We start from the raw sequence: 57,671 nt of genomic DNA, 5'->3' as shown, positions 1-57,671 counted from the left end.
TGAAAATGGTGATCACACCGCGCAAGAAAAGAGTTGGCGCACTATTCTACTGTTTACAGCCGCGTTATTTATGCTGTTTATTTTAGGTTATGCATTGCTCATGATTATTGCCTATAGCCTCAATCGGAACATGGAACCCTACAAAACATTTGCTAGCATTTTAATTTTTAGAGTAACGCTTCCGTTAGGCACAACGGCGATGTTTGCAATGTTGTCTTATTCTATTTTTGCCTATTTCTTTTTAGGTAATCCGCGTAATTTGCCTGTATGGGCCATTGGACTTTGTAGCTTCTTTGCTCTTTGTCTTTTACCGCTGATTTATCATATTTTGACGGGTTGGAAAGCTTATAAAAAATGATAGATTAAAAAAAGCGCATCTTTCGATACGCTTTTAATAGAAATTCTTTTATCTCATCAAGCATTAAAGATCAAATAATTTACCCGGGTTCATAATCCCGTTCGGGTCAAACGTCAACTTCAACGCTTTCATATATTCAATTTCTTCAGGCGAACGTGAATATTCCAAATATGGTTTTTTCGTCATGCCTACGCCATGCTCAGCAGAGATTGAACCATCATATTTTTTCACGGTATCAAACACATATTTATTGACGATCTGACACTTCGCAAAGAACTCATCTTTAGTCAGATTTTCAGGTTTTAAAATATTTAAGTGTAAGTTACCGTCACCAATATGACCGAACCAGCAAATTTCAAAGTCTGGATAATTCTCTTGAACAATTGCATCAATCTCACGAATAAATGCAGGTACGTGAGTAATTAATACTGAAATATCGTTTTTATATGGAGTGAACGGCGCAATTGATTCTGAAATATCTTCGCGTAAACGCCACAAGCTTTCTACTTGGTCTAGGCTCTGACTCATTACGCCATCAAGTACCCAACCCTGCTCCATGCAATGCTCGAAAATTTCCATTGCTTTATCGATAATCGGCTCATATGGCGCTTCAAACTCAAGCAATACATAGAACGGACATTCAGTTTCAAATGGGCGTTGTACATGACCATTATTTAAAACTTTTTGCATCGCAAGTTCACCAAAGAACTCAAATGCAGTTAAGTCGATATCTTTTTGGAAAGCATGTAATACAGGCATTACTGCATCAAAATCAGGAACACCTAAAACTAAAACTTGTAAGTTTTGCGGTTGACGCTCAAGTTTAATTTCAGCTTCAGTCACTAAACCTAATGTACCTTCGCCACCAATAAACAAATGCTGTAATGCATAACCCGTTGCATTTTTAACCATACCTTTGTTTAAACGTAGGATGTCACCTTTACCAGTGACAACGGTTAAACCAAGCACCCAGTTACGTGTCATGCCGTATTTAATGACTTTGATACCACCAGCATTGGTTCCAATATTACCGCCAATCTGGCTAGAACCCGCTGACGCGAAGTCAACTGGATAATACATACCCTGCTCTTCAGCATAATTTTGCAATTGTTCAGTCACAACACCAGCTTGTACTCGAACCATACGGTCGGCCGGGAAGAACTCAAGAATCTGGTTCATTTTGTCCATGCTAATGACAATTTCACCATTGGCTGCAACAGCACCAGCAGAGAGACCAGTACGACCGCCTGAAGGCGTAATTGCGATATTAAATTGGTTTGCAAGCTTCACAACAGCTTGAACTTGCTCAGTAGTCGATGGAAAAACGATGACCGATGGGTTCGGATTAAAATGCTTAGTATGATCTTTACCCCAGTTTTCGAGACTATCAGCATCGGTTTTAATGCGGTTTTCACCGACGATTGCCGTTAATTGGGTAAGTAACTCAGGTGTTAAAGCGACTGGAGCATTCATCGTTTGCAGACCTAGCAAGAAGTAAACTGTGGTGGGACTATGGCGCCCTATTTCTTACGGTTTAAACCCGAATAAGAGCCATAATGTTCTGGGAACAACTATATTCTACATGCAACAGCACAAGCGATAAAGTTCAGAATAGAGATACTGTCACTACAAAACATGTTTAACGTTCATAAATGACTTTTTATGAACCTTCAAAGTATCAATATTTTTTAAATTAAAATGACAAGTACATTTTGAGACTGTCAACAAGCCATAAATAGAAGTGATTAGATATAGATAAAATTGCCATAAGATCACGGCGCAAACGAAATATCTATAGTACCGACCATTATGTTATGATAGCGCCACCAAATTTGGCCTTTGTAGCGGAGCCGTAATGAGCCAACATCTTTCACTACCTAAAGATAAAATCCGTTTCCTTTTGTTAGAAGGCGTTCACCAAAACGCAGTCGATACTCTAAACGCTGCGGGTTACACCAATATTGACTATCGCAAAACTGCACTTGAAGGCGAAGCGCTAAAAGAAGCGGTTAAAGATGCTCACTTTATTGGTATTCGTTCGCGTACTCAATTGACTGAAGAAATTTTCGAAGCTGCAAATAAATTGATCGCAGTGGGCTGTTTCTGTATCGGAACAAACCAAGTTGATCTTAAAGCAGCAATGGCACGTGGTATTCCTGTATTTAACGCACCGTATTCAAATACGCGTTCGGTTGCAGAACTTGTACTTGCTCAAACGATTCTTCTTCTTCGCCGTGTTCCTGAAAAGTCAGCGGCTTGTCATCGTGGTGGTTGGGACAAATCTGCTGTGGGTTCTTTCGAAACTCGTGGCAAAACTTTAGGTATTGTGGGTTACGGTTCCATCGGTTCTCAGCTTTCTGTTCTTGCTGAAAGCTTAGGTATGCATGTGATTTATTACGATGCAGTGACTAAATTACCAATGGGTAATGCTCGCCAAGTTGGTTCGTTAGACGAACTCTTAGCGACTGCTGATGTTGTTACATTACATGTGCCTGATGTTCCATCTACACGCAACTTCTTCACTAAAGCACAATTTGCAAAAATGAAAGAAGGCGCAATCTTCCTAAATGCTGCACGTGGTACATGTGTAGTAATTGAAGATTTAGCAGATGCAATCAAGTCTGGTCATATTGCTGGTGCAGCGGTTGACGTATTCCCTAAAGAACCAAAAGCAAATGGTGAAGAGTTTGTTTCTCCACTTCGTGGCTTAGACAACGTGATTTTGACTCCTCACGTTGGTGGTTCAACCATGGAAGCGCAAGCAAACATCGGTTTAGAAGTTGCAGAGAAATTTGTTGCTTACTCTGACAAGGGTATGACACTTTCTGCGGTGAACTTCCCAGAAATCGCGTTACCATTGACTGCTGGCCAACACCGTTTATTGCACATCCACAAAAACGTACCTGGCGTATTGTCTAAAATCAACAACTTGTTTGCTGAGCAAGGCATCAACATTTCTGGTCAATCACTCATGACTAAAGGTGACATCGGTTACCTCGTAATGGACGTTGACGCTTCTGCTTCTCATGAAGCATTAGATATGTTGCATGAAGTTGAAGGTACAATCCGCGTGCGCGTATTGTTCTAAAACGACCTGTAAATTTAAAAGCCACAGCATTGTCTGTGGCTTTTTTATGGACATTTACATTATCATGTGAAAAGTATACCAATCGATCAAATAATAAAATGTCCAGTTCGAACCAGAAATCTCAGCTACATGCACTGGGCTTTCTTATTCTCGCTATGCTGAGCGTACAAAGCAGCGCATCTTTAGCCAAAATTCTGTTCCAGAGCTTTCCTGTACTTACTGTTTCTGCAATGCGCTTATGCTTAGGTGCAATTATTCTTGCCTTTATTTTTAAAATTTGGCGAATTAATTATAGTCAGGTCCGCTGGAAAGCTATTTTAGCTTATGGCTTTGCGCTTGCAGGAATGAACGCACTTTTTTACCTGTCGATTGAACGATTACCGATTGGTATTGCAGTTGCTTTTGAATTTATTGGTCCCTTAAGTGTAGCCTTATATCATGCACGCCAAAAATATGATTTTGTCTGGGTCAGTTTAGCGATTGTTGGCCTCGTTTTACTTTTCCCTTTTAATCAGGCTCATAGTCTGGATTGGATCGGAGTATTATTTGCGGTTAGTGCGGGCGCATGTTGGGCACTTTATATTATTGCTGGTCAAAAGCCTTCAGGTATATCAGGTAATCACACTGTGTGCTTAGGAATGACTGTAGGCGCATGTGTCTTGCTGCCGATTACTTTTTTTTCAGGGTCAATGGGTCAAGTGATAGAGCTCCCCTATCTTTTTTATTTTATTGGCTTAGCAATTTTAGCCAGCGCATTACCATTCTCTTTAGAAATGCTAGCACTACGTAATTTAACACCCCTAAGCTTCGGAACATTGATGAGCCTAGAACCCGCAGTTGCTGCACTTTCTGGTTATATCTTTTTAGGTGAATATTTGTTATGGAATCAATGGCTGGCACTCGCAACAATTATTGCAGCTTCCGTCGGTTGTACCATAACCACCCAAAAAGCACGTCAGGAACGTGAAAAAACAGTCAGTTAAATCGACTCAACCTGCGAGTTGGAATATGGTATTCGCTATAATTGACCATTGTTATTTTTAAATAATATTAGATGAGGCCCTCGGGTATTTTCCATGCAGAATCTTCCCATTATTGCTGTGCTCTATATGATTCTGTCGATGGTCTCATATCAAATTAGTGCTTCATTTGCTAAGCAGCTCATTGCAATATTAGACCCTCTCACCGTTACAGTTTTGAGGCTGAGCTTTGCAACGGTTATTGTCGTGATCATGTTCCGTTCGTGGAAAATCTGGTCGCGCTTACCCTATTTAAAATGGCGTGATTTATTGATGTACTGCGCGTCTTTAGGTCTCATGAATATTTTATTTTATACGTCGCTTGGTAAGTTACCTCAAGGGATTGCAGTGGGCTTAGAGTTTATTGGCCCATTAGGTCTTGCTCTACTTTCTATTAAACAAAAAAGTGACTACATTTGGGTTGCATTTGCGATGTTAGGTATTGCACTGATGGTGCCTTGGCAAGACCCAACACAACACCACTTTTCCTATGTAGGCGCTGCATGTGCGCTAGGTGCTGGATTTTGCTGGGCCTTCTATATTTATTTTGGTCAGAAAGTTGTGACCCAAAATATAGGCATGCATGCTTTAACCATCGGAATTGGGTTATCTGCCCTGACCTTACTGCCGATTGGCATCTGGCATAATGCTCCTGCATTACTTGAAACGCAGTACTGGGGTAAAGCGTTACTTATTGCTATTTTAGCGACTGCTATTCCATACGCTCTTGATTTAATGGCACTCAAACAACTCAATAAATTAACTTACGGTACTCTAACGAGTTTAGCACCAGCATTAGCAGCATTAACGGGCTTCTTATTACTTCACGAAGAAATCAGCATGCTGCAATGGGTGGCTTTAGCTTGTGTAATGCTAGCGTCGATTGGGGTTACTTTAAGAAGTACTAAAAAAGTAGCATAGTTAAATACTATTGCTGCTTTTTATACTTTTTATATTCCTTTAAATATTTATTACCAAGCGTTTCTTTTTCACTGTCTTTAAGAATTTTTCCCGCCTGTTGGAAAAATTTATGCTCTTCTTCTTTTAAATGATGATGAACTTTTTCACTCAACTGTTTGGCAGTTGCTAACCAGCTTGGGCTACTCATATCCGTTTTTTCAAGTTGCTCGACCAATTCATCCATTTCATGATGCTCAGATAAAGCATGTCTCGTAATATCTAAACCGACATCATCAAACATTAAAGGGATATATAAATAACGGTCTTCGGCAACAGAATGGGCATAGAGTTCATTTTTTAATGCATCAAATAATTCTTTTCTTTCTTCTGTTAAACCATGTGTCTGAATGAGTTGTTCAGAAAGGTTACGTTGATTTTCATGGCTTTCTCTTAATGCTTCGAAAATATTCATTCTCTTCCTCATTTTTAGCTAAAAAATCTTTTTTATTTCAAGGTTTATCATACGTTGAAATTTATATTATTTAAGTAGCTTAAAATGAGACTATTTTTTACACTGTTTTCTTTCTAGTAAGCTTCTGTAATTATTTTTATATTTATGATTTTGAATGGCATCGCAAAAAGTATGAACTTCGCCTCCTGATCAGTTCATACTTTTCGAAATATTTAGCCTGTTACAAACATTTGATAACCCAAACGGCAAATCAGGATACTGACTAAAATTAAAAAGATAATACGGACAAAACCACTACCGTATTTAAGCGCGGTACGCACCCCAACAATAGAACCCAATACATTCGCGACTGCCATCATTAAGCCAATGTGCAAAATAGCGTGACCTGTCGGAATGAAGAAACTCAATGCAGCCAAATTGGTCATAAAATTACCAATTTTGGATAAGGCAGAAGCATGCAAAAAGTCGACTTGTAAAAAACGGATAAAGAAGAAGATAAAGAAACTACCCGTTCCCGGGCCAAAAATACCGTCGTAAAAACCAATCGCCAAACTACCAATCCCTGCCAAAATTAGCATTTTATTAGTAATTTTTTGTTCTGTATGAACCTGTCCAAAGTTCTTTTTAACCAAGGTATAAACTGCTATCACAATCAACATCACAAATATGAAAGGACGCAATACAGATTGAGGAATTAAGGATAAACAAGCAGCACCAGCAAAAGAGCTAATCAAAGCACAAATAGCAATGACTGCTAAAAGTTTCCATTGCAACTTCACTCTTTTCGCAAAAGTATAAGCAGCCGATGCTGTACCAAAAATTGAAGAAAGCTTATTAGTACCAATCACCGTTGCAGTCTGCATGGTCGGGAAAGTACTCATAAGGCCTGGAATCTGGATAAGTCCGCCGCCCCCAACAGCAGCATCAATCGCTCCCGCAGTAAACGCAAAAAAGATCAAACTCAGGATAACATCCCATTCCATGCCCATGCTCTATACTCTACAGCTACTACAAATTTAAGATACGTTTAGGTACCAACCGTTTTTTATCGGTAATCTCAGCTAAACCTAAACAGCGGTCACCCGAAAAAACCAAAACTTCTGCTTCTGCAGAATGCTCAATATTGCTTTCTAAACCGTTGCAAAAATATTTTTCACGCCCTTCAGGCACCTGAATTTTTAAGAAATGTTCAACTGGAGCATAAACAGGAAGTAACAATGCTTCTCTTTGCTCTTCGGTTAAGCTTTCCAGATATTCAATGGTATAACTCGGAATAAGTTCAAAATGTCCTGTTTGAGTCCGGTTTAGCATTGTTAAATGCCCACCACAGCCCAGTGCATCACCAATGTCTTCGCCTAATACACGAATATATGTTCCCTTAGAACAAGTTACATCTAGAGTGATACTATTTTCGGTAAATTCAATTAACTCTAAGGCATAAATTGTGATTGGACGTGCTTCACGCTCAATCTCGATACCTTTTCGGGCAAGCTCATATAACGGCCTGCCTTCTTTTTTCAAAGCCGAGTACATTGGCGGAATTTGTTGAATATCACCTCTAAATTTTTCTAAGGCTTGTTCAATAAGCTCTTGGCTCAAAACAGGGACAGAGCGTTCTTGTAGAATCTCTCCTTCCACATCACCTGTCGTTGTGGTTTGCCCCAATCGAACGGTGGTTTGATAGCGCTTTGTTGAGTCCAGCAAATAATGTGAGAACTTAGTGGCCTCTCCTAAACAAATAGGAAGCAACCCTGTCGCCAAAGGATCTAAAGCTCCTGTATGACCTGCTTTTTGGGCGCGATATAACCAACGCACTTTTTGCAAAGCCGCATTTGAACTGAGCCCTAATGGTTTATTTAATAGAAATACACCACTGATATGGCGACGAGAAATTTTTTGATTTTTTGTCGTCATTTTTACTGGAACACAAAGCTAGAAAAAAGTGCCGACATGTTAGCAAATTCGGCAAGATATTTTCACAATATTTAGGTGCCTTTTCACTTATTTTATGGCACATTAATAATCGAGTAAAAAAACAACAAATTAAAACTTAAGGAAGATATCTTTATGCAAGGGATGCAGAAGAAGGTATTGTGGTGTGTGCTCGGATTTTTTATTTTGGGTCTCATTGCATGTGTATATTGGTTAAGTCCTGACTCAAAAAACACATCAGCTCAGATGAATGAAAGTAAAGCTCAAAACTTAGCATCATCTCCTCATACAGATCATTCATCGCTAAACGAAGATGCGTACCATAGTAAAAGTCAGCAAGACACAGAAGTTAACTGCCAATTAAAAATTGATAGTTCCCAACATTTGGTCGTGAATAGTCAAACCCGTGACTGTTTTGAATATTTTATTACCCAATATGGGGAAAATGATTTAGAACAAATCAAAATTCACTTTGGGAAATTTATTCAAGGACAATATCTAGAGCCAGCTCGCTCACAGATTATGGATTTATGGACGCGTTATTTAAAATATCGTGAACAGCTTGCTCAAATCCAAGCACCTTCAGCAAAACAACAAGATAAAAATTATTTTCAAAAGATTTTTAACTCGATCCAAGATATAAGAAAACGCTTTTTTTCGGCCTCTGAAATTGAAGGGCTTTTTTCGAGCGAAGATATCTATCAGAACTACACACTAGATCGAATGCAGATACTTGAGGACTCTTCTTTAAGCGAAATTGAAAAAGCACGAAAGCTTAAAGAGAGTTTTGAAGAACTTCCAGAAGACTGGCAACACAACCTACAAGAACTCTCCAAACTTGATGATTTACATACACTGACCAAACAAATTAAAGCACGCAATGGTTCAGCAGAAGAACTTCGGCAAATGCGTACAGCACTTGTTGGAGCTGAGGCGACTCAAAGATTAGAAACTTTAGATACACAGCGTAATGCTTGGCAACAAAGGGTCACCAGTTACCTCGATAGTCGAGATGAAATTATTAAAAGTAACATGAGTGATAGCGCAAAAAACCAAGCGATTCAGCAGTTACGTCAACAACAATTCAATTCATCACAAGAACAACTAAGACTTCGAACTTTTGAAACGGTCCATGATCAGGGAGGTGAACTGCCATTTAATTACTAAGCCTTTCCTTTTTGGGAACTGGCTAACATTCACTAGCAGTAAGAAGCTGCTTTTCATACAAAATAAAAATAGTGAGTAAAAAATGAAAAGGAAGTTAATGTTTTTCTGCGCTGCAATGCTCTCAGGACTGAGTATTTCAGCGGCCCATGCAACAAATGCTGAACAAGTTAAAAGCTCGTTCGTATATTCATCTTACGCACAAACAAAATATCCAATGGTTTTTAACCATGGTATGGCAGGCTTTAGCCGAGTTGGAACAGATACGCTTGGTCTTGATTATTGGTACCAAATTCTTCCTGATCTTGCTCGTAATGGAGGAAATGTATGGGCAACAAGAGTCTCACCATTTAACTCAACAGAAGTGCGTGGAGAACAACTTGCACAGCAAGTAGAAGAAATTATTGCCATTACCAGTAAGCCCAAAGTCAATTTAATCGGTCATAGCCACGGGGGGCCAACAATTCGCTATGTGGCTGGTATCATGCCAGAAAAAGTAGCATCACTCACTACGATTGGCGCACCTCATAAGGGATCACCAATGGCAGATGTCATCCTGAATGTTGAGGGTACTCCTCTTGCAGGCGTGGCAACTTTAGTAAACTGGTTTTCAGCAGCAATTACTTGGGCAGGAGGTCTAGATCCGACAAGTTATCCGCACGACTCTTTAGCAGGTGCTCATAGCTTATCAACTAAAGGTTCAGCTCAGTTTAATGCTCAATTTCCTATGGGTATGCCAACTACCTCTTGCGGTGAGGGGGCATATCAAGACAAAGGCATTTATATGTATTCTTTCTCAGGAAATAAAGCTTTAACAAATCCATTAGACCCATTTGATATTGCCCTTACAGGCAGTAGTCTAGTAGTCGATCCGTTTGGTGATAATGATGGGCTTGTTTCACGATGCAGCGCCAAATTTGGTAAAACCATTCGTGATGATTACAACTGGAATCATCTAGATGAAGTGAACCAAGTGCTTGGGATACGCTCTATTTTTGCTTCAGATCCTGTCTCGGTTTACCGTCAACATGCAAACCGTTTAAAACTACAAGGACTATAATTTTTAAACAAAAAATGCGCCAAAAGGCGCATTTTTTTACTCGGTATAAGCTTACGCTTTACGAGCTGGTAATTTTTCACGAATACGTGCAGCTTTACCAGACAAGTCACGGAGGTAGTAAAGTTTAGCACGACGAACGTCACCACGACGTTTCACTTCGATTTTAGCAACGATTGGAGAGTGAGTTTGGAATACACGCTCAACACCAACACCGCTAGAAATTTTACGAACTGTAAATGCAGAGTTTAAACCACGGTTTTTCTTCGCGATTACAACACCTTCAAATGCCTGAAGACGCTCACGCTCACCTTCTTTTACTTTAACTTGGACAATAACAGTGTCACCTGGAGCAAAAGCAGGGATATCAGTTTTTAACTGTGCATTTTCAATAATTTGAACTAAAGGATGTTTACCACTCATTGTGGGAATCTCCAATATGTGCGGAGTCAGAAGAGGTCTGAGGTTCCGCTGGGGATAGAGGCTAAAACGCATATCAACCCGTTTATCTTTCCCTTTACGACAATATGTCTATAAAGAGCCTTAGAATATACATAAAACTATCTATTAAATAGAATCATGCTTTAACTCGAAGCATTGCTTCTCGTCTTTTTGCAGAACTTTCGTTCCTGAGAATAGCGGTTAAGAATTACCACCACTCCCTTGCGTATCTTTTAGCCATTTTTTCTGCTGCTTATTCAACTCTACTTTTTCAGCCAACTCTGGTCGACGTTCTAAAGTTCGTTGATAGCGCTGCAAAAAGCGCCATTTTTCGATATTGCCATGATGTCCAGATTTTAAAACTTCTGGTACATTCAGCCCCTCAAAATGGTCTGGCTTTGTATATTGTGGACAATCTAAAAGACCATCAACAAAAGAATCTTGTACTGCTGACTGTTCATCTGACATTACATTCGGCAAACGGCGAATAATACTGTCAAGTAACACCATAGCGGGCAGTTCACCACCGGATAAAACATAATCACCAATTGACCATTCCTGATCAACATATTGCTGGATCAAACGTTCATCCACTCCCTCATAACGTCCACACAGTACAATTAAGCCGTCGTAATCAACAAACTGCTGTACCGCCTGTTCATTTAAGGTTTTGCCTTGTGGAGACATATACACTACAGGAACATGAACATGTCCTGCTTGTGAGGCAAGCTGTTTGGCATGTGCAATTGCTTTCGCCAAAGGCTCAGCCATCATCACCATCCCAGGGCCACCACCAAATGGACGTTCATCCACTCTTCTGTAGTTTCCCTCAGCAAAATCACGAGGATTAATACAAGTAACTTGTACTATATCCCGTTTTGCCGCACGTCCGCTGATGCCGTAGGCTGTAATCGCTTCAAACATTTCAGGAAAAAGCGTAATGACTGCAAAAAACATCACAGACTCCTCTATTTTCCTGCTGTATTAATCCTAAAAGGATTAATAATCCACGCCCCAATTGACGTAAATACGACCAGCTTCAAGATCAACACGTTGTACTACATCTTTATGCCAAGGAATCATGCGTTCTTCTGAATCAATACTGTCTGGGGTAGCATGCACCACCATCACATCATTAGCTCCAGTTTCAAACAACTCATGAATTTTACCTAAGTTTACTTCCTGTTCTTCATCATCCAGACCCAACACTGTTAAGCCTTTTAAATCTGACCAGTAGTACTCATCTACATCTGCTTTTGGCAGTTGAGACTTAGCAACCCAGATATTAGCGCCAACCAAGTTTTCTGCTCCAGTGCGATCACTCACACCTTTCAAAGCAACAACTAGGCCTTTGCCATGTGGTTTCCAACGTTTTACATCTATTGTTTGCCAACCGGCCTTGGTCTCAATGTACCAAGGCAGGTAGTCAAACATATTGCTCATGGGTTCTGTATTTGAATACACCCAGAGCCACCCATTCAATCCATAAGCTGAACGTAACTGTCCAATCTGAATACGATCTTCGGGAACATTCTGTGTTGATGTCATGGGTTACCTACTACAAAAAAATTATGCAGTAGCTTTTTTAGCTTGAGCAGCTAAAGAAGCAACACGTTCAGAAGGTTGAGCACCTTGAGAAACCCAGTGAGCAAAACGGTCTGCATCTAAACGAAGTTTTTCTGCTTGACCTTGTGCAGTCGGGTTAAAGAAACCGATACGCTCGATGAAACGACCATCACGTGCATTGCGACTATCAGTCACAACGATTTGATAGAATGGACGTTTTTTTGCGCCGCCACGTGCTAAACGAATAACAACCATGATAAAAGCCTTATAATTCTTACGGATTATCCCTGCGCCGACCATCGGCAACACTTCAAACCCCTTTCATAGAGGGCAACATTCTACGTGATTTTCACCATGAAAGAAAGATTAAATTTTGAGTTATCCGCAGTTTTGAATTTAAAACTACTCCAACCAATTTGATACAGCAGATAACGCACAATCAGTTGCACCTTTTGCCCAAAATTTTTGCCCTTGATCATTCAGGCAAATGATCCCATCACTGGCCTGAGAAGTAGTAGAAATAGGTGTAGCTGTGAGTACCCAGCTTGAATCATCCAAGCTAGCAAAAGTCAAATTATATAAGGCCTGACCTTGCTGAGGGCTCACATTAGAGCCATAAATCGACGCTATAGTTGCATTGGATGGGTAACGATTATTGACCATTTTTTGTGATTCTAAGGTTTGGGCAATATTCATCATTTCAGATTGAACAGCTGCGCGATGTCCTTTACGTAAATATTGTAAATATGAAGGTGTAGCTATGGCTGCTAAAATTGCAATTATCGCCACTACAATCATAAGCTCTATTAAGGTAAAACCATTCTTCATTGCCAAGTCTCACTGTTTGCTTCACATACATTGCAAGTAGCTGTTCCACCACAGTCATTATCAACAGCCGTAGCTGTTAAACTTTGGCAACGTAAACCTGAATTCTTAGCAATAAAATTAAAGTTTCTTGAATCTGTAGTCGTCGCTTTAATGACCCATGTCTGTCCATTGGCAGCATTATTCGTCAATAAATTTCCTGTCGTTGTATCATCACTAATCTGAATCGTATAACTGCCACGAGGCAACGTTAGAGATGTGGTAGTAAAACCTCTATAGGTAAAGTTCTTGGATTTATGTCTTTCCAATTGTTCAGCTAATTTTAAAATTTCACTTTTGGCGGCAGAAGCAGTCGCTCTACGGGTATAGCCTTGATATGAAGGGATGGCAATCGAAGCGAAAATAGCAACAATCACTATGACAACCATGAGTTCAATCAAGGTAACGCCCTGATTAAACCGCTGGATATAGTATTTATTCATAAATAATCCCTTAGCGATAGCGCTCATACCAACGCATAGGAACCAAATGACTTGTACATTGCCACTGCCCAGTTCCTTGCTCATTACCAGAAAGTTTTAACTTCCCACAACTATTTGTAGCTGGTGGGTTATCCTCAGTTGGTACAAATGTAATGCTACGGATACCTGCTCCAATTACTTTTTTATTACATTCAGAAACTCCTACTGGGCAGTTACCACCTGTTTGTGTTTCAAACCCACTAGGGTCTTCTTTATTCGGATCAATTGATCCATCAGAATTAAGACAGGCTCCAAATGGTAAACAATAAGTCTGCTGATCCGTTTCACCTACCACACGTGGCAAACATGGGTCTGCTGCCACAATGCCTGTTCCCTGCGGGTCATAAACAGGCACAATTAAAGTCCCCGTAATTGCCATTGGCTCTTCAAAAGCTTTTAATCCGCCTTTAATACGGAAACTATTATTAGCTTTCTCTATACCACCGCTCGTACTAGAAAGTGAGCGATACCATCCACCTTGGCCCGTCCCTGTATTTGGAAAGAAAATTTGTGCTACTCGTGTTTCTCCAGATCGTAAAATTTGTGGATTTTTTCTAAGAGCCGATCGAGTAATATCTTTTGTTTCAAGTTGGCTATCAGTTAAAGACATTAAATTCTTTTTAATAAAGTCTTTGTCGATAATTCCATAGACGTTATTTACAGGGCGTCCGCTTAATGCTGTGCTAGGTGACATACCTTCACGCCCTGTAAGCGGATAAACATCCAATGGGGTACTACGGTCACCTGAAGCAATACCTACAGTAATAAAAGTGCGGATTCCATAATCATGAATTGTCACTGTTGGCGGTTCATAAAAACGCGGCGCATTCCCACCTATATAATCGTTCGAGCTATCATAAGTTGAGTCATTCGTTGCCAAATTGGCTAATCGAACAACTCGAATACCGAAACTGCTATAAGTTGAATTTGTTTTTGTCTGGTTATTATTAAGATCGATACGGAAAACTTGCCCCCCTAAATCGCCGAAATATAAATGGTCTACCAAACCATCAGCGTCTCGATCTAAGGTACTAATACGGCTAACAATACTATGCTTCATATTAGAGTTATTTATATTAGAGCCAGTATCACTAGTCCACCATAAACGTTCCCCAGTTTTGGCATCAATAATATAGACAGCATTTCCTTTTGCTTTTGCATTCGTAAAGCAAGAGTCGCTCAAGGTAATATTCGGTTTTTCATAACATTGATCGTAGCCACCACCAACAATCATGACCCGTTTAATAGTGCCGTTATAACGAATATTTGCAAGTACAGGCTTAGACCAACTCTGTCCCATACGATTATAATCCGTTTGATCTGAACCCACTCTAAACAGGAGCTTAGGTGAAGCAGGATTTAAGACATTTAAGCCATAATAACTGCTACCACCCATTCGCATGCCACCATAAATATACATTTGCTTTGCAGTCACTTTTGAAACTGCAGCACTACCACTTCCTGTGGTAGTAATACTATATGCTGGATCCGATACCCAAGCTCCATCCATACCATGAGCAGGTGCTGTAGCATCACTTTGACCAACAACTAAAGCCTTTGATGCGACTGGATCATTTAATATATCGGCAGGAACGAAAGCCATTTGTTCCACACCAGTTGAAGCATCCACAATATGTAAACCACCCTCCATCGTTCCATAGAGAATGGATTGTTCACGTGCAGATGTTAAATTCCCATTTCCATCTAATGTCCCACTGTAGGTAAGCTGTACCGGTAAAGAATGAATACTTCCGCCCATCGATAAATACGGTTCATTCGATGTAACCAAAGATGAAGGTAAAGACGCAGCACCTATATCAGTTGAGTAACCTAGATAATTTAATATTTTTAATTTCAAGCTAATCGGGAAAGCTTTTAAAATATCTTGTCCAGTTGATGCATCAAATTTTCCTAATACATAGCTTGCTGTGTTACTTGCGCTATCAAAAGGATTGGTTCCCTCCGCAGGAGTTGCTGGAATTCTTAGTAAATTAGTTCCAGAGGTTGATATCTTGGTCAGGCTACCATCTGTTGCAACTGCAGAAACATCGGTAAATAAGTTTCGAATTTTACTTTGTACTGCATAATAATATTTTGTGATATTTTCTTCTTCATCACGTGTTTCAGTTTGTCCAGCAATTGGTAAAGGAACTTTTGCATATGAACCACCAAAAAAGACTTTGCCTCCATCATTGTAATTCGAGCTATTCCAGTAATCTTTGGTACCCGTTCTAAATGCCCCACTTGCATTATAGACTAGCCCACCCGTGTTGGCCTCAAAAGCACCAGCATTTGTTCCCGATAAAACAACATGATATTTTTTTAGGTTGCCACGCCATGTTAAATAAGCATTTGCTGGATTAGGCTCAAAAGCACGTAAGTACCCATATTCCTGTAAATTTTTTGGATTTAAAGCATCATAAGGAACCGAGATAGCGCCTGTTGTTAAAGGTTCTAAAGGGACTTTATCTAAATTATTAATAAAAGAGATAACGCTGTTTGTTACCCCTTGCGCACTTTGTGTAGGGAAAAACCCCCCATTTCCATAACCGGGAGTAGCTACTGCATTAGTAGATTGATTTGGAGAACACGAGTCATCCCCTTTTCGGTCAGATTGGGTTCTCGAACTTAAACGGCAGGCATTTTTTACATCAGAAGAACTTAAACTAGAAAAGTCACTACCAAAACCGACAAATGCTGTTTGAATAGAAACTCCAGCAGGATTCTTTGTTTTATCAAATAGTCGTTTCGCAAACTCCCCCATACAAGCCCAGCCAGAATCTGATGAGGTATTAGAAAGACCTCCAGAGCAATTAAAATCTGCTCCCAACGTACTTCCCAAAGCAGTCGACATAACACTTGCCGAACGTGTATTTGTTGTATTGTTTGGCTCACCATCTGATAAAAAGTAAATACCTTGCCCATCACAACTTTGACGATTAGCCACCGCTGGCAAAGGAGATTGATAAACGGCGTTTAAGTTAGGGGCATTTCTATCTACAACAATATTAGGATTGCTTGTTGTATCATTTGTTTTTGATTTTGGAGTTCCGCTATCTGCGTTTACTATCGCATAGTTAAAAGTGGTGTAGTAATAAGTATAAGAATAGGTTGAATCAGACGAAGTATCATAAGCAATTGCCGTATTTACACCCGGATTAGAAGTTGACCAGTTACTCCAATAGCTACTAGAGCGACAAGGCTGCCATAAATTCGCTGTATCAATCTGTGAATCGCGATAATTCGTACAATATGAGTATTCTGTTCTATTATCAAATTTCCGGACACGCTTTATATAACTATCTTTTCGAATAAGATAATTTGTTTCTGAATAGGTCGTTGTACCCATCAAATAAGCCGCAGCTTCCGCATAAGCATGTGCTGAGGGCGTTGATCCACCAGCAGTTAAATTTGCAACGGCCTGTTTTAATTTATAACGCTGAGAACCTACCGTATTTAAAGTGCTTGCATCCCCTAAAGGCGCAGCGGCCACCAAAATTTGTCCACTTCGGCTATCACCATTTGCAGAGAAATTCCCCAAACCCACACGAGTATCATTTAAAACGGAATTATTGCTGGCTAAAAAAGCATTCATACCATTTTTAAGCATGGCCAAGCGATTTTCGTTATAACTATTAGATGTCATACTCCCCGAAGTATCTAACATCATTACAATCGTTTTTTTACCTGCTGTAGGTGATGCATAAATTTGTAAATCACTCGCCTGCACGACAGAGCTTGTGATTAGCCATGTAAAAGCAACCGAACTCGAACAGATGGCATACCATAAATTATTTGGCTTAAAATGCTTCAATTTTAGTTTCACGATATTCCCCGTTATGAACCTGGTGCCGTAATTTGAGTAAGCTTATTGGTATAGTTAAATTCTTGAACTTGAGTACTAAAAGGCACGTTATGATTTGCCAAACACTCCGCTAGTGTTTGTTTAGCCGTTAACGCGGTATCAAAATTGTCACTAATTTTTGCTGAACTCGTACTTAAGCAATCACTTTGCAAAGTTTCGATAGAGGTAGATGCATAGGCTGGTAAAAAAGCAGTGGTAATAACACGAATACGTTGCGTAGATAGCATGCTTTTAGGTAGTTGTGTGCCTTCGGAGGTGTTTGTTCCTCGTGGTAAATTAGAGCCAGGAATATCACTTGCAGCATCTGTAGGAATACTGACAGCAACTTGAGTAACTACCGCTTGACGGCTACTTCCATAGTCACTTGTTAAATCACAAAAACCTGCCACTCCCCCATCTTCAACGACTGCATTATTAGCACTTCCTGCTCGAAGTAAACTTGCGCCTCGGGTCTGAGCAAAATTTGTTGATGTAGAAACAGGTTTATAACAAAAGTTGTATTCTGCACCTGGGTTACTTTCATGCTCTTTGAGCGCAGCACCAATCACATTTGTAATATTAGTTAGGGTAGTAGGATTCATCTGTACAATGAGTTCTAAAGGCGTATCAGATGACTGAAAATTTAATTGGCTAACTTGGCTGTTAGTAGCAACTTTTAAAGAAACAATTGCCACTCTTATTGCTAAAACACCTACAGAAACAACAACCAATAAAATAATCAGCACAACAATAAGGGTTGCTCCTTTTTCCTTAGATTTCCTTTTAATATTTTCATGAATTAAATGGGTCATAGACTTTCCCCCATCGCATTACGTAGAGCAATTGTTACGCTATAAACACGGCGCAAAAATCGAGTTGTGTTATCAGAAGCATGTACAGTTTGATCCAACATAAGAAACGACTGTGTGGGATCTATTGCTTTATTTTGGGCATTGTTAGTAGAACGAGCTAACACCGATATTTGTATTGAAAGAATTCTAGGTGCCATTACTGGTGGAGTGGCATCTCGGGCAGCCTGTGCGGCAGCCCGATATTGGGGAATTGTGTAATAAGCAAAATTGCCAGCAGTATTCTTTGCGCCGAATAACACATGGAAATGGTCAATACGCGGCAATATAATTTGACCAGCATCTCCTAATCCAGGCACAGTGGTAGGTTGTGCCGTAGCTACGCTAGAGGGAGTATTTGCATCACATGCAAGCGCATAATCTTGCTGAGAACTACCATTCGTATCAAGACGTAAAAAATACCGCTCTACAATTAAATCTCCAGCAAGTACATTCACGCCTTCACAATTTGTCATATTTGTAGGAGCAATAAACTGAATAGTCAGCTGATCGCTTTGCATAGCAGCATTTGAACTATTCTGTATATTTGAAAGGCCTTTCCAGTGATTACTAACGGTACTTACCGTATCTCCCACACCACGACTTAATAGTGTCTCAGCAATATAGGTATTTGTGCCAACATTAGGAACAAAATTGACACTGTCATTATTAGTTGCTGTTGAACCAGTTAATACAACACCTCCCCAAGGCGTGGTATCCGTTAATATTGGATTTATTACATTTCCATAATTTAGAAGACGTATATCACGTGCAATATATTCCAAGCCAAAAATACCGCTATCTTGTATTTCAGCATTTGCTTTTTGCAAGCGGCTTGATAGAAGTCCACCAATAAATAATTGAGTTGCCGCAGCGACCAAAATTAGGCCTAAAGCCAATGCAACCATAAGCTCAATTAATGTAAAGCCTCGTTGCTTCCACGATACAAATGAGTGAGTCATTAATATGCCTCCATCATTAAACAATTCGAATTATTGGTATAAACACCATTCGTACTCATACAGCTCGATACATCCACACTCGTGACGCCCCCATTTGTCGTAAGTGTTGGAGTGGTTTTGCCCCAAAAAACAAATAGACACTGTCTCTGCTGGGCCATTGTAGTTGTGACCCCAGGACAATTTGACATTGTGATTTTCATGCCTAGTTGATCTGCAGTTCTTGCTGCTTGATAAGCATCAAATTGTGCAAGTTGAGAAGGGGTACAAATTGTGTTGAAACACAACGTAGGGGCTGTGGTGGTAGATGAATAATTGCTATAACTACGAACAAAGATAGGATATTGGCTAGCTTGAGTACTATTTACGCGAATATTTTCTGCTAATCCTCTCATAATCATAATAGCCTGAGATTTACTTAAAGCCTCTGAAGAAGCATCCATAGCCCGAATTTGCAAGGCAACATATCCTAAAATCCCTATTGCAAGTAAAATTAAAGCAACCAACACTTCTAATAAGCCAACCCCAGCTTGAGCTTGTTGTTTAGAGCCCCCCATTAACATGTCTCCTCAGCTTTAAAAATTAATGTGCCAAGCTTTGTTAAAATAAGAATTTTCTTTTTATATATTTTTGAATTACAAATAGATAAAAGCGTATCTTGGGTGATATTAGTTACCATTCCATTCGCATTAAAGGTCAAGGTTGTCGTTGTTAAGGAACTTTGTGTGCTATCAGCAGCTATATTCTTGAGCTCAAGAGTATTATTTGAAGCAGCTTTCCAATTAAAAGAAGTGGGTGTATTTAAAGCTGTTGAATTCAAATTAATAGAAACGTCTTGTCGACCAAGTATTGCTTGGCTCTTCGCTTCCGACAAAGCATTGATTAGGTCTCGTTGATTTCCCTCTAGTCGTTTATTTTCCAATAAATTTGACATAGACGGCGCAGCCATCATTGCAATAATCGCCATTACTGCAATCGTCACCATAAGCTCAACCAAGGTGAACCCTTCTTGTGGAATAATTCCCCTCATCCCCTTAAACCCCAAATAAACTTAAGAATTTTTTATTTATTATTTAAATTTTACGGTTTAGATTTACAAAACAAATACAAAGCAGATAAAGGGTATAAAAAAACAGATAATCGTCACATCAACAATTATCTGTTTTACTATTTTAAAATCAGTATGTTAAATAAGTCACACTTTATGCTTGAGTCACGTGAATGCGTAATTCTTTAGGAAGGCTAAAGGTTATGTTCTCTTCACGTCCATCTAATTCTTTAGGTGCTTGCGCGCCCCAGTCTTGTAAACGTTGAATCACTTGCTTAATCAGAATTTCCGGCGCTGAAGCACCCGCTGTCACACCAATTTTGCAAGTATCATTGAACCATGACTGTTCTAGCTGATCAGCATTATCTACAAGGTAAGCAGCTTTACCCATACGCTCTGCAAGCTCACGTAAACGATTTGAATTTGATGAGTTAGGTGAGCCTACAACCAACACCACATCACACTGTTCAGCCAAGTCACGCACAGCATCTTGTCTGTTTTGAGTTGCGTAGCAAATATCGTCTTTACGTGGCCCCTGAATATGAGGAAATTTTGCACGCAACGCATCAATGACTTTAGCCGTATCATCAATAGATAAAGTTGTTTGGGTTACAAATGCAAGTTTCTCAGGATGTCTTACTGCAAGTGCAGCCACATCAGCTTCATCTTCAACAAGATAAATCTCACCACCTTTTAATTTGTCATATTGACCCATTGTTCCTTCAACTTCAGGGTGTCCTTCATGACCAATCAAAATTGCTTCAGTACCTTCACGTGCATATTTAGTCACTTCAATATGAACCTTGGTAACTAAAGGACAAGTGGCATCAAAAACTTTTAAGCCCCGGCGCTCTGCTTCTTGCTGAACTGCTTTTGAAACGCCATGCGCACTAAAAATTACAATTGAGTCATCCGGAACCTGATCAAGCTCATCAACAAAAACTGCCCCTCTTTGACGTAAGTCATCTACTACAAATTTATTGTGTACAACTTCATGACGTACATAAATAGGCGGATTAAAACATTCTAAAGCCCGATTGACGATTGCTATGGCTCGATCAACACCGGCACAAAAACCACGCGGATTAGCTAACACAATTTCCATAACAGCCTCAAAATTAATAAAACAGGGGAATTTCTCTTGAATATTTGCAATTAAAACTATTCAGTTTAAACGCACGGTACACTACAATAGCGAAGATATTTTATCATATCAGGAAAAATATCATGTCGGGTCTATTGTTTGTCGTTTCTGCTGCATCAGGAACGGGCAAAACATCTTTGGTGAAAGCCCTGCTTGACCGAGTGAGCAATTTACATGTTTCAGTCTCACATACCACCCGAGGTCAACGTCCAGGTGAATTAGATGGTGTTCACTATCACTTCACTACAAAAGATGAATTTCTAGACCAAGTCAACCATGACGGTTTTATTGAATACGCTGAAGTATTTGGTAATTACTATGGCACTTCTCAAACAACGGTAAAGCAACAGTTAGCTCAAGGGCACGATGTTTTACTTGAAATTGATTGGCAAGGTGCAGAGCAAGTACGAAAACTTTTTCCTGAATCAAAACAAATATTTATTTTACCCCCTACTCAGTTTGACCTACGTCAGCGTTTATCTAATCGTGGTACAGACTCAGTTGAAGTCATTGAACATCGTTTAAGCTGTGCAGTTGAAGATATGCAGCATTACACGAACTTTGATTACATCATTATCAATGATGACTTTAATAAAGCCCTACATGAGCTTGAAGCTGTGATTACAGCAAACCGTTTAGTATTATCTCAGCAAGCCAAACGTCATCAAACATTAATTCAAGACTTGATTACTCCTCAACCAAAACAGGAATAACTTGAGTCTAGATCGAAAGCCTTTTATACTGTTTAGTCTGTTCAAATTCACCATTCCAAAACGAGAACTTTTATGGCACGCGTCACCGTTGAAGATTGTTTAGATCATGTAGACAACCGTTTTGAGCTTGTGCTCGTTGCAAGTAAACGTGCTCGTCAATTGGCACGTCAAGGCATGGAGCCAACTGTAGAATGGGATAACGACAAACCGACTGTAGTTTCTTTGCGCGAAATCGCGGCAGGACACGTTACGAAAGAAATTCTTAAACAACGTGAACAAGATTATCAAACTTCTAGTCTTGATCTTGCTCTTTCTACAAACAGCTTGAATTTAGAAGGTTTTTCTTTCTAACCAATTCTGTTTTATAAAAAAACCATCGTTTTTCTGCGGTGGTTTTTTATTTGGCTTTATCTTGAATTTAAAGATATTGAAAAAAGCAATTATTTTCATTGAAAAAAAAATACACTTTTTCAAATGAAAAAATTGACAAGTTCCGCAATATGCTTTTCATTAAGAAGTAGATAGATTTAGTTTCTCAGCATTAGGAAAAAGGGTGATTTATGCCAGGCGAAGAGGTCAGCCAAGCCAAGCAACAGCTTAAATTGATTATCGACCCTTACTTATCGGTAAGTGAGGCCGAGAAAGTGCTTGCTGCCTGTGATTTTGCCGATCTAGCGCATACTGGCATTACACGTAAAAGTGGTGAACCCTACATTTTGCATCCAATTGCTGTCAGCTGCATTCTGGCGAACATGCGTTTAGATGCTGAAACCTTAATGGCAGCACTTTTGCATGATGTTATTGAAGACACGCAATATACAAAAGAAGATATTACTGAAAAGTTCGGTCTGACAGTTGCCGAGCTAGTTGATGGTGTAACCAAACTTAGCCAGTCAAGTGATAAAGAATATAACAAAGCCGCCTCATTCCGAAAAATCTTGCAAGCGACCCTACAGGATCCACGTGTCATTATTATTAAATTAGCAGATCGCTATCATAATATGACGACCCTAGGTGCTTTACGTCCAGATAAACGTGCCCGCATTGCTCAAGAAACTCTTGATATTTTTGTGCCAATGGCAAGATTAGTCGGCATGAATGAAATGGGCGATAATCTAGAAAATCTTTGTTATCAAAATCTTGATCTTGATATGTTTGATAACGTGCAAAATGCACTACGTCTAACCAAACCAGAGCGATGTAAATATCAAAGTATCTGGGAACAAAACCTCGCTGAACTTCTCCATAACTATCATATTCAAGGCCGCATTAAAAAGAAAAATAACAATATCGAATTATTACGCCATTTCGTTAAAAATGAGATGGATTTACAAGAGCTTACCCATAGTCATGCTTTTGAAATCGTTTTACAAACAATTGCTGACTGTGACCGCCTAGTTGATGCATTAAGAGAAAACTTTCAGGTCATTCAATATCAGGATCATATCCGTCGTCCGCTACCAGGTGGCAACCAATCGTTACTGATTAAACTTAAAGGTGAAAAAACCACACTATCTCTTACCATCCAAACCGAGCTTATGCGTAAAGCTGCCCGTTTTGGTGTAGTACTAGGTGAAAATGCACCACAAACTTGTCGCTCAGCCATTCAGGCCTCTATGCAGAACTTGAATACGCTTATCGATGGAGAATGTGCAAAAACGACCTTTAATGATTTATTAGATTACTTACATCAAGAAAAAATTTGGGTTTACACACCACATGGTCAACTCCATGAGTTACCACAAGGTGCTACCGTAGTTGATTTTGCTTATTCAGCAAGTTTATTTTTAGGTAATCACGCAGTTGGTGCAAAAGTAGATGGTGAAATTAAACCACTGTCGACACCTTTAATTAGCGGTCAAGTTATCGAAGTTATTACGGATGTTTTAGCAACACCAAATCCAGACTGGCTAAGTTTTATTAATACTCAAAAAGCTCGCCGTGCATTACAGCATGTCCTTAAAGATCAAGACATTGAAGAACAGCGTTTAGTCGGTGCACAAGCACTTTCTCGAGCACTGAAACTCTTCAATCGTTCGATTAACGATCTTTCTGAGGCCGACTGGTTAGATTTACTTCAATGGCGCCACATCGACAATAAAAATACACTGTTTGAACAAATTGCTGTTGGTGACTTACTGCCTCAACTCGTAGCCAATCACCTATTTGCTCATGACAAACATCCACAAGTGGAAAATTCAGATCGACTCATTCAAAGTACTGAAGGTATCGACGTTAAATATGCGCATTGCTGCAATCCAGTTCTAGGCGACCCAATTCAAGGGCATTTAACACGTCGTGGGTTAATTGTGCATCGCATACGCTGCCATAACTTGCTACATGAGCAACATCTTCACCCTGAAAATATTATGCCGCTTCAATGGAAAGCAGATGATGTAGATGATGTACGTTTTACTGCTTACCTCGCTATAGATAGGGCAATGAATGATGAGCAGGTATCAGACCTAATCTATCAATGCCGTAAAAATAATGCAGGCGTAGAAATGGTTCACTCAAATGAGCAAAGAACTTTTGTTAATATTGTAGTTAACAACCGTAAACATATTGCAAAAGTCATCCGTGACTTACGTATGCATTATGGTTTCCCGCGTATTGAACGTTTGGATGCTCCTAATCCCCAAATGGAAGTCTCAAAAGTAAGCTAAGTCTTTACAAGAGCTATTGGTCAGGTTTATGTTTCTTTAACAAAATCAAACTTTCCAAATCCACTTAATCAGTTAAATCGATGATACTTTTGTCCAAACCTATCATCGATTATGATGGAATGAGATTTAATCAAGGAGAACCAAATGTCCCGCCAAGTGATTCATACTGAAAATGCCCCTGCTGCTATCGGCACATACTCTCAAGCTATTTTAGTAGACAATACGTTATATCTTTCAGGGCAAATTGGTTTAGATCCATACAGTATGGAACTTGTAGAAGGTATCGAAGCTCAAATTCGCCGTGTATTTGATAATTTAAAAGCGGTTTGTGAAGCTGCTGGTGGTTCACTTGCAGACATTGCTAAACTTAATATTTTCCTAACCGATTTATCAAATTTCCAACTTGTAAACCAAATTATGGGTGAATATTTTGCTCAACCCTACCCTGCACGTGCAGCATTAGGTGTAGCTAGTCTACCTAAAGGCGCATTAGTAGAGATGGATGGTATTGTAGTTATTAATCAATAAGATATAAAAATATATTGAATATTTTCCGTTAAATTCTTAGCTCCAAATCATGAACCACCTTTGTATAAAATCTGAACACAACTCGGATTTCCGCTCAGGTGGTATTTTTTTATCCAAAATCCCAATAATAATAAATGAGATTTTAAATGAATTTCATTGACAAACGATAATAATTATCAATAATATCTATTATCGCATTTATATTTGGGGATCACTCCCATGTACGTTTGCTTGTGTCGTGGCATTACCGATCAAGATATTAAAGACGCTGTTGAAAATGGCGCTGAAAGCTATCGCGAAATTCGTGATTTGCTTGATCTCGGTACTTGCTGTGGACGCTGTGCACCAGAAGCACGTGCTATTATTAGTGAAGAATTAGCAGAAATCGCCGCTCGTATTTCCGTGGCTGCGTAAAAGAATTATAAACATTTAACAGTATTTATTAGCTCCTCCACCGCTTTTTGCGGAACGTTAATAGTTCCTCATTCAAGCGGTTTTTTTTGGCAGCAAACTCTTCTTTACTAATATTGTGTTGTTTTTGATTGCGATTTTCATTTGCTGTTCCATAAACTACTCGCCATATCTATGATTGTTCACTAAAATGGTTTTATAGATTGCCTTAATTGGATTAAGGCAGAAATTGTTTTGGAGTAGCTACAATGAAAGGCAATCGTGATGTGATTAATCAGCTCAACCAAGTGCTGTATCATCATTTAACTGCAATTAATCAATACTTTTTACATTCACGCATGTTTAATGATTGGGGAATTGAGCAGCTTGGCTCTGCCGAATATAAAGAATCCATTCGTCAAATGAAGCATGCAGACAAAATTATTGAACGTATTTTATTTTTGGAAGGCCTACCTAACCTTCAGCATTTAGGCAAACTTTATATTGGCCAACATACAGAAGAAGTTCTGCAATGTGATATTCGAAAAGTGAAAGAAAATATAGAGGCGATTCAAAAAACAGTTGCACTCGCTGAAACAGAACAAGACTATGTGACTCGTGATCTCGTTCAAGAAATTTTAGAAAAAGAAGAAGAATATTGGGACTGGTTAGATACTCAGATTGACCTTATCGGTAACGTTGGCATTGAAAATTACATTCAAAGCCAGATGTAATTTCTCATAAAAAAATCCCCTTGAGTACAAGGGGATTTTTTATTACTTTTCTTTTAATAACTCTGATAGCGTTATTTTTTGCTTATAGAGATGCTTTAAAATTAATATTTGCTGCTCTGCTTGCTCTAGTTTTCCATTATAAGCCAGCAATTTTGCATATTTACGTAAATTATAGGGAGTCGCTTTATTCTTTACTGAATTTCCCCACTCAACTAAATCAGCTTCAGGTAATTTAGTTTCTGGATTAAGTTCAATCCATTTTAAACGTTGCTCAAACTGCGTTAAAACAAAAATTTTACTGCTTCCCATAAATTCGGCATTTGGCTTTTTATTCTTATAAAGTAAATTACTATTCACAACATAAACATTGTAATCACGTAAAATCGCAATAATAAGTAGTAAACTGACTACCCATAATAAGCGGAAAATTTGCTTATTAAGTACAACCCCTTTAAGTACAGGAGCCTGCGCCTGAATAATACCAAGCAAAAAACCGCAGGTAAGTAAGAAATAAGCATAACGCTGTGGGAACTCGAACATGGCATGAATCAACACGGCACAAACCATCATAATCGCTATAATTGAGATGGTTTCTTTAGCCTGTTGATTTAACCAAAGGAACCAACACGTAAAGTAAGCAATGATTACAGCTGCTAATGGAATACCATTCCAGACAATTAAATCGAGCAGTACATTATGGGCACTATTAAACCATACATGTACAGTTCCATATTGAATACTATCAACTACAGCAACACTCGTTTGACTCCATCCATACCCTGCCCATGGTTGCTGAGCGATAGCATGCAATATTTGTATCCACATACCTACACGCTCATGCCCTGAGCCTGCACGAGCAACAAACGTACTCGTTTCAGTAATCTCTGTATTTGTAGAGAATTCGATGAATTGAGTGATATAAGGTAAGATCAAGCCAGCAATTAAAAAAAATGTTAAGCACCACAAAAAGCCTTGAGCAAGTCCAAATCTTTTTTGCTTTTTAAATTGCTTAATCATCCAATAGATGAATAAAAATGGAAAAACTATCCATGAGGTTCTAGACTGACTCAATGCGACCGTAAATAAAATAATGAGCGCTGAAGGCAATAACAACCAGACAGTTACTTTATTCTTTTCATATAAATACAAACACCCTAATAACCCAATAATTAAAAAGGTTGCCATATTATTGGGTTGACCAAAATTACCGTAAGGACGATTACCCAGTAGCTTAAGTACATAGGGAATATGAGACTCGATATTCAACCATTGGCAAATTGCAATGAAGCTAGTGGCAAGGGATACAATAATTACGAGTAAGCTAAAACCCGAAAAGATTTGATCTCGCTTTTGTTGATCTAAAGACAGGTTGTAGCCAGCCAAGACCATAAACCAAAAACCAAACAAGTAAAATGAACTCAATAAGGCTGTGCTCAGATCAAAAACTAAACCAAAACTCCACTGTACTATTGGAATGAAAGCAAATGGCAGCAACAATAGTTGTGCTCTAGGAATTTTAATATTTTGCTGAATTAGGACGGCTAATACGCATAATCCAGCCCCAAAAGTACTCACTTCACTCGAGAACATGACCCAAGGGCTATAGTGAAATGGAGACAACCATGCAAAACCTAACAGGATTGCAGCGAGGAATAGGAAGAATACTTGCATAGTGACGAGTGAAAAGACTTAGAACTTGCAGGGAATTATACAGATAACTTAGTCAACTGAATCTAAAGTTCCAATTAATTATTGTTGATTACAATTGCTTTATACATAAAAAACGCATCCCTAAAGATGCGTTTTTTTTAAAATAACTATAAATATTTTCAAATACTTAGATTATTATTTAAAAGACTGAGGTAAATAATCAGCTAGAGTAGTATCAGTTACTGTAACAGTTGATGGCTTAATTACACCATTTTCAGTTACAGACATACCAATTACTTTGCTTGTTAATTTATCTGATACATCAGTAGCCTTAAATGTATAACTAACACCACAACCGCTACCACCCGCAGTTGTATCTGCTGTAATAGTTGCAGTTCCATACTTTCCAGCGATTGAATCAGCGGTGGCGGCGGCGGCGGCGCCAGAAGCAAAACAAGTGCCTGATTGCAAATTAGTAGCAATTGTTGTTTTTAAACCATCTGCTAATGTAAATGCTTCAGAAGCTTGTGATTTAGCAATATAGCTTTGGTATGCAGGAATCGCGATTGCCGCCAAAATACCAATAATCGCAACCACGATCATGAGTTCAATTAATGTAAAACCTTTTTGTGCATTCATAGCCTTTTCCCCAAAGTTTGTATGTATGTTTTTATATAAGCTTTTTCAGCTATCAACTATATTGCAGCATCCATGCCAACTTTTATTTTATTTATAAAACAAAAACTTATATTAATTCCCCAATTTACTAAATATAAAATCACTGTAAATAACTGACAAAAATCGTCACATGACTTTCAGCTAAAACAGATCACACATCAAAAAAAGTAAACTAAACTCATCAAACTTTATATTTGTTTTTGTGAACAAATTCTCTTTAAAAATAAATAAATAGGTGACGTTTTTTGTCAGTCACCTTTTAAAAATAAAAACTTAGAAAATTATGAGATATCAGAATTTTAGACAATAATTTAATTAATAATAATCGGGGCATTTCCCAATTCATTGGATTCATCTGGCATGTTTTCATCATAAAAACGTGACATCACCTCTCCAATTTGCTGCACGCCAATCACCACAGCTTGCTGATATTGTTTTTGTTTAAGTTGTTGCACGATAGACTCACAAATCTGTTGCCAGACTTGCTCATTAGTCGCATTTCTAATACCACGATCAAATATAATTTCTACTGTACGTTCACATAAGTTCAAATAAAGTAGTACACCACTATTTAACGCGGTGTCCCAAACCCCAAGCTCTGCAAATAACTGCTGTGCTCTTAATCGAGTATTTTGCCGATAGGCCTGCGAACATGGAATGTGACCTTCTATTACGACTTGTATTTCGCCTACATGTCCATGTTCTGCCTGCTGTACAGCATCAGCAATCGTTTGTTTATCTTGTTTTGAAAAATATCGACTGCTGGCTGGCAAGTAACAAAAATGCTTAAACCAGCGTTTAAGACTCGGTTCTACAGAGTCCTCAATTTTAGGTTGAGTAATGATTTCTGTTGTTTCTGATGTTGTTACCATGACCCTGATGCACCTCCACCGCCAAAACGACCTCCACCGCCGCCATAACCTCCGCCTCCACTGCCGAAGCCTCCACCACGCCCGCCACCGCCTGCACCACTCAGAATAACCTGTAAAATAAGCTGGGCAATTGAGGTAATGAGTAAAAAGAAGATTCCAAAACCAAGTAGTAAGCTAGTTACTAGTCCAGCACCATTTACAAAACCCGCCACTGCAGCAGCAACGCCCGCCGTAGATGCGCTTAGAGGCCGCCCTACAATAAATGAACCAACAATACCAGCAACAAGAATAAATAAAGCCATTGTGAGCGTTGTTTGTTTGGCTTGTTGCTCTTCAGCAGCTTGGTGTTGTCGTTCTTTTAAATCTTGAGCAGCTTGCTGAGCAACTTCTGGATCAAGATTTAAAATTCTTCCAATTTCATCAAGGCCTGCATTTAAACCTTGTGCATATTGGGCTTGTTTAAAATAGGGTGTAATTTGGTTTCGAATAATTCGACTTGCAACAATATCGGGTAATACGCCTTCTAAGCCGTAGCCAGTTAGAATTTGTATACGGCGGTCATTTACCGCAACCGCAATGAGTAATCCATTGTCACGCTTAGCTGAGCCTAATTGCCACTGCTCACCCACTCGTAATGCATAATCAAAAATATCTTCTTGGCCCGTAGTTGGAACAATGACAATACCAATTTGCGCTTTGCCTTGTTGATATAAACTTAGAATTTTTTGGTCGAGCTGCTGCTTCTCTGCCTCACTTAGAATATTGGCTTGATCAATAACAGGCTGATTTAAGGTTGGCAAACCACGAATCGATTCACCATCTGCCATATCGTTGGCGACTTGAGCTTGGGGAGCTACGCCAGAAGCAGACTGTTCACTTTTAGAAGTGGAAGCTTGAGCCTGCTGCTTCTGAATAATTTTGCCCGCTACAATGGTGTCAGTTTCATCAGTAGCAATTGCAATATTAGTCTCACTCCATGCTGCATTCTGAAAAAGAACACCGCAACAGAGCAAAATTAAGGTAATAACAAATACCTTAATTTGCTTAAGCTGAAGCAATATATTATTTCTCATGCAGCACTCCTTTGATTCTTAAAATTAATCAAAAGAAACTTTTGGTGCCTGCTGTGCAGATGCTTCGGCAGAGAAATTGGCTTTTGGATGCATACCAATTACTTTTGCAGTCACTGCTTGCGGGAACTGGCGTACATATCCGTTGTAGTCTTGCACTGTTGTAATATAACGATTACGAGCTACAGCAATACGGTTTTCTGTTCCTTCAAGTTGAACTTGAAGTTCTTGGAATTGGGTATTGGCTTTTAAATCTGGATAATTTTCAGAAACAGCAATCAGACGAGATAAAGCCCCTGTTAATTGACTTTGAGCCTGTTGGTATTTTTCAAGTAAAGCCGGGTCTTCTAGAACTTCTTTATCAACTTTTAAACCAGCAACATTCGAACGTGCCTGTGTAACCTCGGTTAATACTTGTTCTTCATGCTTAGCATAACCTTTAACTACATTTACAAGGTTCGGTACTAAATCTGATCGACGTTGATATTGGTTTTGAACTTCAGACCAAGCTGCCGTTACTGCTTCATCTTTTACTTGTAAAGTGTTATAGCCACACCCTGAAAATAATAAGGTACTGGCAAGTGTCGTCGCGATCGCGAGTTGTTTCAATGTTTTCATCGTCACATTATCCTCAAGTTTTTCTTTATATTTTTAACCTCTTTCCTCGATTGTATGATGATTTTGGCATTATTGTGTTGCTTTTATTTTATTGATTTAAAAACCGGATTTTTCAATCCGGTTATTTATTAACTGAATAGCTGGTCTTTTTCTTGTTGAAAACTTGCCATTTGATATTCATCTGCTAAAGAACTTTTCCAGTAATCGACCATACGACCATAATCCTTTTGACTTGGATGGAAATCTTTTTTGTAATATGCGAAATATTCGGGCATGAGCTGAACAAGCATTTTAACCAGCAAATATAAACCAAATAAATTACCTCCGATTTTAGGTAAGCTATTCCATTTATCTTGCCAAAATAAGCGGGTTGTTCCATAAAAAGCGATACTGGCAAATCCTGTGGTGACACTACGCATAAGTAAGCGACGAATACGATCATCCCCATATACATGCTGATAGACATCGAACGCTACTGAACGATGCTCAATTTCTTCAATCGCATGCCATACCCAAAGTTTTAGTGCATCTTGATCTAATGTTTTTAATAACTCTGGATGCTGTAAAACATATGCGCCAAGTAGAGCAGTAAAATGTTCAAAAGCACAGGTAAGAGCCAACTGTAGTTTAGGAGGAATCGTTCTTAAATATTTATCGCGCTGATTTAGCCAATTTTGAAAACTGTCCAGATTATAATCATCACGCCGCCAAGCTTCATTAAACTCACTATGTGCTTTGGAATGCATTGCCTCTTGTCCAATAAAAGCGGCAATTTGTGCTTGTAGCTGGGGGTCCGAGACTTTATCACGCACATTACGTACGCTATTTACAAAAAATTGCTCGCCAACAGGAAAAGTTGAGGAAAGTGCAGTTAAAAAGTGAGACATGAGAGGTGAATTCGCAAAATAGTGCCGCTTGATCGCCTTAGGATTAAACTCAAGGCGACGTACAGTAATACCCAACGCTTTTCGACGATTTAAATATGATTTTTCTGCCGTCATACCTGCGATGTTCATATTCAACACCTATTGTATTGAAGAAGGAAGCTTTGAGTATGTCGCGAGCTTGGAAGGCTAAAAAGGGCTAAAAAGCTTATTGTATTTGCCAAAAATATCAAAGTGACTAGCGGTAAAAATAAAGCCTGCATCAAGCAGGCTTTATTAAAAACTTTAAAAATGATTTTTAGATTAAACACCAAGGTAATCTAAAATTCCTTCAGCAGCTTGGCGGCCTTCCCAGATTGCAGTCACAACAAGGTCTGAACCACGGACCATATCACCACCAGCAAAGATTTTCGGGTTTGATGTCTGGAACTTGAATTCTTGCTTTTCAGCTGCAACAACACGACCCGAACCATCAAGATTAATACTCACATTACCAAACCAGTCAGCTGGACTCGGGCGGAAACCGAATGCAAGTAAAACTGCATCTGCTGGCAATACTTCTTCAGAACCTGGAACTGGTTCAGGGCTACGACGGCCACGACTATCAGGTGCACCCATTTGTGTCGTTACCACTTTTACGCCTGTCACTTTGCCATGTTCACCAACGATTTCGATCGGTTGACGATTGAACAAGAATTTCACACCTTCTTCATAGGCATTTTTTACTTCACGTGCAGAACCTGGCATGTTGCTTTCATCACGACGGTATGCACACGTTACATCATGAGCGCCTTGACGCAATGAAGTACGGTTACAGTCCATCGCAGTGTCGCCACCACCAAGTACAATCACTTTTTTACCATCTAAGCTAATGTACTCGCTTGGGTCTTTCTCCCAACCTTGGCAACGGTTCACGTTAGAGATCAAGAAATCAAGTGCATCATAAACACCTGCAAGATCTTCACCTGGGAAGCCACCCTTCATGTAGGTATAAGTTCCCATACCCATGAATACAGCATCATATTCTGCAAGTAATTCATCAATGGTAACATCTGTACCAATTTCAGTATTTAAACGGAATTCGATGCCCATGCCTGTGAAAATTTCACGGCGGCGTTTCATCACATCTTTTTCCATTTTAAATTCTGGAATACCGAATGTAAGTAAGCCACCAATTTCAGGACGCTTATCGAATACAACTGGTTTAACGCCACCGCGAGCAAGAATATCCGCACAACCTAAACCAGCTGGACCAGCACCAATAATTGCAACTTTTTTGTCAGTCCATTTTACGCCTGACATATCTGGACGCCAACCTAAAGCAAAGGCTGTGTCGTTAATATATTTTTCAGCATTACCAATGGTTACTGCACCAAAACCATCATTTAAGGTACAAGCACCTTCACATAAACGATCTTGTGGACATACGCGGCCACATACCTCAGGTAATGTGTTGGTTTGATGGCAAAGCTCAGCAGCTTGGAAAATTTGGCCTTCAGCGATGAGCTTTAACCAGTTTGGAATGTAGTTATGTACAGGACATTTCCATTCGCAATATGGGTTACCACAACCTAAACAACGGTGAGTCTGATTAGTAACAGTTTCCGATGTAAAAGGCTTATAAATTTCCACAAATTCTGCTTTGCGGACAGTAATATCTTTTTTCTCTGGATCTTGGCGTGCTACATCCAGAAATTGAAAGTCATTATTTAGGCGTTCTGCCATGTCTCTCTCCGTGGGTAGGCGCGGTTTTCACTGTTGTCCGCACCTGCCTATGTCGTTGCAGTCGTGGAATTATTGTGGATCAGCTTGTGTGGTTTTCAAAAGCGTTTGCAAATTAGCAGCCTTTGGTTTCACAAGCCAGAATTTACGGCTGTAGAAATCGAACTCATTGCGGATTTTATAAGCCCAAGCACTACCTGTTTCTTTGATATGCTCATCGATAATACGCAACAAGAACTCTTTATGGTCTTCCATAGATTCTGTTGAAATACGATTTAAATCGATCAATTCGTGGTTGTAGTAATCTACAAAGTCATTGTCAAGGTCAAGTACATAAGCAAAACCACCCGTCATGCCCGCACCAAAGTTATGGCCTACTTTACCAAGTACAGTCACCACACCACCTGTCATATATTCACAGCAGTGATCACCAGCGCCTTCGATTACAGCAAATGCGCCCGAGTTACGAACCGCAAAACGCTCACCCGCTGTACCTGCTGCAAAAAGCTTACCGCCAGTTGCACCATACAAACAGGTATTACCAATAATTGCCGTGTTTTGTGTCTGGAAAGGTGAACCTTGTGGCGGGAAAATCGAGATACGACCACCTGCCATACCTTTACCCACGTAGTCGTTTGCATCACCTTCAAGACGGATGTGTAAACCACCAGCGTTCCATACACCAAGTGACTGACCAGCAGTACCAGTCAAGTTCATGACAACCGGATGTACTTCCATACCAAGGTTGCCATAACGGCGAGCAATTTCACCTGACACACGAGCACCGATCGAACGGTCACAGTTCACCACTTTGAAGTTGAACTGACCGCCTGCACTTGATTCAATTGCAGGAAGCATTTCAGCAACCATTCTTTCAGCCAATACACCTTTATCAAATGGGGCATTACCTTGTACTTCACAGTACTGGGCTTTACCGTCAGCAGATGGATGAGATGTTAACAATGCACTTAAATCAAGATGAGCATGCTTTTCAGTTTCACCTGGCAACACTTCAAGTAAATCAACACGACCAATTAAGTCTTTCAACGAAGAAACACCTAATGCGGCTAACCATTCACGCGTCTCTTCCGCAATAAAGTGGAAGAAATTGATGAGCATTTGTGGCTCGCCAATATAGTGTTCTTGACGTAAATGGTCTTGTTGAGTTGCAACACCGGTCGCACAGTTGTTTAAGTGACAAATACGTAGATATTTACAACCTAAAGCAATCATTGGGGTTGAACCGAAACCAAAGCTCTCAGCACCCAAAATTGCTGCCTTGATGACATCAAGACCAGTTTTTAAACCACCATCAGTTTGTACACGCACTTTCCCACGCAAGTCATTAACGCGGAGTGCTTGATGCGCTTCACTCAAACCAAGCTCCCATGGAGAACCTGCATGGTGAATTGATGAAAGTGGAGATGCGGCTGTACCACCGTCATAACCAGAAATGGTAATGAAGTCTGCATATGCTTTAGCAACACCAGCGGCAATTGTACCTACACCCGGTTCAGATACTAGTTTTACCGAAACCATTGCTTTCGGGTTAACTTGTTTCAAGTCAAAAATTAACTGAGACAAATCTTCAATTGAGTAAATATCGTGATGTGGTGGAGGTGAAATCAGTGTTACGCCCGGCACAGAGTAACGTAAACGTGCAATTAAGCCATTTACTTTACCACCCGGTAACTGTCCGCCTTCACCTGGTTTTGCACCTTGAGCAACTTTAATTTGCAATACTTCAGCAGAAGTTAGGTACGCAGGTGTCACACCAAAACGACCAGATGCGATCTGTTTGATTTTCGAGTTACGAATTGTGCCGTAGCGAACAGGATCTTCACCACCCTCACCAGAGTTTGAACGACCACCAATTGTGTTCATGGCGATTGCAATTGCTTCATGTGCTTCTGGAGAAAGAGCACCTAAAGACATCCCTGCCGAGTCAAAACGAGGCAAAATATCTGCAACTGACTCTACTTCGTCAACTGGAATCGAATTCGTTATTTTTAACTTGAATAAGTCACGAATGGTTGCAACCGGACGGTTGTTAACCAACTCAGCATATACTTTAAAGTCTTCATACTTACCAGAGCGAACAGCCGTATGTAATGAGTTAATCACATCTGGGTTGAACGCATGGTACTCTTTATCAAATACGAATTTAAGCAAACCACCCTGATCAATCGGTTTACGATTTGACCATGCTGTAGCAGCTAATTTTTTCTGGTCTTTTTCAAGGTCAGCAAATGTTGCACCCTGAATACGACTTGGAACACCTAAGAAACACTGATCTACTACTTCAGATGACAAACCAACTGCTTCAAAAAGCTGACCGCCACGATACGACGCAACTGTAGAGATACCCATTTTTGAAAGAACTTTTAATAGGCCTTTCTCAATCCCTTTACGGAAGTTTGCTTGCGCATGGATTGGATCACCTAAAAGCTCACCTTTAGCAATCAAATCATTAATCACGTCATATGCAAGGTACGGATAAATTGCAGTTGCACCAAAGCCAAGTAATACCGCAAATTGGTGTGGATCACGTGCAAAACCAGTTTCAACCATGATGTTAGCATCAGTACGTAAACCAGTTTTAATCAAGTAATGATGTACAGCACCAGTTGCAAGCGCAGCATTTGCTGGTAAGAAACCTTGGCGAATATTTTTATCAGTTAAAACAATTAAAGTTTTACCATCACGAACTGCTTGTGCCGCTTCTTCACAAATACGTGTAATCGCAGCTTGCAAACCTTCTTCTTCAGCATAGTTTAAATTGATGTCAACAGACTCATAGCCCGCACGATCAATACTACGGATTTGCTGTATTTTTGAGTTAGACAGAACAGGACTCGAAATAATGATTCGGTCTGCGTGCTCTGGACCTTGCTCAAATACATTCTGCTCACGACCTAAACAGGTTTCGAGCGACATTACAATCGATTCACGTAACGGATCAATTGGAGGGTTGGTCACTTGCGCAAATTGTTGACGGAAATAATCAGTCACATGGCGTACTTGACGAGACAATACAGCCATTGGCGTATCATCACCCATAGAACCCACAGCTTCCTGACCACTTTCAGCAATAGGACGCAATAACTGGTCGCGCTCTTCAAATGTCACCATAAACATTTTTTGAGCTGCTTTTAGCGCATCACCTGATAAACCTTGATCGACTAATTGTTCTTCAAGTTCAGGATTAGCTTTCAAGCGGATTGCATGATCACGTAACCATTCACGATACGGACGCATATTTTTAAGATGTGTATTTACATCTTTAGTATCAAGTACTTTGCCTGTTAATGTATCAACGACCAGAATTTGGCCCGGTCCAACACGACCTTTAGAAACCACATCTTCAGGTTCATAACCCCAAACACCAATTTCAGATGCTAAGGTAATGTAATCATTTTTGGTAACTACCCAACGTGCCGGACGTAAACCATTACGGTCAAGCATACAGATGGCATGACGACCATCTTGAATTACTAAGCCTGCTGGACCATCCCAAGCTTCCATATGCTTAGAGTTAAACTCATAGAATGCGCGTAAGTCTGCATCTAAAGTTTCAACGTTCTGCCAAGCTGGTGGCACCAACATACGTAATGCACGGAATAAATCCATACCACCACCAACCAAGATTTCAAGCATGTTATCTAAGCTTGAAGAGTCTGAACCTGTACGGTTCACGATTGGATTAAGATCAGTTAAGCCGGGCAATAATGGGTTTTCAAATTTAGGAGTACGTGCCAATGCCCAGTTACGGTTTGCTGTAATAGTGTTAATTTCACCATTATGCGCAAGGTAACGGAAAGGCTGAGCCAAAGGCCAACGTGGTAAAGTGTTGGTCGAGAAACGTTGGTGGAACACGACAATGTGTGACTTTAAACGTTCGTCTGCTAAGTCTGTATAGAACTCAGCAATCGCAGCCGGCATCATCAAGCCTTTATAGCTGATTACTGTTGAACAAAGCGTGTTCACATAAAATGACGAATCATTTAGTAATTGTTGTTCTGCACGGCGACGCGCCAAAAATAGTTTACGGTTAAACTCAACTTCTGTTACACCCATTGGACAGTTCACAATGACCTGTTCAAAAGCCGGTAAAGATTGAAGTGCAATTTCACCTAGTGCATCGTTATTTGTAGGGACAACACGCCAAGCCAGTACGCGTAAGCCATCAGCCTCAATTTCTTTAGTTAAAATATTTTTAGAGTGCTGCGCTAATGCCGGATCAACATTTAAAAATACAGTACCGACAGCAAAAACTTCGCTAAGTGTAATATCACTCAGTTTTTTTGCTTCATCACGAAAAAATTGCTTTGGCATCGCCAATAATAAGCCGCAACCATCTCCCGTCTTGCCATCTGCGGCAATACCACCACGGTGCGTCATGCAACTTAAACTGTGAATCGCGGTTTCTACAAGATGATGACTTGATTCACCCTTCATATGGGCAATCAGTCCAAAACCACAGTTATCCTTAAACTCATCAGGTTGATATAAACCTTGAGCGGGAGCTACAGTATTAGGCGATGGCATGTGCATAGCGTACCCTTCTTTCAATAAGGCTCTTTCGAGCGTCAAACAAACAACTTATTTCTGCGATATTGCCTATGGACGATAGTTAGCTCAATGTTTCGCAAAAAAAAATTTTGGGCTGATAAGCCAATATACGCTGTTCCATTTTTACGTACACTGGTTTTTGCTAGAAAAATGTTTTGACTTATTTCGCACTCTTTTAAAGCAGCTCGACCCCACGACTCTGCATAGACTTCACTCTTTAGAGCGCCAAAATAGTTAGCAGTACATTAATAAGCACAAGAATAAAGCAAAAAATATGCCAAGATAGTTTTTACAACTTAAGTGTTTATATTTCTTAAAAATAGATCGATTTTATTCTGGTTATCATTTTAATAAATGACCAAATATGCACCACACTTGATCAAAAATTATATATATCTTTTATTATTGCACTATATTTGTGCGAATTATTCTTACTATTAGTTCTCTCTTATGCCCTCATTTGTTGCATTTTTTGGAGGAGTCTCAGTTGCACGATTTTGTTGAGACTTTTTAGCAGCATCAGCAGCAGAATTAGACTGATGTACATCCACAACATTTCCTTCTGCATCTCGGCGAATAATAGTTGTCCGAGTTGTAGAGTTCGTTGCTGGAGCAGCCACTTTAGGTTGCACACTTATAGCACTATTTACACCTGTGCCCATGAGTAAAGACTCATCAATTTTTGGTAATGCAGCTGGACGTAAACGCACTTCATAAGTTTGACTAATCCCACCTTTCATTTCATCCGCACCCAAGTCATTGACGAGTGGCACATAAGTCGAAAATTGTTGAGGTTGTGGCTTAATCGATTCAGGTAAATCAAGATTCAGTTGTGTTAACTGCTGAATTGCATCTTCAGAACGTTTAAATACACCATATGTCAAAACATATTGTTCAGATTGCTTATCGCCACTTAATCGGAAGTAGATAAATTTATTTCGGTCTGAACGATTCTTTAAAAAGTTTTTAATAATATCTTCGTCAGATGCACGGAACAGCTCAAGCGTCCACTGTTTCTTGTTTTCGCTAATAAATTTTGTACCGCGGAACTCCGCCTCATGCTGACCAGATACAACAGTCCGAGTTGTTAAATCAAGAGGCCTAACTTCATCAGCTAAAGCCCCTAAGTTAGCCGTTGTTGCCACTTTTTCTGGCTGAATTTGCACTGGTGTGTCTGAATCGGCTGCTTTTTCAACTTCTACAAGCTTCTTACTATCAGTCATTACCCAGAAAAGAAAAGCCAGAAACAAGCAGACGATACCACCCACCAACCAGATATATTGTTGAACATTCTGCCAAAGTGTACGTGATACAGTCATGTGTTACCTTAATTTATTATCCGTGTTGATTTGCTAAAATAGCTTGTTTCATGAGTTCAACATCAAAGTCTTTAGTAATTACTGCTTGTCCAAGTTGCTTTAACAACACTAAACGTAATTGACCATTGAGGACTTTTTTATCATGTGCCATATATCCAAGGAATTCATCCAATGGAATTTTTGGACATGATATCGGCAAATTAGCGCGTTGAATAATTTTTTTTGTACGCTCTACCTCATCGCTCGAAATCCAGCCTAAACGCTGTGATAAATCAGCTGCCATGACCATGCCAGTAGCTACTGCTTCCCCATGCAACCAAGTACCATAACCAAGATAAGATTCAATCGCATGACCAAACGTATGACCTAGGTTGAGTAAAGCTCTCTCACCTTGCTCTTTTTCATCGTTTGCAACAATACGGGCTTTATGAGCGCATGAACGATAAACAGCTTCTGCTAAAAGATTAGCATCTCGTCCCACCAATCCATCCATATTTTGCTCTAACCAAACTAGAAAATCAGCATCACCTAACAAAGCATATTTAATAACTTCTGATAATCCAGCAGACAACTCTCGATCTGGTAAAGTGTTGAGTTGAGCCATATCAGCCAAAACAACTTGAGGTTGTTGAAATGCACCAAGCATATTTTTACCCAGTGGATGATTAATTCCTGTTTTACCACCTACACTTGAATCTACTTGTGAAAGAAGTGTGGTCGGAACCTGAACAAAATATACACCACGCTGGAAACATGCTGAGGCGAAGCCCGCCATATCACCAATAACACCACCACCTAAAGCTAAAACCGTACAGTCTCGGTTAAAACCAGCTTCAAGTAATGCATCAAAAATTAAATTTAAATGTTGAATGTCTTTATATTTTTCACCATCGGGCAAAATACAAGTAGCTATAGTTTTACCCAAACTTTTTAACGCTTCTTGATAGTGAGACAAATATAAAGGGGCGACAGTTTCGTTACTCACAATCATGACCTGTTGACCATGAATATAAGGCTCAAGCAACTGCTTAGGATCAAGTTGACTGCCAATAAAAATAGGGTAACGGCGTTCGCCTAATTCAACATGTAAAGTTTGCATGAGTTTATTAAACCACGAGTAAGTTTGGCTATTTTAGCGTGTTAGACAAAATAAGTTGCAAAATCTTTTGAGCAAGATCACGTGCAGCACCCTGATTGGTTTCAATCGTGTAATGAGCAACTTCACGATATAAAGGATCACGTGTTTTTAACAAATCTCGTAATTTTTGTTCAGGATTTTCAACTTGCAATAGAGGTCTGTTTTTATCGCGATAAGTGCGTTGTAATTGTAGTTCCACGGGAGTGTAAAGATAAACAACAATACCACGCTGCTTTAGAAACTCACGATTGGGAGCTTGAGTAATCGCACCACCGCCTGTTGCTAAAACCAAAGCCTTACGGGAAGTCAACTCATTCAACACGATAGTTTCACGAGCACGAAATCCGAATTCCCCTTCTTTTTCAAAAATCCAAGGAATAGTGGCGCCTGTTTTGCGTTCAATTTCATGATCACTATCTAAAAATTCACGCCCTAATATTTCGGCTAAATGACGTCCAACGGTTGTTTTTCCTGCCCCCATGGGCCCTACCAAATAAATATTTGGCAGGGTTTCAAACGCTTTGCTTGGCAAGGCGCCACCTATTTCAATTGCTTTCATTAAAAAATATATTAATGATTTCTCACCAAAGTGTCATTAACAATTCGTGGCGTAACGAAAATCAGTAACTCTTGTTTATCATCAGATTTCACATCTTTTCTGAATAAATGCCCAAGTACAGGAATATCACCGAAGAAAGGAACCTTAGTTTGAGAGTTAGATGTGGTCTGCTCAAATACCCCTCCTAAAATGACCGTCTCACCGTTATTAACCAATACATTAGTGTTAATCTGATTTTTATTTAAAATTAACTCACCATTAGGAGCTGCACCAGCAACGGAATCTTTTGAAATATCTAATTTCATTTGGATCTTACCGTCAGGTGTAATACTTGGTGTCACGTTTAAACTTAACAGCGCATCTTTAAATGATGTACTTGCTGTAGCACCCGCAGCAGAATTAGTCGTGGTTTGATAAGGGACCTGTTGACCTGTCGCAACTTTCGCGGGTTGTTTATCTGCTGTCATCACTTTAGGTGTAGAAATAACCTCACCATAGCCATCGGCTTGTAATGCGGAAAGTTCAAGATCAAGCATAAAATCAGACATACTAATCAAACCAAAGGCGATACTTCCAGCCGGATTAGTTACCCCTAAATCAACATTTAAGTTATCTGGGCGTTCAATCGTATATTTATAGCCGCCTGTAGTCTCATCTTTTTTAGGCTCTCGCAAATTCCACAGGGTTGTTTCACTACCGCCCACCAGCAAATTATTATTATTTGTAATCCCTTGCGACAATATCCCCCATTTAACACCAAGTTCTTTGGTAAACGATGTAGATGCTCTTACAATGCGTGCCTCAACCATGACCTGCTTAACTTGTACATCCAGTAAATCAATCATTTTACGAATTTGATCAATCGATTGGGCCGTATCATTAATAATTAAGGTATTGGTACGATCATCTTGAGTAATCGTTCCACGTGGACTCAGTAAACTTCCTACGTTATTTCCTAAACTATCAACACCCGTATTTAAGTTAGTAGAAGTTGATGTTCCACCACCAGAAGTCCGTTGTAAACCATTACTATTATTTGAGCCTTGAGTAATTAACCCCATAATATCCTGAGCTTGTGCATATTTAAGTTGAATATACTCAGTTTGCAATGGAGCCAGTTTGACACTCTGCGCGACAGCTTTTGCTTCTTCTTCTTCGGCCTTAATTAACTCTGTAACAGGAGCAATCCAAATGACATTACCATTTCTGCGTTTATCAAGATTTTTGGTCTTTAAAATAATATCAAGTGCCTGATCCCATGGAACATCTTTCAAGCGCAAAGTAATATTACCCTGAACACTATCGGCAGCCACCATATTAATGCCCGTAAAATCGGCAAGTAACTGTAGAACTCGACGAACTTCAATATCTTGGAAATCAAGAGAAAGCTTATTCCCAGAATAATTAGGTGTCTTATATAAAGAAGTTACATTTTTATCCTGAGGTCGCTTTAAGCTAATGGTGAGTTTATTCTCCGCCTGATAAGCCATATATTCATAGCTACCAGTAGATTGAATTGTAATAACACCATTGCCCTTTTCGTTATAAGATTCAATTGTAGAAACAGGGGTTGCAAAGTCATTTACGTTTAAGCGACGAGCTAAATGCGTCGGTATTTTAGAGCCTAACGTTCTGACTACAACTTTGCTGCCTTGTTGTTGAACATCAACAGGAGTATTACTTCCCAATAAATCGATAACAATTAGCCCTTCACCTTGACCACCACGCTGAAAACCAATATTTGAAACACCCTGAGGTTGAACCGTACTTGTTGGTAAAGGTTTAATAACTGCTTGAGCTGAATTAATCTTTAAAATAAAAGTATTGCCTTCAATACGTGTTGTAAACGCACCTGCCTCTTTTAAATTTACAGTTAAACGTGAGCGCTGATCGTCAGAACTTACATCAACCGAACTCGCTTCATTTGTACCAATCGCCACTTTTGACTGTGTTAAAGTCTGCTGAGCTTTATTAAAATCCAAAATCAAACGTGAAGGATTTTCAAGTTGGTATGCCTGTGGTTGCGGTGGCAAACCATTAAACATAACTCTAATTTCTGTACCCTGACCTGCAATTTGTGTCGGTACAATATTGGTCATGCTGACCTGTGCAGAGGCAACCTGCATAAGTGCAATGGCTACAGCCCCCATAGAAAACTGACGGAATACGTGATTCATTGTCTGACCATCCCCAATTAAATAATCTTTAAAAATACTTTTTCTTTGTTATTCCCTAAATTTTAGGGTGCGGGCCCAATTAACACTAAGGTTCTTGGTCTCTCCACATAGCCTTCGCGCCCATCAGGGACAATTTCCACCAGATCAATCTGAGTTGGACCAATATGGGTAATACGCCCTTGATTCATCCCGATATAGTTCCCCACCTGTACTCGCTCAATTTCCTGATCAGGTGATTGGATAAGAGCCAGCACTTGCCCACGGTTGTTACGGATGCTTCCTTTCATGTTTAAGGATTCTAATGCATAACTTTCTAGAGGCTGGGGTGCACGTGAGAAATTCGGATAGACTCGTTTTCCTGCCATAATTTTGAGTTCAGCAGCTAGTGAGCTTGGTAAAAATGGGCTCTTTAACTGATGAGCCGCATAATTAAACTGTGGTACAGGTGTAAAAACAGGTGCTGGATCTATCGGCTGTGGTGGCTGATTACGTATATTTGCCATTTGCTGATTTACAGCGTCGATTCTTGAGTCACATCCGACTAAAACTAAACACGCCAAAATAGAAAAAGAAATTTGCTTAAGCTTCATTGTAATGCTCCTATTTCGACTGTGTATTAGCAGTAGAGGAAACAGGTGCTACTGAAGCTGAAGCGTTGTTTTCCGGATGTTCAGTATTTTCTACGGCGCCCATATAACGATAAGTTTTTGCTTTAATAGAATAATTAAGTACAGGAATATCTGACTTACTATCTTTGTCAGGTGCAGCTTCTACAACAAAATCATGCATGGTCACAATACGTGGTAGTGCCGCAATACTACTGACAAAAGCACCAAAAGCGTGATAATCGCCGGTTGCTTCCATCGTAATAGGCTGTTCAATAAAGATTTCTTGCTTCACTTCATCTTCTAAACGGATATTTTTAAACTTCAGGCCAGAATTTACCCCAGTTAAGTTAATATCTTCAACCAAGCTTGGAATCTCAGTTTCTTTTGGCAATTGCTCTAACTGCTGATTAAAGTTTGCTTGCATATCTTGAAGTTGAAGCTGATATTGCTGCAAGTTACGTAATTTTGAATCTTTTTCCCGAAACTCATTCAACAAATTACTTTCTTGTGCCTGTGCATTATCAATTGCTTGTAGCTTTGGCTGAATAACAACAAAATATCCCAAAGCCAACACAGCAAAGAAAATAAAAATCCAACAAGTAATTTTCACAGATAATGGCCAGCTACCATAACTGTTCATATCTAGTGTATTAAATTGCTGAAGAAATTTTTCTAAAGTGATCTTTTTTTTCTTAGATGGCGCTTGCTCTAACGACAACTCATGAAGTTCATCCGGACTCATTTAGCCGCCCCCTTATCCGTACTTACAGACGTATTGGCAGTATCATCTGTTGTGGTCACCCCCGCTTCGCCCAAATCAACAGTCACAACAAAACTACCATAGCTATCTTCCACTCTAGGAAGCAGCGAACTCGCAGTCTTATCTTTTTTCTCTTCAGTCGCCAAGAAAGAGTTCATAAAAGCGTTGCGATACCATGATGATGCTTCGAGATTACGTAATAACTCCGCAACCGTATTTGGACTTTCAGCTTTACCTTCAATAGTAAATTTATCTCCAGTTCGGCTAAATTTAGTCAAATACATCGCTGGAGGAGTTACGCGTACCAATTCATCTACCAAACGCACGACAACAGGACGCTGGCTTTGCAATCCCTGAATGAGTTTCATACGTTCGATAATGGCATCACGCTGTTCTTGCAGACCATTTAAGGTCTTAAGCTGTTGATCTAAACTCTGGTTTGTACTGGTAATGAGTTGATTAGCTTGTTCTTGATCATTTAATTTTTGATTCAAATAAAACCACCCAGAAAATACAGTGGTAATCCCTAAAACAACGACCCCAAAACATAAAATAATAAATTGTTTTTTACGCTGCTCCCTAAGCCCATCACGCCAAGGGAGTAAATTAATTGTTGCCATTAATCAAAACTCCTTAAAGCCAAGCCACATGCCACCATTAATGATGAAGCATCATTTTCCATTTTTTGAACGTCGACTTGAGGAGAAAAACCCATTTGTAAAAACGGATTGGCAATGGTCACACGGTAACCAAGTTTTTGCTGCAACAATTTGGCAAGCCCAGGAATATTGGCATTCCCACCCGCTAGTAAAATATGGTCAATTTCATTGAATTGTGATGAAGAGAAGAAAAATTGTAGAGATCTGGCTGCTTGCTGTACTACCGCATCTAAAAATGGCTCTAAGACTTCGATGTCATAATCATCTGGTAAAGAGCGCTCTTTTTTAGCTCGTCCCGCTTCTTCTAAAGACAAACCATAACGGCTTTGAATTTCCAAAGTAAGCTGTTTGCCACCAAAGACTTGTTCACGGGTATAAATGATTTTGCCATTTTGCATAACCGATAATGTCGTCATGGTATGACCGATATCTAAAATACCAATGGTATTTGCCCCCATTGGTAAGCTATCAGCAAATACACTAAAAGCACGCTCGACAGCATAACTTTCTACATCAGCAAGCTTAGGCGTTAAGTCCACCAGTTCCAGTACTTCTACTCGTGTTTCAACATTTTCTGTTCTTGTTGCAACTAAAAGTACATTCACGCGGTTTGGATTAGGCAGTCGGTCTGGTAAAACCTCAAAATCAAGGCTCACTTCATCCAAAGGGAACGGTATATATTGCTCCGCATCTAATCGAATCTGAACTTCTCGTTCATCATCATTCATATCTGCATCCATTTCGATGGTTTTATGAATAACCGTCGATGTTGGAACAGCTATTGCAGCGTTACTGGTTTGGGGATTTGCTAAATTCATCGCCCGTTCCAAAGCTTCCGCAACCGCTTCTGGATTCAAGATATTTTTTTCAACTACACTGTTCTCGGGTAAAGGCATCAAAGCATAGCTTTCCACCCAATATTTACCGTTCTTAACAGAGAGCTCTAACAACTTAACAGAAGTCGAACTAATATCGACACCTATTAACCCCTTATTCGGTTTACGATATAACCTGAGCACACTATTGTCCTATTATTTTTTTATCCCCAAAAAAATTACAAACCAATAATCTAGGTCTTTATTTTTACACGGATACAATATCTCATCTAACAATCCGCATGTCTAAAGGCTATACTGACCATAATTAGTTTGTATTCGATCTTATTAAAGCTTACTTATCATGAAAAAGCTATCCAGTTTGGGCTTCGTGCGTCCAATTTTTTTGATCATTATTATTATCTTAGTCTCACTTCCGATGGGCTTTTATGGCATGTATCTCTATATTGCCCCATCGCTTCCAGAAATGAGTTCACTAAAAAAAGCTCCGCTTTTAAAACCACTACAGGTCTACACATCAGATAATCAACTGATTGCTGAGTATGGTGGTAAGCTTTCTATTCCAGTTGAATACAAACAAATCCCTCCTGCTTTTATTCATGCATTTTTAGCAGCAGAAGACTCATCTTTCTTTGAACATAGCGGGATCAGTTTTAAGGGTTTAGGGCGTGCTTTAAGTGAAAGTGTGACGGGTTCTGATGTGCAAACTGGTGGCTCAACCATTACCATGCAGGTTGCAAAGAACTATTATTTGAGCCCAGAAAGAACTTTAAAACGTAAAATCACCGAGATCTTTTTAGCTCGAAAAATTGAGCAAAATTTATCAAAAGAAGAAATTCTCAGTCTCTATGTGAATAAAATCTTCTTAGGAAAAAATTCCTATGGTATCGCAGCAGCAGCCAAAATTTATTATAACAAAAGTATTAATGAGCTAAGCATTGCTCAAATGGCAATGATCGCAGGTCTGCCAAAAGCGCCTTCTAAATACAACCCTGTGGTTAATCCTGAGCGTGCACTTGAAAGACGTAACTGGATTTTAGGTCGTATGTTACAGTTAGGTTATATCTCTCAAGCAGAATATCAAAAAGCTGTAGCTGAACCGATCAACCTCAATATGCCCAATCGGGATTTAAATAATATTCATCCATATGCAGGTGAAATGGTTCGTTCAGAGCTCGTAAAGCATTTTGGCGAACAAGCAATTGATTCTGGCTATAAAGTCTATACAACCATCAATGCTAAACGCCAAGCGATTGCAGAGAAATCTGTGCAAGATGGTCTTGAAGCTTATGACCGTCGTCATGGCTGGCGTGGTGCAGAAGCACACGACAAACCATTAAGTGAATTTAGAGCATATGCCAACACCTATCCAGCACAAGTTACCAAGGTAAATAGCAGCTCTTTTGAAGCATTAATGCAAGATGGCACAACCATTACTGTACAGTGGTCAGGTATGTCATGGGCCCGTCCCTATCGCAATGCGAATAGTGTAGGTGGTGCTCCTTCCCGTGCATCTCAAATTGTTCAAGTTAAAGATATTGTTCGCTTACGTCCAAATGAAGCAAAAACCGCTTGGTCTTTAGTTCAGGTTCCAAAAGTTCAAGGTCAACTCATTGCAATCAATCCTAACGACGGCTCAATTGAAGCAATTGTAGGTGGTTATAACTTCTATCAATCGAAATTCAACCGTGCTTTGCAAGGCTGGCGCCAACCGGGTTCAACAATTAAACCTTTTGTCTATGCATTGGCACTAGAGCGCGGTATGACGCCGTATAGTATGGTTAATGATAGTCCTATCACGATTGGTAAGTGGACACCGAGAAACTCAGACGGTCGTTATTTAGGGATGATTCCATTACGCCGTGCTTTGTATTTATCTCGTAATACCGTATCTGTACGTCTTTTACAGACAGTCGGGATTGAACGTACCCGTCAGTTATTCATGGATTTTGGTTTACAAGAAGATCAAATTCCACGTAACTACACCATTGCCTTAGGTACTCCTCAAGTCTTGCCAATTCAAATGGCAACTGGATATTCAACTTTTGCCAATGGCGGCTATCGCATTCAACCGCACTTTATTCAACGTATTGAAGATGCATACGGTAAAGTGATTTATGAAGCTAAGCCAGAATACGCATGTATTCCATGTATTAACGCACCTGACACAACTGATGACGAGCAGAAAGCTACGACAACAGATGATGAAGTGATTGAAGTTACGAATAAAAATGTAGAACAGAAAGAAAAAGCCGCTAAGCAGCTTAATCTTAAACAGACTGATAAGGCGAACAGTGAATATCGCCAAGCTCAACGTATTTTAAAATCAAGTTCTGCCTATGACATGGCTAATATTTTAAGAGACGTTATTGAACACGGTACAGGCCGTGCCGCGCTTAAAATTGGTCGTAATGACTTAGGCGGTAAAACCGGTACAACTAACGATGCGAAAGACGCATGGTTTGCTGGTTTCAACGGCAAGTTAGTTACTGTAACGTGGGTTGGATTTGACCAACCGACGACACTAGGTCGTCGTGAGTATGGTGGTATTGCTGCATTACCGATCTGGATTAACTTTATGGGTCAAGCATTGCAAGGTACACCATCAGCTTGGGTTCGTCTTGACAAAGATGCTCAAGCGCCTATTGCACGTGACAAAAATCAAGCAGTAGTAGAAGTTAGCGATAAAAAAACTTATCGCGCGGCTCCACCATTGGCTCGTCCGCTATATCGTCCAGCACCACCGCAACCGAAGCTCAACAATAACAATGACTTTGCCGATTTACCTGGTGAAGAAATTGTTATTCCATCAAAAGCTGCGCCTCCTGCCATGAAACCTTCACAGGGAGCGGCACCGAAGCGTGAGAAAGATGAACTAGAAAATCTGATTAATCAGATTGAGTAACAAAAAAGAAGCCATCATATGATGGCTTCTTTTTTACGCTATTAAAAATGGTCTGTTAGCTAGCTTCTTTATGACGTTTCTGAAAGACATAAATTTGAAAAGATGCCGTTACTTCTAATTGCGTCTGCTGCTCTAACTGCAAACGGCGCTCAAGAGAAGCTTTATAAGCATAAGGTGTCATAGCAATCAGATTCTTTAAAGCCTGTTGATCAAGCACAAAAGGAGCATCAATAATTTGCTCTTGCTTTAGCTCAAACAAATCTTGCAACTGCTCTACAAACTTTTCTGGTGTGTGAGGATTAACTTGTTCAAATAAAGCTTCACGCATTGCATATAAATGTTCAGAGGCAGGCGTGACAACAATTAAATAGCCATCATCTTTTAAAACACGCGCAATTTCTGCTTGTGGAATTGGGCTAAACAAACTGGTACATGCATCCATGCTTTGATCAAGCACAGGTAAAGTCGCACCAGTTCCAACGACCCAAGTCACTTCAGCATTGAGCTTTGCTGCACGCTGCACCGCATTTTTTGCAATATCAACACCAACACATTGCTCAACCACTTGCTGCATGGCACTTGTGTAATAGCCTTCACCACACCCAATATCAAGTACAGTTTTTACATCGAGTTTTTTTAATAAAGCGACTACAGCATGTTGTAAGGGTTGGTAATAACCACCTTGTAAAAAAGCTCGTCTCGCATCGACTGACTCTGGCGTGTCTCCTGGGTTTTTACTATGTTTATGTTGCACAACATGTAAATTGACATAACCTTGTTTAGCCACATCATAACTATGCCCCAGCTCACATCGCCAAGTTTTTTCATTTAAATCCAGAGACTGACGACACACAGGACACATCAATACGCTCATGTTTTTCTCTCAATAAAAAAGCCGGCAATGCCGGCTCTAGTTAAAACCTTTCTTAACGCAATTTTAAAGTCATTAGACCTAAAACTACTAATATAATTGTAATAATCCAAAAACGAATCACAACTTGGGTTTCTTTCCAGCCCTGCTTTTCATAGTGATGATGCAACGGCGCCATTAAGAATACGCGTTTATTACGCATCCGCAGCGAACCAATTTGCAAGAAGACAGATACTGCTTCCATAACAAACACACCACCCATAATCGCAAATACGATTTCTTGGCGTACCATGACAGCAATTGTTCCAAGCATCGCACCTAAAGCTAAAGCACCAACATCACCCATAAAGATTTGGGCAGGGTGCGCGTTATACCAAAGAAATGCCAAACCTGCGCCAATCATGGCAGAGCAGATCACAACAAGCTCAGAGGTATATTTCACATATGGAATATGTAAATAGTTAGCAAAGCGAATGTCACCAGACAAGTAAGCAAATACACCTAAGCCCGTAGCCACCATTACAACAGGCATGATCGCCAAACCATCTAAACCATCAGTTAAGTTAACTGCGTTAGAAGCACCATTAATCACCAGATAGGTAAATACAATAAATGCCAAGCCTAAAGGAACAATTGAGAGTGGAATTGAAAGATTCTTAAAGAAAGGAATCAATAAATCCAGCATATTTGCAGTATGTTCTGCATTGGACTGTTGAGTTGCGATTAAATATAACGCAATACCAGCACCAAGGGATGCAACAGAAGTCCAGAAAAACTTCTTACGTGCAGGTAAACCTGCATTGTCTTTATAGCGAATTTTAATCCAGTCGTCTGCCCAACCTACAGCACCGAACACAACCATTACACCAAGCACAATCCAGACATAAGGGTTAGATAAATCAGCCCAGAGTAAAGTACTAATCCCAATTGAAAGCAGAATTAAAATCCCGCCCATCGTTGGTGTACCCATCTTTTTAGCATGATTCTCAGGAGCAAATGAACTTACTGCCTGACCGTATTTTAACGCTTGTAATTTACGAATCATGATCGGTCCGAGAACCAAACCAATGGTCAGTGAAGTTAATACACTGAGTAAAGAACGTAATGTTAAATAACGAACGACCTGAAACGAACTGTGATAGCCCGCAAGTTGTTCAAACAACCATAACAGCATTTAAAGTTTCTCCATCAAATCAGCCATCAACGTTTCCATATGAGTAAAGCGAGAACCTTTAAACAGGAAACTCATGGACTGCGGTTGATGTGTTTGGATTAGATTGATTAGAAATGGAAGCGCCTCAGCTTGTGTCTGAAATGCTTTCACTTTATTGGAATGAGAGTCTGCACCCTCGAGAGCGGCTGAAGCAAACTGCCCAACTGCAATAATATGATCTATAGGAAGCTCGGCCAGATCACGACCTAAATCGTGGTGTTCTTGCCAGCTGCTATCTCCCAACTCACCAATATCACCCATAACCATCACTTTTATGCCTTGTTGCTGTAACAATACTTGTGCAGCAGCACGCATAGAATTCGGATTGGCGTTGTAAGTATCATCAATAAATAAGTAAGGAGATTTTTGAATAAAGTTAAGACGACCTTTAGCACCCTGAGCTTGCTCTAAGCCTTGAACAATATCTTCAAGTCCAATGCCAAGCGCAAAAGCAAAAGCTACAGCTGCGGTCGCATTTTGCACATTATGCTCACCGGCAAAAGGAAGCTTAACTGCACTGCTGCCTTGCGGTGTATGTAGCGTAAAATTTGTTGATTGAGGCAATAATTCCATATCTGTTGCATAAATATCGCCCCCTACGCCAAATGTAGAAATGCGATGTGCTTTTGCAGCCTCATGAATCTCAGCAGTAAAGTCATCTTGTTGTGGAACGATTGCAACGCCATTTGGTAAAATATGACGATAAATTTCTGATTTAGCGCGGCAAATACCTTCACGGCCACCAAATTCACCCAAATGGGCTGTCCCAATATTTAAAATGCCGGCAACATGCGGCTGAACCAACTTAGAAGTATAGTCAATTTCACCCTTATGACTTGCACCGAGTTCCATTACAGCAAATTGATGTTCTTTTCTGAGTTCAAGCAACATCATGGGTACACCGAGGTCATTATTTAAATTACCACGAGTGATTAATGTCGGAGCTAAGCGCGATAAGATACTTCCCAACATTTCTTTAGTTGTGGTTTTACCACTACTACCCGTTAAAGCAATTACTTTTAATTGTGAATTTTGCTCACGACGATAAGCTCCAAGTTGCCCCAGAGCCAAGCGAGTGTCGGCAACAACTAGTTGGGCAATATCTACATCTAGAGGGCGTTCAACAATTGCGATTTGACAACCATTCGTTGCAACCTGAGCTACAAAGTCGTGCGCATCAAAACGTTCACCCTTAAGTGCTAAAAAAACATCCCCAGTTTCCGCATGACGTGAGTCCGTCAAAATACGTTTAATGTCAGTTTGAGGGATCTGGTCTTTATGCCAGTAGCCCTGTGTTGCCTGTTGTAATTGCTGAGCTGTCCACGGTTCCAAAGGCACGGTACTGGTGGTTGAAGTATGCATAAAATGTCCTATTGTGCAGGGTAAGCAGCGTCTACAGTATGGTGTTGTGCAGCAATTGCAGATTGTACTTCGACAACATCATCAAACCAGTGGCGCACACCATTAATTTCTTGATAGTTTTCATGACCTTTACCAGCAATAACAACAATATCACCAGCCTGAGCTTGCTGTGCAACAAACTTAATTGCTTCACGGCGATCATGAATTTCCTGCATGCGATGTCCTGAAAAATCGATTCCTTGCTTCATATCAGCAAAAATTTGTTCAGGATCTTCGGTTCTTGGGTTATCCGAAGTCAAAATAATCGGATTTGCGCAGTCTAAAGCGGCTTGAGTCATCAGTGGACGTTTACCACGGTCACGATCCCCACCACATCCGAATACAGCCCAAAGTTGATTAGATACATGACGTTTTAGAGTTTTAAGTACCTGAATCAAAGCATCTGGCGTATGCGCATAATCCACAACAAATAAACGTTCACCATCACGAATGACCTGCATCCGTCCCGGCGCACCAATCAATTGAGGGACAAAAGCAACCAATGCTTCTAAATCAAAACCTGCTTGCTCAGCAGCAATAAGTGCTGCAATCAAGTTTTCGACATTGAAATGTCCCAATAATGGACTTTGAACAGCAAAAGAACCTTGCTGGCTGACTAAATTAAAAGTCGCCCCTGCCAAACTGTAACTTAGGTCACTAATATAATAATCTGCTGTATTCTGAGTAAGCGAATACGTCAGAATCTTTGGCTGAGCAGGATTTTGTTTTGCTGCATTGATCATTAGAGCAGCATATTCATCATCCAGATTAATAACAGCTACTTTCAAAGAATTAAAACGGAATAAAAGAGCCTTAGCTTCAGCATAAGCCTCTAAAGTGCCATGATAATCCAGATGATCACGGCTCAAATTGCTATAAACGGCAATTTCAATAGCACAACCATTTAAACGGCCCTGCTCTAAACCATGTGAGCTTGCTTCCAAAGATGCAAAAGTTGCACCTTGTTTAGCATAGTCATGTAACGCATTTTGTAGCTGTAAAGCATCAAGTGTGGTATGCGTTGATGGCGTTAAGTCAGGCAAAATACCATTACCTGTTGTGCCCATCACAGCACAGTGCTGTTGTTGTGAACTAATTAATTCAGCAACTAGACGTGAAATCGTCGTTTTACCGTTTGTGCCTGTTACTGCAACAATACGTGCTGGTGTAACAGGATCTATATGTTGCAAATAACGCTCTTGCCATTCACCCATGCGCTGACGTACATCAGGACATACCCACTCATTTTCTACACCTAATTCAGTCTCACTAATGATAGCAAGTGCACCATTAGCAAGGGCCGACTCAGCAAATATACGCGTTTTTTCAGGTTGACTATAACTGGTCAAAGCAATAAAGATTTGGCCTGACTCAACCTTACGGCTGTCCAAACTAAAGCCATGGAAAGACTGCTTAGACCACTGTGCATCAATCTCGACTGGATTAATTTCTTGAAAAGAAACAGACATGGCTTACCTGCGAATAGGGTTTACTGAAGTATCAAGGGGTTTATCAAGCGGCACATTCATTAAACGCAATGACTCTTGCATAATACGTGCAAAAACAGGAGCAGCCACCAAACCACCGTAATAACGGCCTTGTGGGTTTTCAACAACCACAATAACAGCTAAACGCGGGTCACTAATTGGTGCTACACCTGCAAATAAAGCACGGTATTCATTATTTGAATAACCTTTACGGTCTGCACGAAGTTTATGCGCCGTACCAGTTTTACCACCCACGCGATAACCCGGAATATTAGCTTGTTTTGCAGTACCACCAGGCATAGTCACCTGCTCTAGCATGAGCAAAACCTGATCGGCAATTTTTGGAGCAAGAACTTGCTCACCTTTAGGTGCCTGATCTAACTTATGTAGGCTTAAAGGCATTTTCTCGCCATGATTTGCAAGCATTGCATAGCCTTGCGCCAACTGGAGAATAGTCGCATTTAGACCATAACCATAAGCCATGGTTCCAATTTGAGAAGAGTTTAATTTACTTACCGGAAGCACTAAACCTGAGCTTTCCCCTGGAAATTTCACAGCCGAACGTTTACCAAAACCAGTACGATTAAAAAAGCTTGGCAGTGTTTCTTTTGGAAGTGACAATGCAATTTTTGCAGAACCTACGTTTGAAGACTTAATAATTACGCCACTTACAGTTAAAGCACCATAATTGTGGGTATCACGAATTGTATGCCAACCTAAACGCATTGAACCTGGAGAAGTATTGACAATGGTATTTGGCGTATATTGTCCAGTTTCCAATGCAGCAGAAACCGTAAATGGCTTCATGGTTGAACCCGGTTCGAACATATCAATCGCACCGCGGTTACGCATGGCATCTTTATTAGATAAACCGTTTTTGTCATTTGGGTTATATGACGGCCAACTGGTCATTGCCAGAATTTCACCAGTCTTAACATCTACAGCAATTGCGGTTGCCGAACGAGCATTATTTGCAACACCAGCAGCTGTTAATTCACGATACATAATGTACTGCAAACGTGAGTCAATACTTAAAGTGATGTTTTCGCCCGGTTCACCCTCGCGAATAACCTCTGAAACTTTTAAACGGTTCCCACGCTTATCACGAATAATTTTTTGTTCACCATCAACACCCGATAGCTGCTTATTCAGCTGCATTTCTAAGCCTTCAATACCTTGACCTTCACTGTTCGTTAAACCAATAATCTGGGCATTTGGCTGCGGCTGAGGGTAATAACGCTTATAGGTTTTCTCGGCATAGACCCCTTGGAAGTTACCCTTCGTAATGAGGTCTGCCTGTTGCGGTGGGATCTCTTTTTTCAAAACAAGATAACGAGAACGTGGTCGTGCATTCATCTGTTTTTTAAGATCGGCACGATCTAAACCAACCACATCCGCCAACTCATCAAGATTCAAGTTTTTATCTGGTAATTGTCTTTTTAATTTACGATTATTCGGATCTTTCTTTAATTCCGCTGTAATTTGGTCATATAAATGCTTAGTATCGAAATAATCACGTGGATCCATTACGATTTTCATGATCGGTGTACTAATTGCCAAAGGTACCCCATGGCGATCACTAATCACGCCACGCATCGCTTCCACACGCTCAGTACGCAAAATATTGGCATTGGCCTTGTTTTGTAAAAAATCCTTATTAATTATTTGTACATAAAATGCACGCGCAATTAATACAACAAAACAGAGTAGCACTACTGCCCAGAGCAGATAAAACCGCCACATATCAAAGGCAAGAGTTGGTTTTTCCGAAATAGACTGCTGTTTTTTCCGTGTTTGTTTTGTTCGCTTATCTACCATACAGCAAGGCCTTACTTATTTTGCTCTGAGGTCATTGGTAAAGAAATTACCACCGTTTCTGCAGCCGGTGGAGAAAACATCCGTAGCTGAGTTACAGCACGCGTACCAATCTGTGCCGTTGCACCAAAGGTTTGTTGCTCAATGAGCAAACGCCCCCATTCAGCATTGAGATCATCACGTTCACGCATATAAGAGCTAAGCTCTCTATAATCATGACGATATTCAAATACTTGAAATACCACCATCATGGCACTTATAAAAACAAGCGCCACCAATACTGTATACACAACAACTTTTTTCACCACGTTATTTTCTGTGGTTGCGATTTCATCACTGCTTTTCATTACGCGCCTTTTTCTTCCAAGCGTTCAGCAACCCGAAGCCATGCACTACGTGAACGAGGGTTCGCTTTTACTTCTTCTTCACTCGCACGAACCCGTGAAATTTTCTTTAATCTTCTTGTATCTACCCGCTGCTCAGGCATTCCCCAACCGAAATCTTCTGCTAACGTAGATTCTTTTTGAATAAACTGCTTGATCAGTCGGTCTTCAAGAGAATGGAAACTAATAACAGCCAAACGTCCTTCCGGTTTTAGTAAGTCTACAGCTTGCGGCAAAAACACTTCAATATCTTCTAGCTCTTTATTAATAGCAATGCGAATGGCCTGAAATGCACGTGTCGCTGGATGCTTATGTTTTTCCCATTTTGGATGAGCGGTTTTAACAACTTCCGCCAATTGAGCGGTCGTTTCTAGTTTTCCAGCGAGTTTAATGGCTTTAGCAATACGTCGACTATAACGCTCTTCACCATATTGATAAATAATATTTGCTAATTGTTCTTCTTCAATTTTAAGCAACCACTCAGCCGCAGTTAAACCCTTAGAATTATCCATTCGCATGTCCAATGGACCATCTTGCATGAAACTAAAACCACGCTCTGCCTGATCAAGTTGAGGAGATGACACCCCTAAGTCAGCCATAATTCCATCAACACTCACCACTCCAATTTCCTGCATCTTCTCTTTGATATCAGCAAAACTGGCATGAATGATGGTAAATCTTGAATCTTCTTGTGCCAAAGCAGCAGCGACTTCCAATGCTTGAGGGTCTTTATCAAATGCGTATACTCGTGCATTTTCATCAAGTTTAGAAAGCAATAAACGGGTATGCCCACCTCGTCCAAAGGTTGCATCGATATACACCCCAGTTGTGCGATCTGCCAATAAGCTCTCAATGGTCTCGGAAAGTAAGACAGAAATATGCGACATAGGTGTTAAATCATAGCGTGAAAATGTAACTGCACATTATCACCTTGTTTATGGGCAACGCCAAACGGCTTTTTGTAGGAAAATATTAATTTTTCATAGATAAAACCGTTTTGTTAGCACTTTTTAAGCAAAAAAAGAAAGCAAGCTCACTTTTTTAAGTTTGCTGGCTTTCTTTATGAATATTTAACTTCTAAGTTTTCTTTTTGGAATATTGTTTTTAGATCATTTTATTTACTGCTTGCCATCATAAATTTGATCAAAGACAGCTCCATTAGCAAAGTGAGTTTTCTGAGCTTTCGCCCAACCACCGAACACATCATTAATGGTAAATAATTTAATTTTTGGAAATTGGGCTGCATATTTTGCTGCC

At 39.9% G+C, this 57,671-nt stretch carries 53 protein-coding genes and 1 pseudogene (2 of these 54 cut by a window edge); 14 read left to right on the top strand and 40 right to left on the bottom strand.

Features of this window, described 5'->3' with window-relative positions; all coding sequences use genetic code 11:
* Window positions 1-358: the 3' end of a xanthine permease gene (locus tag MSG66_RS10285; RefSeq protein WP_324654026.1), read on the top strand. 431 nt of this gene lie to the left of the window's left edge; the window shows 358 of its 789 coding nt (coding positions 432-789); its start codon lies off the left edge, out of view; the stop codon is at window positions 356-358.
* A 63-nt stretch (window positions 359-421) separates the two neighbouring features.
* Here the strand turns inward: MSG66_RS10285 and MSG66_RS10280 are convergent, their stop codons facing one another.
* Window positions 422-1,831 (bottom strand): FAD-binding oxidoreductase, encoded by a 1,410-nt coding sequence (locus MSG66_RS10280; protein WP_133971539.1) that lies wholly within the window; start codon window positions 1,829-1,831, stop codon window positions 422-424.
* A 382-nt stretch (window positions 1,832-2,213) separates the two neighbouring features.
* Here MSG66_RS10280 and serA point away from each other — a divergent pair, with 382 nt between their 5' ends.
* The 3 genes from serA to MSG66_RS10265 all read left to right on the top strand — a co-directional run bounded on the left by serA (window position 2,214) and on the right by MSG66_RS10265 (window position 5,386).
* Window positions 2,214-3,446 carry a phosphoglycerate dehydrogenase gene (gene serA, locus MSG66_RS10275; protein WP_042895382.1) on the top strand — a complete coding sequence of 411 codons (1,233 nt, stop codon included), beginning with the start codon at window positions 2,214-2,216 and terminating at the stop codon, window positions 3,444-3,446.
* 98 nt (window positions 3,447-3,544) lie between these two features.
* Window positions 3,545-4,429 (top strand): EamA family transporter, encoded by an 885-nt coding sequence (locus MSG66_RS10270; protein ID WP_324654023.1) that lies wholly within the window; start codon window positions 3,545-3,547, stop codon window positions 4,427-4,429.
* 93 nt (window positions 4,430-4,522) lie between these two features.
* Window positions 4,523-5,386 carry an EamA family transporter gene (locus MSG66_RS10265; RefSeq protein WP_324654021.1) on the top strand — a complete coding sequence of 288 codons (864 nt, stop codon included), beginning with the start codon at window positions 4,523-4,525 and terminating at the stop codon, window positions 5,384-5,386.
* 7 nt (window positions 5,387-5,393) lie between these two features.
* On the opposite strand, the gene MSG66_RS10260 is transcribed toward MSG66_RS10265, so the two are convergent.
* The 3 genes from MSG66_RS10260 to truB form a co-directional block, all read right to left on the bottom strand.
* Window positions 5,394-5,837, bottom strand: coding sequence for a hemerythrin domain-containing protein (locus tag MSG66_RS10260; RefSeq protein ID WP_001019905.1), 444 nt, complete (start codon window positions 5,835-5,837; stop codon window positions 5,394-5,396).
* Between the two features lie 212 nt (window positions 5,838-6,049).
* Window positions 6,050-6,826 carry a sulfite exporter TauE/SafE family protein gene (locus tag MSG66_RS10255; protein ID WP_004639670.1) on the bottom strand — a complete coding sequence of 259 codons (777 nt, stop codon included), beginning with the start codon at window positions 6,824-6,826 and terminating at the stop codon, window positions 6,050-6,052.
* A 19-nt stretch (window positions 6,827-6,845) separates the two neighbouring features.
* Window positions 6,846-7,751, bottom strand: a complete 906-nt coding sequence (truB, locus tag MSG66_RS10250; protein WP_324654019.1) for a tRNA pseudouridine(55) synthase TruB — start codon at window positions 7,749-7,751, stop codon at window positions 6,846-6,848.
* 153 nt (window positions 7,752-7,904) lie between these two features.
* Between truB and MSG66_RS10245 the strand changes: the two genes are divergently transcribed.
* Both MSG66_RS10245 and MSG66_RS10240 read left to right on the top strand, forming a co-directional pair.
* A complete protein-coding gene (locus tag MSG66_RS10245; RefSeq protein ID WP_324654017.1) occupies window positions 7,905-8,936 on the top strand; it encodes a lipase secretion chaperone in 1,032 nt (343 codons plus the stop codon).
* A gap of 115 nt (window positions 8,937-9,051) precedes the next feature.
* Window positions 9,052-9,993, top strand: a complete 942-nt coding sequence (locus tag MSG66_RS10240; protein WP_324654139.1) for a triacylglycerol lipase — start codon at window positions 9,052-9,054, stop codon at window positions 9,991-9,993.
* A gap of 51 nt (window positions 9,994-10,044) precedes the next feature.
* Here MSG66_RS10240 and rplS read toward each other — a convergent pair whose 3' ends face one another.
* The 12 genes from rplS to ispH all read right to left on the bottom strand — a co-directional run bounded on the left by rplS (window position 10,045) and on the right by ispH (window position 21,147).
* The gene (gene rplS, locus MSG66_RS10235) at window positions 10,045-10,413 is read right to left on the bottom strand and encodes a 50S ribosomal protein L19 (protein ID WP_003653770.1); all 369 of its coding nucleotides are present in this window, start codon (window positions 10,411-10,413) and stop codon (window positions 10,045-10,047) included.
* Between the two features lie 219 nt (window positions 10,414-10,632).
* Window positions 10,633-11,388, bottom strand: coding sequence for a tRNA (guanosine(37)-N1)-methyltransferase TrmD (gene trmD / locus MSG66_RS10230; protein ID WP_202743335.1), 756 nt, complete (start codon window positions 11,386-11,388; stop codon window positions 10,633-10,635).
* A gap of 42 nt (window positions 11,389-11,430) precedes the next feature.
* Window positions 11,431-11,979 carry a ribosome maturation factor RimM gene (gene rimM / locus MSG66_RS10225; RefSeq protein WP_003653772.1) on the bottom strand — a complete coding sequence of 183 codons (549 nt, stop codon included), beginning with the start codon at window positions 11,977-11,979 and terminating at the stop codon, window positions 11,431-11,433.
* Window positions 11,980-12,000: 21 nt separating this feature from the next.
* The gene (gene rpsP / locus MSG66_RS10220; protein ID WP_000260334.1) at window positions 12,001-12,252 is read right to left on the bottom strand and encodes a 30S ribosomal protein S16; all 252 of its coding nucleotides are present in this window, start codon (window positions 12,250-12,252) and stop codon (window positions 12,001-12,003) included.
* 147 nt (window positions 12,253-12,399) lie between these two features.
* Window positions 12,400-12,825, bottom strand: a complete 426-nt coding sequence (locus tag MSG66_RS10215) for a type IV pilin protein (protein WP_133971527.1) — start codon at window positions 12,823-12,825, stop codon at window positions 12,400-12,402.
* A complete protein-coding gene (locus tag MSG66_RS10210) occupies window positions 12,822-13,304 on the bottom strand; it encodes a type IV pilin protein (RefSeq protein WP_262473412.1) in 483 nt (160 codons plus the stop codon). The genes MSG66_RS10215 and MSG66_RS10210 overlap by 4 nt, the downstream gene beginning before the upstream one ends.
* A 10-nt stretch (window positions 13,305-13,314) precedes the next feature.
* Window positions 13,315-17,169 (bottom strand): PilC/PilY family type IV pilus protein, encoded by a 3,855-nt coding sequence (locus MSG66_RS10205; protein WP_324654012.1) that lies wholly within the window; start codon window positions 17,167-17,169, stop codon window positions 13,315-13,317.
* A gap of 11 nt (window positions 17,170-17,180) precedes the next feature.
* Window positions 17,181-17,999, bottom strand: coding sequence for a PilX N-terminal domain-containing pilus assembly protein (locus MSG66_RS10200; RefSeq protein ID WP_324654010.1), 819 nt, complete (start codon window positions 17,997-17,999; stop codon window positions 17,181-17,183).
* Window positions 17,996-18,997, bottom strand: a complete 1,002-nt coding sequence (locus tag MSG66_RS10195; protein WP_324654008.1) for a PilW family protein — start codon at window positions 18,995-18,997, stop codon at window positions 17,996-17,998. The genes MSG66_RS10200 and MSG66_RS10195 overlap by 4 nt, the downstream gene beginning before the upstream one ends.
* The gene (gene pilV / locus MSG66_RS10190) at window positions 18,997-19,557 is read right to left on the bottom strand and encodes a type IV pilus modification protein PilV (protein ID WP_133971521.1); all 561 of its coding nucleotides are present in this window, start codon (window positions 19,555-19,557) and stop codon (window positions 18,997-18,999) included. Before pilV ends, MSG66_RS10195 begins: the two co-directional genes overlap by 1 nt.
* The gene (locus MSG66_RS10185; protein WP_262473403.1) at window positions 19,551-20,024 is read right to left on the bottom strand and encodes a pilus assembly FimT family protein; all 474 of its coding nucleotides are present in this window, start codon (window positions 20,022-20,024) and stop codon (window positions 19,551-19,553) included. The genes pilV and MSG66_RS10185 overlap by 7 nt, the downstream gene beginning before the upstream one ends.
* Window positions 20,025-20,196: 172 nt before the next feature.
* On the bottom strand, window positions 20,197-21,147 hold the full coding sequence (gene ispH, locus MSG66_RS10180; RefSeq protein WP_042895425.1) for a 4-hydroxy-3-methylbut-2-enyl diphosphate reductase: 951 nt from the start codon (window positions 21,145-21,147) through the stop codon (window positions 20,197-20,199).
* Window positions 21,148-21,269: 122 nt separating this feature from the next.
* On the opposite strand from ispH, the gene gmk reads away from it, so the two are divergent.
* From gmk to bfr, 7 genes and pseudogenes are all read left to right on the top strand, one after another.
* On the top strand, window positions 21,270-21,899 hold the full coding sequence (gene gmk / locus MSG66_RS10175; RefSeq protein WP_042895429.1) for a guanylate kinase: 630 nt from the start codon (window positions 21,270-21,272) through the stop codon (window positions 21,897-21,899).
* 72 nt (window positions 21,900-21,971) lie between these two features.
* Window positions 21,972-22,250, top strand: coding sequence for a DNA-directed RNA polymerase subunit omega (gene rpoZ, locus MSG66_RS10170; RefSeq protein WP_002116990.1), 279 nt, complete (start codon window positions 21,972-21,974; stop codon window positions 22,248-22,250).
* 80 nt (window positions 22,251-22,330) lie between these two features.
* Window positions 22,331-22,420 (top strand): annotated as a pseudogene (locus MSG66_RS10165) (hypothetical protein); the annotation flags it as partial.
* A 39-nt stretch (window positions 22,421-22,459) separates the two neighbouring features.
* On the top strand, window positions 22,460-24,565 hold the full coding sequence (locus MSG66_RS10160; protein WP_324654004.1) for a RelA/SpoT family protein: 2,106 nt from the start codon (window positions 22,460-22,462) through the stop codon (window positions 24,563-24,565).
* Window positions 24,566-24,709: 144 nt separating this feature from the next.
* Entirely contained in the window at window positions 24,710-25,093 is a 384-nt protein-coding gene (locus MSG66_RS10155; protein ID WP_004789789.1) for a RidA family protein, read from the top strand.
* A 219-nt stretch (window positions 25,094-25,312) separates the two neighbouring features.
* Window positions 25,313-25,507, top strand: a complete 195-nt coding sequence (locus MSG66_RS10150) for a bacterioferritin-associated ferredoxin (protein WP_009392016.1) — start codon at window positions 25,313-25,315, stop codon at window positions 25,505-25,507.
* 245 nt (window positions 25,508-25,752) lie between these two features.
* A complete protein-coding gene (bfr, locus tag MSG66_RS10145; protein ID WP_016140000.1) occupies window positions 25,753-26,217 on the top strand; it encodes a heteropolymeric bacterioferritin subunit Bfr in 465 nt (154 codons plus the stop codon).
* Window positions 26,218-26,259: 42 nt separating this feature from the next.
* Here the strand turns inward: bfr and MSG66_RS10140 are convergent, their stop codons facing one another.
* From MSG66_RS10140 to MSG66_RS10065, 16 genes are all read right to left on the bottom strand, one after another.
* Window positions 26,260-27,888, bottom strand: coding sequence for a PglL family O-oligosaccharyltransferase (locus MSG66_RS10140; protein ID WP_324653999.1), 1,629 nt, complete (start codon window positions 27,886-27,888; stop codon window positions 26,260-26,262).
* A 174-nt stretch (window positions 27,889-28,062) separates the two neighbouring features.
* The gene (locus MSG66_RS10135) at window positions 28,063-28,506 is read right to left on the bottom strand and encodes a pilin (protein ID WP_133971510.1); all 444 of its coding nucleotides are present in this window, start codon (window positions 28,504-28,506) and stop codon (window positions 28,063-28,065) included.
* A 350-nt stretch (window positions 28,507-28,856) separates the two neighbouring features.
* On the bottom strand, window positions 28,857-29,417 hold the full coding sequence (locus MSG66_RS10130) for a TPM domain-containing protein (RefSeq protein WP_324653997.1): 561 nt from the start codon (window positions 29,415-29,417) through the stop codon (window positions 28,857-28,859).
* Entirely contained in the window at window positions 29,411-30,490 is a 1,080-nt protein-coding gene (locus MSG66_RS10125) for a TPM domain-containing protein (RefSeq protein WP_324653995.1), read from the bottom strand. Before MSG66_RS10125 ends, MSG66_RS10130 begins: the two co-directional genes overlap by 7 nt.
* Window positions 30,491-30,514: 24 nt before the next feature.
* A complete protein-coding gene (locus MSG66_RS10120; protein WP_003653797.1) occupies window positions 30,515-31,105 on the bottom strand; it encodes a LemA family protein in 591 nt (196 codons plus the stop codon).
* Between the two features lie 128 nt (window positions 31,106-31,233).
* Window positions 31,234-32,121 (bottom strand): metal-dependent hydrolase, encoded by an 888-nt coding sequence (locus MSG66_RS10115; RefSeq protein ID WP_324653993.1) that lies wholly within the window; start codon window positions 32,119-32,121, stop codon window positions 31,234-31,236.
* Window positions 32,122-32,292: 171 nt separating this feature from the next.
* Window positions 32,293-33,714: an FAD-dependent oxidoreductase gene (locus tag MSG66_RS10110; protein WP_324653992.1), complete on the bottom strand. Its 1,422-nt coding sequence runs from the start codon at window positions 33,712-33,714 to the stop codon at window positions 32,293-32,295.
* Between the two features lie 69 nt (window positions 33,715-33,783).
* Window positions 33,784-38,259 carry a glutamate synthase large subunit gene (gltB, locus tag MSG66_RS10105; protein ID WP_324654138.1) on the bottom strand — a complete coding sequence of 1,492 codons (4,476 nt, stop codon included), beginning with the start codon at window positions 38,257-38,259 and terminating at the stop codon, window positions 33,784-33,786.
* 461 nt (window positions 38,260-38,720) lie between these two features.
* The gene (locus MSG66_RS10100; protein WP_324653990.1) at window positions 38,721-39,602 is read right to left on the bottom strand and encodes a hypothetical protein; all 882 of its coding nucleotides are present in this window, start codon (window positions 39,600-39,602) and stop codon (window positions 38,721-38,723) included.
* A 16-nt stretch (window positions 39,603-39,618) separates the two neighbouring features.
* The gene (gene aroB / locus MSG66_RS10095) at window positions 39,619-40,701 is read right to left on the bottom strand and encodes a 3-dehydroquinate synthase (RefSeq protein WP_324653988.1); all 1,083 of its coding nucleotides are present in this window, start codon (window positions 40,699-40,701) and stop codon (window positions 39,619-39,621) included.
* Between the two features lie 28 nt (window positions 40,702-40,729).
* A complete protein-coding gene (gene aroK / locus MSG66_RS10090) occupies window positions 40,730-41,299 on the bottom strand; it encodes a shikimate kinase AroK (protein ID WP_042895460.1) in 570 nt (189 codons plus the stop codon).
* A gap of 11 nt (window positions 41,300-41,310) precedes the next feature.
* Complete coding sequence (gene pilQ, locus MSG66_RS10085; RefSeq protein ID WP_133971494.1) at window positions 41,311-43,476, bottom strand: type IV pilus secretin PilQ family protein; 2,166 nt, start codon at window positions 43,474-43,476, stop codon at window positions 41,311-41,313.
* 62 nt (window positions 43,477-43,538) lie between these two features.
* Window positions 43,539-44,066 carry a pilus assembly protein PilP gene (locus MSG66_RS10080; protein WP_324653985.1) on the bottom strand — a complete coding sequence of 176 codons (528 nt, stop codon included), beginning with the start codon at window positions 44,064-44,066 and terminating at the stop codon, window positions 43,539-43,541.
* 10 nt (window positions 44,067-44,076) lie between these two features.
* Window positions 44,077-44,826 (bottom strand): type 4a pilus biogenesis protein PilO, encoded by a 750-nt coding sequence (locus tag MSG66_RS10075; RefSeq protein WP_324653983.1) that lies wholly within the window; start codon window positions 44,824-44,826, stop codon window positions 44,077-44,079.
* Window positions 44,823-45,464, bottom strand: coding sequence for a PilN domain-containing protein (locus MSG66_RS10070; RefSeq protein WP_324653981.1), 642 nt, complete (start codon window positions 45,462-45,464; stop codon window positions 44,823-44,825). Before MSG66_RS10070 ends, MSG66_RS10075 begins: the two co-directional genes overlap by 4 nt.
* Window positions 45,464-46,522, bottom strand: a complete 1,059-nt coding sequence (locus tag MSG66_RS10065; RefSeq protein ID WP_133971487.1) for a pilus assembly protein PilM — start codon at window positions 46,520-46,522, stop codon at window positions 45,464-45,466. Before MSG66_RS10065 ends, MSG66_RS10070 begins: the two co-directional genes overlap by 1 nt.
* Window positions 46,523-46,682: 160 nt before the next feature.
* Here MSG66_RS10065 and ponA point away from each other — a divergent pair, with 160 nt between their 5' ends.
* Window positions 46,683-49,244 (top strand): penicillin-binding protein PBP1a, encoded by a 2,562-nt coding sequence (ponA, locus tag MSG66_RS10060; protein WP_324653979.1) that lies wholly within the window; start codon window positions 46,683-46,685, stop codon window positions 49,242-49,244.
* A 55-nt stretch (window positions 49,245-49,299) separates the two neighbouring features.
* Here the strand turns inward: ponA and MSG66_RS10055 are convergent, their stop codons facing one another.
* From MSG66_RS10055 to MSG66_RS10020, 8 genes are all read right to left on the bottom strand, one after another.
* A complete protein-coding gene (locus MSG66_RS10055; RefSeq protein WP_324653978.1) occupies window positions 49,300-50,118 on the bottom strand; it encodes a putative RNA methyltransferase in 819 nt (272 codons plus the stop codon).
* 52 nt (window positions 50,119-50,170) lie between these two features.
* Window positions 50,171-51,289, bottom strand: coding sequence for a phospho-N-acetylmuramoyl-pentapeptide-transferase (gene mraY / locus MSG66_RS10050; protein ID WP_003653822.1), 1,119 nt, complete (start codon window positions 51,287-51,289; stop codon window positions 50,171-50,173).
* Window positions 51,290-52,690, bottom strand: a complete 1,401-nt coding sequence (locus tag MSG66_RS10045) for a UDP-N-acetylmuramoyl-tripeptide--D-alanyl-D-alanine ligase (RefSeq protein ID WP_324653975.1) — start codon at window positions 52,688-52,690, stop codon at window positions 51,290-51,292. It lies immediately after the preceding gene.
* A gap of 8 nt (window positions 52,691-52,698) precedes the next feature.
* Entirely contained in the window at window positions 52,699-54,198 is a 1,500-nt protein-coding gene (locus MSG66_RS10040; RefSeq protein WP_324653973.1) for a UDP-N-acetylmuramoyl-L-alanyl-D-glutamate--2,6-diaminopimelate ligase, read from the bottom strand.
* A 3-nt stretch (window positions 54,199-54,201) separates the two neighbouring features.
* Complete coding sequence (gene ftsI / locus MSG66_RS10035) at window positions 54,202-56,034, bottom strand: penicillin-binding protein PBP3 (protein ID WP_133971477.1); 1,833 nt, start codon at window positions 56,032-56,034, stop codon at window positions 54,202-54,204.
* A gap of 11 nt (window positions 56,035-56,045) precedes the next feature.
* Window positions 56,046-56,378, bottom strand: coding sequence for a cell division protein FtsL (gene ftsL, locus MSG66_RS10030; RefSeq protein WP_003653828.1), 333 nt, complete (start codon window positions 56,376-56,378; stop codon window positions 56,046-56,048).
* Window positions 56,378-57,301 carry a 16S rRNA (cytosine(1402)-N(4))-methyltransferase RsmH gene (rsmH, locus tag MSG66_RS10025; protein WP_133971475.1) on the bottom strand — a complete coding sequence of 308 codons (924 nt, stop codon included), beginning with the start codon at window positions 57,299-57,301 and terminating at the stop codon, window positions 56,378-56,380. The genes ftsL and rsmH overlap by 1 nt, the downstream gene beginning before the upstream one ends.
* 231 nt (window positions 57,302-57,532) lie before the next feature.
* Window positions 57,533-57,671, bottom strand: partial view of a sulfate ABC transporter substrate-binding protein gene (locus MSG66_RS10020; protein ID WP_324653969.1) — the end only. It continues 863 nt past the right edge of the window; 139 of the gene's 1,002 nt are visible here — the last part of the coding sequence; its start codon lies off the right edge, out of view; it ends in the stop codon at window positions 57,533-57,535.

The sequence above is a fragment of the Acinetobacter sp. IK31 genome, assembly GCF_035615195.1.
Classification (GTDB): Bacteria; Pseudomonadota; Gammaproteobacteria; order Pseudomonadales; family Moraxellaceae; genus Acinetobacter; species Acinetobacter calcoaceticus_C.
The sequence above is the reverse complement of the archived record's forward strand: the minus strand, read 5'-3'. Positions and strand labels throughout refer to the sequence as shown.

What these genes read in the sequence shown, in the direction of transcription:
- MSG66_RS10280 (WP_133971539.1), bottom strand. Translation starts at nt 1,831, where the DNA reads ATGAATGCTCCAGTCGCTTTAACACCTGAGTTACTTACCCAATTAACG.
- serA (WP_042895382.1), top strand. Translation starts at nt 2,214, where the DNA reads ATGAGCCAACATCTTTCACTACCTAAAGATAAAATCCGTTTCCTTTTG.
- MSG66_RS10270 (WP_324654023.1), top strand. Translation starts at nt 3,545, where the DNA reads ATGTCCAGTTCGAACCAGAAATCTCAGCTACATGCACTGGGCTTTCTT.
- MSG66_RS10265 (WP_324654021.1), top strand. Translation starts at nt 4,523, where the DNA reads ATGCAGAATCTTCCCATTATTGCTGTGCTCTATATGATTCTGTCGATG.
- MSG66_RS10260 (WP_001019905.1), bottom strand. Translation starts at nt 5,837, where the DNA reads ATGAATATTTTCGAAGCATTAAGAGAAAGCCATGAAAATCAACGTAAC.
- MSG66_RS10255 (WP_004639670.1), bottom strand. Translation starts at nt 6,826, where the DNA reads ATGGGCATGGAATGGGATGTTATCCTGAGTTTGATCTTTTTTGCGTTT.
- truB (WP_324654019.1), bottom strand. Translation starts at nt 7,751, where the DNA reads ATGACGACAAAAAATCAAAAAATTTCTCGTCGCCATATCAGTGGTGTA.
- MSG66_RS10245 (WP_324654017.1), top strand. Translation starts at nt 7,905, where the DNA reads ATGCAAGGGATGCAGAAGAAGGTATTGTGGTGTGTGCTCGGATTTTTT.
- MSG66_RS10240 (WP_324654139.1), top strand. Translation starts at nt 9,052, where the DNA reads ATGCTCTCAGGACTGAGTATTTCAGCGGCCCATGCAACAAATGCTGAA.
- rplS (WP_003653770.1), bottom strand. Translation starts at nt 10,413, where the DNA reads ATGAGTGGTAAACATCCTTTAGTTCAAATTATTGAAAATGCACAGTTA.
- trmD (WP_202743335.1), bottom strand. Translation starts at nt 11,388, where the DNA reads ATGTTTTTTGCAGTCATTACGCTTTTTCCTGAAATGTTTGAAGCGATT.
- rimM (WP_003653772.1), bottom strand. Translation starts at nt 11,979, where the DNA reads ATGACATCAACACAGAATGTTCCCGAAGATCGTATTCAGATTGGACAG.
- rpsP (WP_000260334.1), bottom strand. Translation starts at nt 12,252, where the DNA reads ATGGTTGTTATTCGTTTAGCACGTGGCGGCGCAAAAAAACGTCCATTC.
- MSG66_RS10215 (WP_133971527.1), bottom strand. Translation starts at nt 12,825, where the DNA reads ATGAAGAATGGTTTTACCTTAATAGAGCTTATGATTGTAGTGGCGATA.
- MSG66_RS10210 (WP_262473412.1), bottom strand. Translation starts at nt 13,304, where the DNA reads ATGAATAAATACTATATCCAGCGGTTTAATCAGGGCGTTACCTTGATT.
- MSG66_RS10200 (WP_324654010.1), bottom strand. Translation starts at nt 17,999, where the DNA reads ATGACCCATTTAATTCATGAAAATATTAAAAGGAAATCTAAGGAAAAA.
- MSG66_RS10195 (WP_324654008.1), bottom strand. Translation starts at nt 18,997, where the DNA reads ATGACTCACTCATTTGTATCGTGGAAGCAACGAGGCTTTACATTAATT.
- pilV (WP_133971521.1), bottom strand. Translation starts at nt 19,557, where the DNA reads ATGTTAATGGGGGGCTCTAAACAACAAGCTCAAGCTGGGGTTGGCTTA.
- MSG66_RS10185 (WP_262473403.1), bottom strand. Translation starts at nt 20,024, where the DNA reads ATGAGGGGAATTATTCCACAAGAAGGGTTCACCTTGGTTGAGCTTATG.
- ispH (WP_042895425.1), bottom strand. Translation starts at nt 21,147, where the DNA reads ATGGAAATTGTGTTAGCTAATCCGCGTGGTTTTTGTGCCGGTGTTGAT.
- gmk (WP_042895429.1), top strand. Translation starts at nt 21,270, where the DNA reads ATGTCGGGTCTATTGTTTGTCGTTTCTGCTGCATCAGGAACGGGCAAA.
- rpoZ (WP_002116990.1), top strand. Translation starts at nt 21,972, where the DNA reads ATGGCACGCGTCACCGTTGAAGATTGTTTAGATCATGTAGACAACCGT.
- MSG66_RS10160 (WP_324654004.1), top strand. Translation starts at nt 22,460, where the DNA reads ATGCCAGGCGAAGAGGTCAGCCAAGCCAAGCAACAGCTTAAATTGATT.
- MSG66_RS10155 (WP_004789789.1), top strand. Translation starts at nt 24,710, where the DNA reads ATGTCCCGCCAAGTGATTCATACTGAAAATGCCCCTGCTGCTATCGGC.
- MSG66_RS10150 (WP_009392016.1), top strand. Translation starts at nt 25,313, where the DNA reads ATGTACGTTTGCTTGTGTCGTGGCATTACCGATCAAGATATTAAAGAC.
- bfr (WP_016140000.1), top strand. Translation starts at nt 25,753, where the DNA reads ATGAAAGGCAATCGTGATGTGATTAATCAGCTCAACCAAGTGCTGTAT.
- MSG66_RS10140 (WP_324653999.1), bottom strand. Translation starts at nt 27,888, where the DNA reads ATGCAAGTATTCTTCCTATTCCTCGCTGCAATCCTGTTAGGTTTTGCA.
- MSG66_RS10135 (WP_133971510.1), bottom strand. Translation starts at nt 28,506, where the DNA reads ATGAATGCACAAAAAGGTTTTACATTAATTGAACTCATGATCGTGGTT.
- MSG66_RS10130 (WP_324653997.1), bottom strand. Translation starts at nt 29,417, where the DNA reads ATGGTAACAACATCAGAAACAACAGAAATCATTACTCAACCTAAAATT.
- MSG66_RS10125 (WP_324653995.1), bottom strand. Translation starts at nt 30,490, where the DNA reads ATGAGAAATAATATATTGCTTCAGCTTAAGCAAATTAAGGTATTTGTT.
- MSG66_RS10120 (WP_003653797.1), bottom strand. Translation starts at nt 31,105, where the DNA reads ATGAAAACATTGAAACAACTCGCGATCGCGACGACACTTGCCAGTACC.
- MSG66_RS10115 (WP_324653993.1), bottom strand. Translation starts at nt 32,121, where the DNA reads ATGAACATCGCAGGTATGACGGCAGAAAAATCATATTTAAATCGTCGA.
- MSG66_RS10110 (WP_324653992.1), bottom strand. Translation starts at nt 33,714, where the DNA reads ATGGCAGAACGCCTAAATAATGACTTTCAATTTCTGGATGTAGCACGC.
- gltB (WP_324654138.1), bottom strand. Translation starts at nt 38,259, where the DNA reads ATGCCATCGCCTAATACTGTAGCTCCCGCTCAAGGTTTATATCAACCT.
- MSG66_RS10100 (WP_324653990.1), bottom strand. Translation starts at nt 39,602, where the DNA reads ATGACTGTATCACGTACACTTTGGCAGAATGTTCAACAATATATCTGG.
- aroB (WP_324653988.1), bottom strand. Translation starts at nt 40,701, where the DNA reads ATGCAAACTTTACATGTTGAATTAGGCGAACGCCGTTACCCTATTTTT.
- aroK (WP_042895460.1), bottom strand. Translation starts at nt 41,299, where the DNA reads ATGAAAGCAATTGAAATAGGTGGCGCCTTGCCAAGCAAAGCGTTTGAA.
- pilQ (WP_133971494.1), bottom strand. Translation starts at nt 43,476, where the DNA reads ATGAATCACGTATTCCGTCAGTTTTCTATGGGGGCTGTAGCCATTGCA.
- MSG66_RS10080 (WP_324653985.1), bottom strand. Translation starts at nt 44,066, where the DNA reads ATGAAGCTTAAGCAAATTTCTTTTTCTATTTTGGCGTGTTTAGTTTTA.
- MSG66_RS10075 (WP_324653983.1), bottom strand. Translation starts at nt 44,826, where the DNA reads ATGAGTCCGGATGAACTTCATGAGTTGTCGTTAGAGCAAGCGCCATCT.
- MSG66_RS10070 (WP_324653981.1), bottom strand. Translation starts at nt 45,464, where the DNA reads ATGGCAACAATTAATTTACTCCCTTGGCGTGATGGGCTTAGGGAGCAG.
- ponA (WP_324653979.1), top strand. Translation starts at nt 46,683, where the DNA reads ATGAAAAAGCTATCCAGTTTGGGCTTCGTGCGTCCAATTTTTTTGATC.
- MSG66_RS10055 (WP_324653978.1), bottom strand. Translation starts at nt 50,118, where the DNA reads ATGAGCGTATTGATGTGTCCTGTGTGTCGTCAGTCTCTGGATTTAAAT.
- mraY (WP_003653822.1), bottom strand. Translation starts at nt 51,289, where the DNA reads ATGCTGTTATGGTTGTTTGAACAACTTGCGGGCTATCACAGTTCGTTT.
- MSG66_RS10045 (WP_324653975.1), bottom strand. Translation starts at nt 52,690, where the DNA reads ATGCATACTTCAACCACCAGTACCGTGCCTTTGGAACCGTGGACAGCT.
- MSG66_RS10040 (WP_324653973.1), bottom strand. Translation starts at nt 54,198, where the DNA reads ATGTCTGTTTCTTTTCAAGAAATTAATCCAGTCGAGATTGATGCACAG.
- ftsI (WP_133971477.1), bottom strand. Translation starts at nt 56,034, where the DNA reads ATGGTAGATAAGCGAACAAAACAAACACGGAAAAAACAGCAGTCTATT.
- ftsL (WP_003653828.1), bottom strand. Translation starts at nt 56,378, where the DNA reads ATGAAAAGCAGTGATGAAATCGCAACCACAGAAAATAACGTGGTGAAA.
- rsmH (WP_133971475.1), bottom strand. Translation starts at nt 57,301, where the DNA reads ATGTCGCATATTTCTGTCTTACTTTCCGAGACCATTGAGAGCTTATTG.